Genomic DNA, 56,955 nt, shown 5'->3' on the forward strand with positions numbered 1-56,955 from the left:
GCATCGGAGAGCCGCCGGGAAGCGCGAGGACGACCGCCCCGGCCAGCAGGGTGGTGACGGCGAAGCCGCGCAGCAACTGGGCGCTGGCCGACGGGGTCCAGCCGTACGGACGGCCCCGCATGGTGGTGGATATGCCGTCCACCAGGTCGTCGAGGTGGACCTCGGGCAGGGCGTCGACGCGCGGCCGGAGGTAGAGGGTCTCGCCGTCGCGCACGTCGTAGGAGTCGAGGGCGCGCTCCTCGTCCATCGGTTCGCCGCCGAGGCGTTGCAGCACCCAGCCGCCGTGGTCGACGCCGGTCTCCGCGAGGTCGTCACCGCCGTAGCGGAGGACGGCGGGCAGGAGGTCGGCCACCGGGACGTCGGAGGGGACCGCGAGGTCGATGGACCTGGTCGGCGCGCGTACGGTCAGACGGCACAGACCTGCCACCTGGTTGTCGGTCATCGGGCTGGCTCACGCTTCTTCCGCGGGTCTGCGAGTGGGGGTCCCGGATTTCCGTGGGGCACGGCGGTGCGGGGACGGACGGCACGGGCGGGACACCATCGTATGGGTGTGGCGAATACGTCACCGGGCGGGTGCACATTACTGGCCGCAATCGACAACTGGTATACCGGGTGGGCGGAGTTCGCCACCCGGGCGGCGGTGCGGTCGTGCCGAATCCTCCGTTTCCTCCCCGACCGGGAGTGTTCCGCCCGCCGACACCGTCACGCCCCTGAGGAGACCTTTCGTTGAGTGTGGTCCTGTTCCGCCGTCCGGCGCGCCGACGCGGTCCCGAAATGCCGGACGGCGAAATGAAGTTGCAGGAGCCGCCGACATTGCCCGAAGTGGTGCCGGACAGTTCCGCGGTGTGGACCTATCTGCCCATGGCGCTGATGTCGGTGTCCATGATGCTCATGTTCATGAGACCGGGCATGGGCGGTGGCGGCAGCCACTTCATGTATCTGGCCATGGGGTTGATGGTGCTGTCCTCGGCGGCCATGATGCTGGGGCAGATGGTGCGCAGGGCGAGCGAGCGCAAACAGCGCCTGAAGGGGGAGCGCCGCGACTACCTGCGCTATCTGTCCCAGATCCGGCGCAAGGTCCGCACCGCCGTGGCCGACCAGCAGAAGGCGCTGGCGTGGCGGCATCCCCCGCCCTCGTCCCTGTGGCAGCTGGCGGGCACCACCCGGCTGTGGGAGCGCCGGCCGCAGGACGAGGACTTCGGCGAGGTCCGGGTCGCCGTCGGGGAGCAGAAGCTGGGGCTGCGGCTCACGCCGACGTCCACCACCCCGGTCGAGGACCTGGAGCCGCTGTCGGCCCACGCCCTGCGCAGCTTCATCCGGGCGTACTCCACCGTGCCCGAGCAGCCCATCGCCATCTACCTGCGGGCCTGGGCGCGGGTGCTGTTCCGGGGGGACGAGGAACGGATACGGTCCCTGGCCCGCGCGATCGTCGCGCAACTGACCACGTTCCACGCGCCGGACGACGTGTGGGTGGCGCTGTGCGTGTCCGACGAGCGGCGGGCGGACTGGGAGTGGGTGAAGTGGCTTCCCCACAGCCTCCACCCGCAGGAGAGCGACGGTGCCGGTCCGGCCCGGATGCTCGTCTCCAACCTCAACGAGCTGGAGGACCTGCTCGGCGCCGAGTTCCTCGAACGGCCCCCGTTCGACCCCGAGGCGCCGCCCAGCCGTGACGAGCCGTTCACCGTCATCGTCCTCGACGGCGGCTCCGTGCCCGCGCACCACCGGGTGGACGGGGCGGGCTTCCGCAACGCCGTCGTCCTGGACCTCACCGGCGCGCTGAACTGGCGGCCGGGACGGGTCACGCTCCGGTTCGACGTGAACCGGGACTCCTTCGGGCTGGTCCGCACCGACCGCGAGCGCAAGGAGCAGACCACGCGGCTGGGCCGCCCGGACGGCCTGGGACCGGTCGGCGCCACGACCCTGGCCAAGGAGCTGGCCCCGTACCGGATGGGCAGGGGCGGCGGCGACTCCGCCGAGCCGCTCTCCTCCGACGTGGAGCTGACCAAGCTGCTGGGGATCACCGACCTGTACCAGCACGATCCGCAGTCCCTGTGGAAGCGGAGCACCGGGTCCAACCGGCTCAAGGTGCCGATCGCGGTCGGTCCCGACGGCGCGGCGGTGGAGCTGGACATCAAGGAGTCGGCGCAGGGTGGCACCGGTCCGCACGGCATGCTCATCGGCGCCACCGGCTCCGGCAAGAGCGAACTGCTGCGCACCCTGGTGCTGTCGCTGGCGCTGTCGAACTCCTCGGAGACGCTCAACTTCGTCCTGGTGGACTTCAAGGGCGGCGCCACCTTCCTGGGCCTGGACGAACTCCCCCACGTCTCCGCGGTGATCACCAACCTCGCCGGGGAGGCCGCGCTGGTGGGCCGCATGCAGGACGCCCTGCACGGCGAGCTGATCCGGCGCCAGGAGCTGCTGCGCGCGGCGGGCAACTACACCTCGGCGCTGGACTACGAGAAGGCGCGGGCCGCGGGCACGCCGCTGGAGCCGCTGCCCAGCCTGTTCGTGGTCGTCGACGAGTTCAGCGAACTGCTCTCCTCGCACCGGGAGTTCATGGAGCTCTTCGTGATGATCGGGCGTCTCGGGCGCAGCCTCGGCGTTCATCTGCTCCTGGCTTCGCAGCGGCTCGACGAAGGGCGGATGCACCAGCTGGAGAGCCACCTGTCGTACCGCATCGGCCTGCGCACCTTCTCCGCCATGGAGAGCCGGGGCGTACTGGGGGTGCCGGACGCCTACCAGCTGCCGCCGCAGCCCGGCAGCGGCTTCCTGAAGTCCGGCGTGGAGGCGCTGACCCGGTTCCGCGCCGCGTACGTCTCCGGGCCGTACCGGCAACGGCGCAGCCGGGCGAACCAGGCCCGGGTGGCGAACCAGACGGTGCCGTGGACGGCGGGGTACGTGGTGCCCCGGAACCTCCCCGACCTGCCCGAACCCGATCCGGAGCCGGAGGAGGAGACGACCGACACCCTGCTGTCCGTCGCCGTGCGGCGGATGGTCGGCGCCGGTCCGCCCGCCCACCAGGTGTGGCTGCCGCCGCTGGACCTGCCGGTCACGCTCGACCAGGTGCTGCCGCCGCTGACGCCCGACCCGGAGCTGGGGCTCACCACGGTCGGCTGGCCGCTGCGCGGCAGGCTGACCGTGCCGATCGGGATCGTGGACAAGCCCTTCGAGCAGTTGCGCGACCTGCTGACCGTCGACCTGTCGGGCGTCGGCGGCCACGTGGCCGTCGCGGGCGGCCCGCAGAGCGGCAAGAGCACCATGGTGCGGACGATCATCGCCGCCCTCGCCCTCACCCACACCCCGCGCGAGGTGCAGTTCTACTGCCTGGACTTCGGCGGCGGCACCCTGGCGTCGCTGGCCGGCCTGCCGCACGTGGCGGGGGTCGCGGCGCGGCTGGACACCGAGCGGGTGAGCCGAGTGATCTCCGAGGTCACCACGTTGCTGGCGGACCGGGAACGGTTCTTCCTCGACCACGGCATCGACTCCATGGCGACCTACCGCCGCCGCCGGGCCGCGGGCGAGTTCGCGGACCAGCCGCACGGCGACGTGTTCCTCGTCATCGACGGCTGGTCCACGGTCCGCCAGGACTTCGACCGCAACATCCAGACGTTCTCCGCCATCGCCGCCCGCGGTCTGAACTACGGCATCCACCTCATCGTGACCACCGCCCGCTGGGTGGAGCTCACCGCGGCCATCCGCGACCAGGCGGGCACCCACGTGGAGCTGCGGATGGGCGACCCGATGGACTCCGAGATCGACACCCGCCGCTCCGCCACCGTGCCCCGCGTCCCCGGCCGGGGCCTCACCCGCGAGGGCAAGCTGCACTACCTCACCGCGCTCCCCCGCATCGACGGCACGGAGTCCGCCGACGACCTCTCCGAGGGGATCGCCGGCCTGGTGGCCGCCGTCGGCGAGAGCTGGACCGGCCCGCCCGCGCCGAAGGTGCGGATGCTGCCGGCGAAGCTCCCCGCGCGGAGACTGCCGCCCGCCGGGGGCGACTTCAGGGTGCCGCTCGGCCTGGAGCAGGAGCGCCTCTCGGTCGTCTGGCACGACTTCAGCGAGAGCCCGCACATGGTGGTCGTGGGCGACACGGAGAGCGGCAAGACCAACCTGCTGCGGCTGGTGGCCAGGTCCATCACGGACCGGTACACCCCCGCCGAGGCGCGCATCATGCTCGTGGACTACCGCCGCGACCTGGTCGAGGCGGTGCCGGAGGAGTACCGGCTGGGCCACGCGGTGTCGGCGGACGCCCTGAAGGACCTGGTCGACGGCGTCGCCCGCGCGGTGCGGACCCGCGTGCCGGGCCCGGACATCGCGCCGGGCCGGATGAAGCGGGCCGACTGGTGGTCGGGGCCCCGGCTGTTCATCCTGGTCGACGACTACGACATGCTGGGTGCCGGCATCGGCAACGCGCCCTTCGAGCCCCTGCTGAACCACCTGGCCCTGGGCTGGGAGGTGGGTCTGCACATCGTCGTCACGCGCGGCGCCTCGGGCGCCGGGCGCGGTCTCAACGAGATGCTCCTGCGCCGGATGCTGGAGGTCAACACCCCCGCCCTGCTGCTGTCCTGCCCGCCTTCGGAGGGCTACCTGCTGGGCAACGTCAAGGGCCGGGTGATGAATCCGGGACGGGCCGTCCGGATCGCGCGCCGCAAGACGACGACGATGCAGACGGCGATGGTGGACGAGCCGGAGGAGTGAGACGGGCGGGGCGGACGCGTCCCGCGAACGGAGCCGCCCCCGGCGCACGCGTGCCGGGGGCGGCTCCGTTCTCCGCAGATCTCCGCGGACCGTACCGGGGAGGGTGCCCCGGCCGTCACGCGGTGGCGTCCCGGCCGTCGCACGGCGATGCCCCGGCCGTCACGCGGTGGGGCCCCGACCGTCACGCGGTGGGGCCCCGACCGTCGCACGGCGATGCCCGGTTCGTCGCACGGCGATGTCCGGGTCGTCACGCGGTGGGGCCGGGTTCGTCCTCCCGGCCCGCCGGACGCCAGCCCCGGGCCCGGCCGCGCGGGATCACCACCGCGGCCCCCGCCACCAGCAGCACCAGCGCTCCGCCCGCTCCCGCGACCAGCAGGGCGCGTTCGCGCGGTTGCGACGGCGCCCGCGGCGGAATCCTCACGGGCGGCGCCCCGGGCAGGGCGCCCCGCCCGTCGGTGAGGACCGCGGTCAGCGCGGCGTACGTGTCCAGGCGCGGCGGCAGCGCGGGGTACGCCGCCGTGACGAGCTGGCGGGACACCTGGGCGGCGGTCATGTCCGGGTGGCGCGAGCGGACCAGCGCCGCCGCCCCGGCCACGTGCGCCGCCGCGAAGGACGAGCCGGAGCCGATGAAGTGCCCCGCGCCGCCGGGGCCGACGCTGACCACCGCGTCCCCCGGCGCCGCCAGGTCCGCGCCCGCCGTCCGGGGGGCGTTCTTCGGGCGCGTGCCGTCGGGGCCGTAGTCCATGACCGTCAGCACTCCGGGCGCGGCCGCCGGCCAGTACCAGGGCGCCGGCGGGACCGTTCCGCCCGTGGCGCGGTCGCGCGGCAGCGCGTCCGGCGCGAACGGCGCGACGACCAGGGCGTCGTGCTGCCGCGCGTACGTCACCGCCGCCGTCAGCACCTCCCTGCCGTCGGGCACCACGCGCCCCACGTAGACCACCTTCGCGCCGCCGTCGACCGCCGTCCGGATGCCGCGCGCGAGCAGGTCCGGCGTGACCGCGCCCCGTTCGTCGGTGCCGCGCACCGCCAGGACGCGCGCGGCGGGCGCGACCCCGGCCACCCCCACCCCGTCGCCGGGGGCGGCGGCGATCAGGCCGGCGGCGAAACTGCCGTGCCCCACACAGTCCTTGCCCGCGTCGCCGACGGCCGTGACCCGGCCGGCGAGGGCGGGGACGGCGGTCCCGACCCCGGTGTCCACCACGCCGACCGTCACCCCGCCGCCGTCCGCGAGCGACCAGGCCCGCTTGAGTCCGAGGGCCTGCCGGGTCCAGGGCGCCTCGCGCGCGGTCTCCTCCGAGGCGCCCGTGCACGGTTCGCCCGGGGCGAGCACGGCCGGGACGACGGGCAGTTCGACGGAGTCCGCCGCGACGGCCGGCACGGGGGCGGCCAGCGGCACCACCGCCAGCAGGGTCGCGGCCACCGCGTGCCGTACCGGACGGGAGGAGGAACGAACGCGTCGCATGGCGCGCACGATACGCTCAGGGCGAGACCGCCCGGTAACCCGCCCGGCCGACCCGCCCGTTGCCACGTGCCCGCGTGCAGGGGGGCGGCACACCGTACCGTTCCCCGGATGCGGACCGCCCTCCGGAGCGGGCCGTCCGCCCACCCGCCCCCCGCCGTACCGGTGTCCGGGGAACCTGGCTGCCGGTGCCGCGCTTCACGTAGCCTTCTCGGCGTGTCTGTTCCTTCCCCGGTGGCCCAGGGCCCGGGGCCGCCGGAGGCTCCGGCAGCAGCGGCGTCACAACCAGGAGGTTCCAGCGTGTCACGGCAGTTGCTCACGGTCGGTCCGGACCAGCCGGAGGGCTTCCGGACGATCGGCGAGGCCCTGGAGAAGGCGCGCGCGGGAGCGGTGATACGCGTCCGGCCCGGCCGTTACCGCGAGAACCTGACCGTGCGCACGCGCATCACCATCGCCGGGGAGGGCGAACGCGGCGACGTCGAGATCTGCCCGCCGCGCGGGACCGCCGTGGTGCTCGTCGCGGACGCCGTGATGCTCACCGACCTGACGCTGCGCGGCGGCAGCGAGGACCTCCCGGTGGTGGACGCGCCCCGGGGCCAGGTGGCCATGGACGGCTGTACGGTCGTGGGCTCGGGCTGGACGGCCGTGCTCGCGCGGGAGAACGGCTCGCTGGCCATCCGCGACTGCCGCGTCTCCAACCCCGCGGGCGCCGGCGTGGTGGACACCGCGCCCACCGGCAGCGTCATCGCCGACTCCGTGTTCGAACACCTGGGGACCTCCGCCGTCGTCCTCGGGGAGCGGGCCCGCACCGTCGTGCGCGGCTGCCGGGTGCGTGACGCCGAGGGCAACGGCATCCTCGCCAACGGCGAGGCGCAGGGCCGGGTGGAGGACTGCGACATCAGCGCCACGGGCAAGCCCGCCATCGCGCTGGAGGGCACCTGCTCGACCCACGTGCTGCGCGCCCGGGTGCACGACACCACGGTCGGCGTGTACGTGACCAGCGGTTCGCGCCCCACCCTCGAAGAGGTCACCGTCACCGACACCTCGGGCCCCGGCATCGTCCTCTCCGCCGGGGCCGACCCGGAGGTGCTGCGGTGCGTCACCTCCCGGACCAAGGGCAACGGACTCACCGTCACCGAGCGTTCCCGGGGCACCTTCCGGGACTGCGGCTTCGACTCCGCCGCCGATCCCGCCGTCCGGGTGCTCGGCAACAGCGCGCCGCTGCTGACCGGCACCACCGTGCGCGACTGCGCCGACAAGACGGCCGCCGTCCTGCTGACGGAGGGCTCCTCCGCGGAGTTCGACGGGCTGGAGGTGATCGACGCCGCCGGTGTCGGCGTCTCCGTCCGCACCCGGGCGAACCCGCTGTTGAGCCGGGTGCGGATCACCGGCTCCCGGGGCCACGGCCTGGAGGTGACCGAGGACGGCCGCGGACGGCTGGAGGCGTCCGCCGTCGAGGACGCCGGGGGCGCGGGCATCCGCGTCGCCGACGGCGGCGCGCCGGACGTCCGCGACACCGCGGTGCGCCGGACGGCGCTGGCCGGGGTGTCCGTCGGCGCCGGGGGCCGCGGCGCCCTCCGCGACTGCGAGGTCCTTTCCGGCGGCACCGCCGGCCTGCACGTGGAGAGCGGCGGGGACGTCACCGGGCACCGCCTCCACGTGGCCGGGGCGGGCGCCCACGGCGTCCTCGTCTCCGAGGGCGGCCGGGCCGCCCTGGAGGAGTGCCACGTCACCGGCAGCACCGGCGACGGCATCCGGGTGGACAGCGCCGAGAAGGTCTCCCTCGTCCGGTGCACCGTGCGCGACAACCGCGGGGCGGGCCTCAAGCAGTCCCGGGGCAGCGACCGCCTCACGGTGGAGGCCCTGGAGAGCGACGGCAACGCGGCCCCCGACGCCTGGGGCGAGGAGGCCGGCCCCGGCGGCGCGGAGGCCGGTGCCCCGGGCGGCGGGGCGAAGAAGCCCGAGGGCCCGCTGGAGGAGCTGGAGTCGCTGGTCGGACTGGCCGACGTCAAGCACCAGGTCCGTACCCTGGTCAACCTCAACCAACTGGCGCAGCGGCGCGTCAGCCTCGGCATGCCCGCTCCCCCGATGAGCCGCCACCTGGTGTTCTCCGGCCCGCCCGGCACCGGCAAGACCACCGTCGCCCGCCTCTACGGCGGCATCCTCGCCGACCTCGGGGTCCTGCGCTCCGGCCACCTGGTCGAGGTGTCCCGCGCGGAGCTGGTCGCCCAGATCATCGGTGGTACGGCCATCAAGACCACGGAGGCGTTCCACGAGGCCCTCGGCGGCGTGCTGTTCATCGACGAGGCGTACACCCTGCTGTCGGACGGCAAGGGGTCGGGGGCCGACTTCGGCCGGGAGGCCATCGACACCCTGCTGAAGCTGATGGAGGACCACCGCGACGACGTGGTGGTCATCGCCGCCGGCTACACCGACCAGATGGACGACTTCCTCGGCTCCAACCCGGGTCTGGCCTCCCGCTTCACCCGCACCATCGAGTTCGCCAACTACTCGGTGGAGGAACTGGTCACCATCACCCGGTCCATGTGCGAGGCCCACCGCTACGAGCTGGACCCGAGCACCCTGGACGCCCTCGCCCGGCACTACGAGCGGATGCCGCGCGACGCCACGTTCGGCAACGGCCGCGCGGCCCGCCGCGTCTTCGAGGAGATGGTGGACCGGCAGGCGTTCCGGCTGGGTTCGATGCCCGACCCGGCGGAGGCGGACCTGTCCCTGCTGCTGCCCGCCGACATCGCCGCCGCGGAGACGGCCGACGGTGCGGACGGGGTCCGCAGCTCCCAGGACCTGCTCTCCGAACTCGACGCCATGGTGGGCCTGACCGCCGTCAAGCGCGAGGTCACGGACCTCACCAACCTGCTGGAGGCCACCCGGCGGCGGCGGGACGCGGGCCTGCCCACCCCGAAGATCAGCCACCACCTGATCTTCTCCGGCCCGCCCGGCACCGGCAAGACGACCGTCGCCCGCCTCTACGCCGACCTGCTGCACTCCCTCGGGGTCCTGCGGACCGGGCGGCTCGTGGAGGTGGCCCGCGCGGATCTGGTGGGCCGGTACGTGGGACACACCGCGCAGCTCACCAAGGAGGTCTTCGAACGGGCCCTCGGCGGCGTGCTGTTCATCGACGAGGCGTACACCCTCACCCCGGAGGGGTCGGGCTCCGACTTCGGCCAGGAGGCGGTGGACACCCTGCTGAAGCTGATGGAGGACCACCGCGACGAGGTCGTGGTCATCGCGGCGGGCTACACCGCCGAGATGCGGCGCTTCCTGGACTCCAACCCGGGTCTCGCGTCCCGCTTCAGCCGCACCGTGGAGTTCGAGCACTACTCCTCGGAGGAGCTGGTCACCATCATGGACACCTACGCCACCGGTTCCGGTTACGACTGCGCGGAGGAGACCCTGGAGGCGCTGCGCGACTACGTGGAACTCATCCCCCGGGACCGGTCCTTCGGCAACGCCCGCACCGCCCGCCGGCTCCTGGAGTCGATGATGACGCGACAGGCCCGGCGCATCGGCACGATGACCGCGCCGGGCCTGGAGGACCTGCGGCTGCTGCTCCCGGCGGACCTGCCGGAGTTCTCCGCGCAGCCCGCAGGCTGATCCGGGAGGGCCCCGTCACGGCGCGTCCGGGAACGCGCCGTGACGGGTCGTCAGGCGCGGACCGGTTCCACGGCGCCCGCGCCGCCGCCCGTGGCCGTCCCGCCGTCCGTGCCCGCGCCGCCGCCGGTACGGGAGCCATCGTCGCCGGTACGGGAGTCGTCCCCGCCCGGCGTCGCGGACCCGTCCGGCCGGGCGTCCGGGCCCGGGAGTTCGGGTACGCCGGACCGCTCGGGGTCCAGGAGGAAGTCGTACAGCTCGTCGTGCGTCCGCGTGCGGTACCCCGCGTCGACGTAGGCGTTCCACCGCTCGGCCAGCCCCAGGTGCTCGGCCCAGGCGGCCCGGTTGGCCAGGATGCCCGCCCGCAGCCCGGGGAGGTCCATCGCCGTGAGGTTCCACGAGTCCGAACCGCCGCACAGGGTGTCGTCGCGCACCGTCACCGTGTTCCTCTTCAGGGCGGCGGGATAGGTGGCGCACACCGCCGGACGGTGGAGGTACGCGCCGCAGCGCGCGTGGCCGGGCGCGATCTCCATCAGGAACACGCATCCTTGGGTGTCCGGCCGGTGACGGAGCCTGAGGTCGTACACCGGACCGCCGGGCCGGAAACGGAAATCGCCGTCGTCCTTCTCCCGGAGCGTGACGAACTCCTTCGGGTGGACGGACATCCCGGTGGACAGTCTGCGCAGGTCGGCGGGGGTCACGTTGACGGTGTACTCCCGGCAGCAGCGGCCCTTGCAGGACGCGCAGCCGCCCAGGCTGGCTCCCGCGCGGCTCACGCGACCACCTCCCCGGGCCAGGGGAGCCCGGCCTCGCGGGCCGCGTGCGCCTCCAGCAGGTAGCGCTGGAAGTCCTCGGCACCGGGCGGGTCCTCGGCGTCCTTGGGCAGGTCGTTCCAGTGCGCGACGATCTCGAACCAGTGGTCGCGGTCGGCGGCCCACCGCCGCTCCGCCCACGCGAGGCCCTCGGCGTCGAGGGGGCGTCCGGGCCGGCCGGGCTCGCCGTCGTCCGCGTTCCCCCTCGGTGCCGTTTCCGCGTCCGGCGGGCCCGCTGCGCCGTCCGTACGGGGAACGACGGGATACATCCGGCAGGTGAGCGGGGCCTGTTCGCCCAGTCCGCACCGTCCGCTGCCCTCCAGGGTGCGGACGTGGAAGACGCAACCGTGCGCGGCGTTGGCGATCCTGATGTTCACCCGGCGCCGCGCGTTGTCCAGGACGACTCCGGTCGGGTCGTCGGCGGCGGCCGGAGCGGTCTGGACGAAGTGTGCCGGCTCCAGGGCGAGCGTCCTCGCGATGCGTACGATGTCCGCGCCGGTGACCAGGCGCGGCCCCCGGTAGCAGAGGCCCTTCGCTCGGGAGGACTGCCACGCGCCGTCGGTACCGGGTGCGTTGTCGCTGTCCGCTGTCAAACCGTGCTCCCCCTTGGTCCTGTCGACTCCCATGTCCCCGGATCGGCCGGTCCGGCCGACCGCGCCGGTTCGACCGGTCGTCCCGCCGGCGGCGCGGACCCGGGGCACCGTGACCGGTCGTCAGCGAGCGTAGTCGATCGCGTGTGCGGACAGCGGGCCGGCCGGACAGCGGTGCCGCGACCGTGTCCGACACGACGGCCCGCGGGCGCCCGGGCCGGCCCCACCCCGCCCCGGACCGGACAGTGGGAACGGCCTCACCGTGGTACGGGACGAGACGGGACGGGACCGCCGCCCTCCCGGCCGTGCCGGACGCGGGGAGGGGGCGGCGTACGGCCGACCGGGTCAGGCGGGGGCGTCGAAGGTGCCGGGGCTGTCGGCGGTGGCCCGCCACTCCGGGGCCCGTCGCCGGTCGGCGTCGGCGAGCGCGCGCTTGACGCCTTCGGCGTCCTTGTCGGTGGTGTAGACGGGGGAACCGGGCTGCTGGCGCCAGGAGTCGTCGAGGCCGCCGCTGTCGACGGGGTCGAAGCCGAGGGCGTCCACGAGGTCCATGACGACCGCCTTGGCCTCCGGGTCGTCACCGGCCACCGGCAGGGCGACGCGCCCGGGGGTGCCGGGCGGGCGGCCGTTCTCGGCGAGGTGCTGGGCGTAGATGTTGTTGAACGCCTTGATCACCGGACGGCCGAGCTGCCGCTCGACCCACCGGCTCTCCGGGAGGCCCGCCTCGATCTCCTCGATCCGGCCGTCCCGCTGGCGCGGGTAGTAGTTGCCGGTGTCCACGACGACCAGGCTCTCCGGCAGCCCCTGGAACAGGTCCGGCGGCAGGTCGGGAACCCGGATCTCCGGGATCGTGACGATCACGAGGTCCGCCCCGCGCGGCGCCTCGTCCACGGTCACTGCCCGCGCGCCCGTCTCGGACGCGAGGTCCGCGAGGGTCCGGGGGCCGCGCGAGTTGGCCACCGCGACCTCGTGTCCGAGGGAGGTGAGCCGGCGGGTGAGCGTGCCGCCGATGTTTCCGGCGCCGATGATGCCGATCTTCATACGCGTCTCCTGTCGTGGCCCGGCCCGGACCGGTGCGGCCGGTGGGCGACGGGCGGTGCCGAGGGTGCGGGCGGGTGGCTCCGGCCCACGGTCACCGGGCCGTCCGCGGGTCACGGGGCGCCCGGAACCTCCGGAACCCTCCGCCCGCCGTCCGTACGGTCACCATGGTGGGCCATCCGGCACCGGGCGTCGCGCCGCCCGGCCGCCCGTGTCGGCCGGGCGGGTCCGCCACCCGGCGTCCGGAGGGGCCGGGCCGTCCCGGCGGGCCCGTCCCGTGTCACTCCGGATCGTTCCGGATGCCCCGCCCCCGTCCCCCGCCCCTACCCTGTCGGCGGCGTCCGCCAGACCGACCAGTCCGGAGCCCGGGGGGCAGCGTTGACCACGACCGTCACCACGGGCCGGCCGGCGGTTCCCGTGCTCGGGCAGCTGGAGCGGCGCGTGCTCTCCGCCGTCGGCTGCGGTCTGCGGGACGACGAGATCGCGGCCCTGCTCGCCCTGCCCGAGACCGCCGTGGCCGAGCACGTGGCGCGCCTCCTCGCGCGGCTGGGGCTGCGGGACCGGGCCGCCGCCGTCGTCCACGCCTTCGACTCCGGTCTGGTCGTCCCCGGGCACGGCCCCCGCACCCGGCCGATCGCGCGTCCGGCGCCGGGGACCTCCCCCGGCCGGGCGCACCGGCCGGTGGTGCGGATCTCGGTCCTGGGACCGCTGCGGGCCTGGCAGGACGGGCGGCCCCTGGGCCTGGGCCACTTCCGCCAGCAGGCCGTACTGGCGGCGCTGGCCCTGTGCGCGGGGCGGACGCTGAGCAGGCGGAAGCTGCTGGAGGGCGTGTGGGGGACGGAGTCCCCGGCCGCGAACGTGGTCCCGGTGTACGTCTACCGCCTGCGCAAGGTCCTGCGCACCGGCGACGGTCCCGACCCGGTCATCGAGCACGACCGGTGGGGCTACCGGCTGGCGTCCGGCGCGGTCGACGTGGACGTGGCGCGTCTGGAGGAACTGGTCGCCGGGGTCGGGGCGGCGGAGCGGGCGGGCGAACCGGAGGAGACGGTCCGGCTGTGCTCCCGGGCGCTGGACCTGTTCCACGGGGAGCCGCTGGCCGGTCTGCCCGGGCCACTGGCCGAGGGGGAGCGGCTGCGGCTCGTCGAGCGGAGGATCGCCCTCGTACGGCGGAGGGCGGAGGGCCGGCTCCGGCTCGGCCAGTGCTCCGACGCGGTCGCCGAGCTGTCGGCCCTGGCCGGGGAGCATCCCCTGGACGAGCCGGTGGCGGCGCTGCTGATGCGCGCGCTGTGCCGGTCCGGCCGTCGGGCCGACGCGCTGACGGTGTTCGACCGTACGGGCCGTCGTCTCGCCGCCGACCTGGGAGTCGCGCCGGGTCCGGTGCTGCGGCGGGCCCGGGAGGCGGTCCTGCGCGGAACCCCGGCGGGCCCCGGCGGGACGGCGGGACCGGACGGCCCGGTGGAACGCGCGGCCCCCGGCGGTGCGCGCGCCGATTCCATCGGCATTTCATCGCGCCTCCCTACTGTCGGCCGCCGGCAACCGGGGAGGTTGGAATGAGAACTCTCAGATCATGGCCGGGCAGGATCGTCCTGTTCCTGATGGCCGGGGCGCTCCTGCTCGTCGCGCTCCCGCCGTCCGCCACGGCGGCGGTCACGACGGCGGTCACGACGGCGGTCACGGCGTCCGAACGCGGCGGCCCCCTCACCCGTGGCGAGGTGATCCTGCGCGCCCAGTACTGGGTGGACCAGCGCCCCCCGTACAACCAGGGGGCCTACCGGCCCGGTCCCGGGGACGGCTACGGCTACCGCACCGACTGCTCGGGCTTCGTCGCCATGGCGTGGCACCTCGACGCGAACCCGAACACCCAGGGTCTCCCCCGCTTCTCCCACGAGATCGCGCGGAGCGAACTGCGCGCGGGCGACGTCCTGAACTCGTACTACGACCACGTGCTCATATTCCACGAGTGGGTGGACGACCGGGGCGGGTTCTCCTACTACAGCTTCGGCGGCGGGTCGAGCGGGGTGGCGCCTCCGGGCCACCTCTACGCGAACATCGGCGACGCCTCGATCGACGGGCATCCGAACGGCGACTACAAGGCGCTGCGGTACAACGACATCGTCGAGGAGTCGGCGGCACGGCCGCATCCGAACGGCTCGGGCCGGGTGGTGTCCGCGCGGTCCGGGGACGGGCGTCTGGAGGCGTTCGCGGCCGGTGCCGACGGCGTCTACCACTCGTGGCAGACGGCGGTGAACGGCGGCTGGTCGCCGTGGCAGTTCAGGGGCGGCCCGCGCGGCGCGCAGTTGGCGGTGGCGGCCAACGCGGACGGCAGGCTCGAACTGTTCGCGCTGTCGGACGGGACGTTCGACCACATGTGGCAGACCGCACCCGGCGCGGGCTGGTCCGGCTGGGAGAACTTCGGCACCGGAGGGTACCGGGTGGCGGCGGGCGGCAACGCGGACGGCCGCATCGAGGTGTTCGCGTCCAACTCCACCGGCGTGTTCCACCGCTGGCAAACCGCGCCCAGCGGCGCCTGGTCCGCCTGGGAGGGCGTCGGCGGTGGTCCGGCGGGCTCGCGGCTGGCCATGGAGGCCGCGCCCGACGGACGCCTGGAGGTGTTCGCGCTGTCGGACACGACGTTCCGGCACCTGTACCAGAAGGAGGTCAACGGCGGCTGGTCCGCGTGGGAGGACTTCGGCGGCGGTGGTCACGACGTCGCCGTCAGCCACAACCAGGACGGCAGGCTGGAGGTGTTCGCGTCCAACTCCACCGGCGTGTTCCACCGCTGGCAGACCACTCCGACCACCTGGTCGGAGTGGACCGGCACCGGTGGCGTCGCCGACGCGGAACTGACCGCCGCGCGGTCGGCCGACGGCCGCGTCGAGGTGTTCGCGATCAACGCCGACACCGCGGGCCACACCTGGCAGACGGGCCCGAACGCGCCGTACGCGGCGTGGGAGAACTTCGGCGGCGGTGGTACGGAGATCGGCGCGAGCACCAACGCGGACGGCCGCATCGAAGTCTTCGGCACCAGCCACGCCGGGGTCTACCACCGGTGGCAGACCGGTTTCTCCACCTGGTCGGAGTGGGGCTGGCTGAACGGCCCCGGCCCCTCGGTGAGGTAGCGGCTCCGGTGCCCGCCCGCCGCGGAACGGGGCGGGCGGGCACCGGCACACGGCACCGGGTCAGGCGGCGAAGGCCCTTTCGAGCCGGGGGATCAGGTCCCGGAGGTCCTCCTCCCAGCAGCCGGCGTTGTGGCCGCCGTTGCACAGGGTGCCCCAGCCGGCGCCGTTGCCGTAGTTGACGTAGTAGTACGGCATGCCCAGGGAGTCCAGGCGGGCCTTGACGTTCTTGGCCGCGCCCGCGACCCAGAACTCGAGGTCGCCGATCGAGCCGCCCCCGTCACCGGTGTAGATGGAGATCCCGATCCCGGCGAGCCTGTCCATGTGCTGCTGCGGGTCCACCTGGTTCCACCGCCAGTCGGCGTTGAACACCGGGTAGGGCGAGCCGAACGCGGCGTCGCTGTCCACGCCGGGCTTGTAGGGGGAGTCGTTCGGGTCGCAGATCCCGGACGCCGAGGCGCAGACCGCGCCCTGGGCGTCGATGAGGGAGGCGACGACCGCGAACCGCAGGTCCATGGAGTTGGCCGACAGGTCGATGTCTCCCGACAGGGACGCGGTCTGGCTGAACAGGTCGGGCCGGACCTGGGCGTAGTGGAAGGCGCCGAACCCGCCCATGGAGACGCCGGCGACGGCCCTGCCCTTCTTGGCGGCGATCGTCCGCAGGTTGGCGTCGATGAACGGGATCACCTGGTTGAGGTGGAAGTTCTCCCAGTTCTGGGCGCCGGCCGCCGTCTTCTGGTTGAGCCAGTTGGCGTACCAGCCCCGGGCCCCGCCGTCCGGGACGACGGTGATCATCCGGTCCGACATGGACAGCGCGGGATAGGTCTGTCCGACCGGGTCGTCGGGCGAGCCGTGCATGAAGTAGAGCACGGGGTAGCGCCGGGCAGGGTCGTCGTAGTACCCGCTCGGGAGGATGATCTTGATGTGCTGTTCGCCCGCGACCTGGGGCGTGGTGACCGTGAGGTAGAAGTCGTGGGCGGTGCCCACGGGTGCGGCGGCCTGGGTGAGGCCGAACCCGTCCTCCAGCTTCGGCGGCACGGTGTCGTCGGCGGCCCGCGCGGAGCCCGCCGGCGCGACGACGGCCACGGCGGCGAGCATCCACGCCACCACGACTCTGCGCCAGTGCGATGTCCTTGTCACGGTGTTTCCCTTTCATGAGGGTGTCTCCGGGTCTGTCGCCCCCGGGCGGGGGTCGTCCCCGGTGGGGAGGCGCCCCGGTGGTTGTCGTCGGGGCGCGGGGCGGAAGTCGCGGGACGCCTCAGTCCAGGACCTTGATCCGCAGGTCCGGCGAGGCCGCGATCCGCTCCTCGGTGAAACGCTCGGTCACCCACCCGCTCGCCGAGAACAACCTGGTCTGGTCGGCGTGGTGCGGCGAGGTCGGGTCGGCCGACTGGGAGTAGGCCAGGACGGAGTACGCCTCGGGCGGGCCGTCCGCGGTGAACCGCACCTGCTGGACGAAGCTGGACCCGAAGGTGACGTCGGGTTTGCCGTCGACCTGGCCGGGGGTGATGACGTTCAGGACGCCCAGCTCGCCGAGCGAGCCGTGGATCGGTATCCGTTCGCCGGCGCGGGTGACCCGCTGGACGTCCGACAGCGGCGCGTTCAGCGGAACGCCCGCCTTGCGCAGGGCGAACACGGCACGGGCCAGGGCGTCGCGGACGGCGGAGTTCCCGGCGTCCAGCGAGTTGGGCGTGTGCACCGGGTCCTTCGGGTCGAAGGGAACCCGCCACGGCAGGTCCCCGAGCTTCTTCCCGCCGCTCAGGTAGGCCCAGTGGTTCGCGAACAGCCAGGAGCCGCGGCTGTCCGCCGTGAAGTCGTGGCTCTTCCAGGCGGCCAGGACGGGGCACGCCTCGCTGATGTTCACGAGGTTGCCGTCCACCAGGACGAGCCCGAAGGCGGTGTTCCGGCACGCCGTCACCGTGGCGTCGAGAGCGAGGTCGGCCGCCCTGCTGTTGTCGGCGAACAGCAGCTTCCCCATCGTCTCCGGGGTGAAGCCCCTGCCCGGCAGGCCGTCGGTGCCGTCGATCCTCTTCCGCGCGGTCAGGATCAGCTCCTGGGTGCGCAGCGACCGGGGCGCCGCCGTGTCGCCCATGATCCGGGGGAAGGACAGCGGCTGCTCGGGATTGGCCAGCCAGGGGCTGTCGTTGGCGTTGCCCACGAAGTCGGACCGGATCAGCCGCGGCTGCTTGTGCGGGTCGAGGAGGCCCGGCGCGGCCGCGTTCGGGTCGTCGGGCCAGTCGCAGGCGCTGCGCTTGCCGTCGAGGATGGAGACCGGCGGGACGTTCGACAGCGGGAGCGCCTGGTCGAACAGCAGCTTCCCGGTCTCGGTGAGGCACGCCCGCGCGTGCTCGTCGGTGACGTTCGGGACGACCTGGATGTCCGCGTACAGCGCGTTGCCCTTGCGGTCGGAGGCGATCGTGTTGAAGAAGGGGACGCCCTGGGTGGTCTCCAGGACGTCCACCACGTCGTGGACGTCCTTGGCCCGGTCGAGGCCGAACCAGGTGTTCAGGGCCCGCAGGTTGTCCATGTTCGGGTCGCGCACCACGTGCGCGCTGACCACCCAGGGCAGCGGGTAGCCCACGATCGAGGTGGTGACCGGCCCGTAGCGGGTGGACCACAGCGTCCGGGAGACCTCACCGAGCGAGCCGTCCGGCCTGCGCACCCCGACGGTGACCCGCTGCGAGGTCATCTTCTCCCAGGCGCCGTCGACCAGGTACGTGGTCGGGTTCAGGGGATCGACCTGTACGTCGAAGAGGCCGAACGGGGCCACCGTGGCGACCGTGTGGCTCCAGGCGACGTCGTCGTTGTGCCCGATGTTCACCGCGGGCAGCCCGAGCAGGCCGGCGCCCGAGACGTTGACCTCGCCCGGGATCGTCAGGTGGCTCTGCCACATCCGGTTCTTGCCCTGCCACGGGAAGTGCGGATTGGCGAGCAGCATGCCGGTGCCGCCGGACACGCCCTGCGAGCCGACCGCCAGCGCGTTGCTGCCCATGCTGTCCCGGCGGTTCGCCGCCATCGCGGCACGGATCCCCTGCGCGGTCTTCGCGGGCGAGGACACCGGCGGCGCGGCGACGGCGGGGGCTCCCGGGGGCGCGGCGTTCACCTGGCCGTCGAGCAGGGCGTCGGCGGAGCCCATGATGATCTCGGCGTGGGCGTGCCGGTAGACGTCCAGTTCCGTGATCGGCCGGACCCAGGGCTTGCCCTTGCAGGCGGGGTCGGTGATGCCGTCCACGCCCGTCTCCGCCAGGTACCGGTTGTATCCCCGGACGTAGCCGCGGACGGCCTCCCTGACCTCCGGCTCCGGCCCGTCGGGCGCGGGCCGGTCCAGCAGCCGTTCCACCACGGCGTTGTCCTTGAGCCGCTGGAAGTACAGGTCGCTGTTGAGGTTGGTGGTGGTGTTCTGGTTCTGGCCGGGGCTCGCCCTGCCGTCCGGCCCCAGGTGGCGGGACCGCTGGGCGTCGACCATCAGGTAGGTGTCGGCCAGGGTGCAGATGTTGTCCTTGGCCGCCGCGTATCCGTAGCCCGTCCCCAGGCCCTCCCAGTCCGAGGCGATGATGTGCGGTATGCCGTACTCGGTGTACCGGATCGTCGGTCTGTCCGGGCCCGTCACGGCGGCCGCTCCCCCGGGTAACGCCCCGGTGCCCGCCGTGGTGGTCATCACCGCCACGGCGGCCATGACCGCGATCCGCAGTCCCGCTCTCGATCTCCTCCGTGCCATCGGGCGTCCTTCCCTGTGGTTGGGGGTTCCGTACGGACGCGGCCACGCTAGGAAGGAGCGATGAAATCCCGGTGATGCGCGGGACGCCGTCAGCGTCCGGCGGGGCGGGGACACCTCGGCAGTGCCGGCCGGTCCCTCGTGCGGACGGCGGGCAGCCAGGCGTCGGGGGGCACGGAGCCGGGCGGGAGGCGGACGTGGAACCAGCGGGTCGACCGCAGGTCGTCCTCGTCGGTGACGGGCTGTCCGTCGGCCACCTGGCAGTCGGCGGTGAGCGGGTCGCCGTGCCAGACGCGGGTCGGTACGACGTTGTCCGCCGTGTACGGCCGCAGGGGATCGACCGCCAGTCCCAGGCTGCACTGCGGGTCGCGGTCGGTCCGTTCCTGGCAGCCGCGTTCCGCGTTGAAGACCCGGACCGCGCCGGGGGCCGGTGGTGCGGCGAGGTCCTGTCGCGGCGCGTCGGAGCACAGGGCCGCGCCCGTCCCGCAGAGGGCGGCGAGGACGGCGGCACGGACCCGGCCGCGCCGCCGGGCCGTCGTCGCGCCGTGCGTCCCCGGCCGGGCGGCGATGCGGGCGAGCAGGGCGTCGGCCGTGTGCGGGGCGCGGGCCGCGTGGGTCGGGGCGAGGCAGTCGGCGGCGAGGGCGCGCCAGAACGGCGGCAGGGCGTGGTCCAGGCGGAGCGGCGCGCGTCCCGCGCCGTACTCCTGGACCGCGGCGCCCCGGGCGGCGGGGGTGGCGCCGGGGAACGGCGGGACGCCGGAGGCGAACAGTTCGTGGATGACGATGCCGAGGGCCCAGATGTCGGCGCTCGGCCGGACCTGGACGCCGGCCTCGCCCAGCGGCGCGCGCCAGCGTTCGGGCGGCAGGTAGTCGAAGGTGCCCATCGGCGGCGCGTAACCGTGCGTGCTGGTCAGCTCGGTGGCGAGCCCGAAGTCGGAGAGCTTCACCGAGCCGTCGTGCCCCAGCAGGACGTTCTCCGGCTTGAGGTCGGCGTGGACCCAGCCCGACCGGTGGAGGTGGGCGAGACCTTCGCAGATGCCCTCGACGAGCCGGCCCCGGTCCGCCTCGGGCACGCCCGCGTCGATGAGGTCCCGGAGGCTGCCCGCCGCCCGTTCCATGACCAGGACGATCGCGCCGTCCGCGGCGGGGCGGTCCGGCGCGGCGAGGACGAAGGAGTCCAGGAGGCCGACGAGCCGGGGGTGCCCGGCCCTGCGGCCGAGTTCGACCTCGCGGCGCGCGGACTCCACGATCCGGCGGGCCTGGCGCGGCGCGAGGCCGGCGACCGGCATGACCTTGAGGGCGACCTCGGCGGGGCGGGTGGAGCCCGCCGGGCCGCTCCGGCCGGCGCGTCCGTCCCCCTCGGCGGGGCGGGCCGCGTAGACCGCGGACCACCCTCCGGTCCCGATCAGCCCGGTGACCCGCCACTCCCCCACCCGGTAGCCGGGCGGGAGCGGTTCCGCGCGGTCGTCGCATCCGGTGAGGCCGCCGGGGGTGCGCAGCGACGTCATCGCGCGGTCTGCCGCTCCCGCCCGCCGGGCCCGGTCGCCGGCGGCAGCAGCGCGAGGTGCTCCTCCTGCACGAGCCCGAACCGGAGCGCGAGTTCGACGATCTCCTCCCGTTTGCCGTTGCGGCGGTCGCCCTCGCCCGGGACGCGGGCGAGGGGGGCGGCGATGCGGAGTTTCTCCTCGGCGAGGTAGTCGATGTGCGAGCTGGTGGCCCGCGCCGTGAGGGCGGAGCACCTCGGGTGGGCCCTGAGCCTCTCGACGATCCGGGGGGTCGTGGGGACCGCGACGCGGGACTGGTCACGCAGGCGCGGTTCGCAGAGCGCGACGAGGACGAGGAAGTAGGTGGCGGTCTCGTCCAGGGAGTACGCGGTGACCGTACCGCTCCCCCAGGGGGTGCCCGCGGCCCCGGAGTCCAGGTAGAGGTGGTCGGGTGCGAACACCTGGAAGGAGACGGGTGTCTCGCCCCGGGTGGGCAGGACGACCCGGGCGAACTCGAAGGGGACGGGCGCGCCGACCCGGCGGGGCGGGACCCTGAGATACTCGCCGGCCCCTTCCGGGTTCTCCACGAGGTAGCTGTGGGTGCCGCTGTGGTTCGTCAGCTGCCAGTGGTCGTCGGTCACCCGGATCTCCCCGGCGAGCCGGGAGATCGCCGCGTCGGCGAGGCGGAGTTCGACGGGGGTGGACCGCGAGCCGCGTCCGAAACGGGCCGCCTCACCGGGGCCGAGGCGCAACGTCACCGCCCCGGTGGGCCGTTCGTCGCCGCCGGTGCCTCCGCTGCCCTGTGGCAGGTGGACGATCACCCCGCTCATCGCTCCCCCGTTCCCCGCGTCCCGGTTGTCGGACCAGGGGAACCATACTCATCCCCCGGGGGAGTTCACCGGCGCGCTTCGGCCACTTCGCGCACGGACGGAATCCCGGGTTCCGCGCGGGCCCCGGACGGTGGCCGGCGCTGCGCGGCTCCCCCGCCGGGGCACGCGGACGCGCGCTGTGACGCGGGTCACCCGGGCGGTGCGCCGGAGAGGGCTTTTGGGAACGCTTTTCCGGTTTCCCTCGTGACGGAGGGCCCGTCCCCCGTCCGCGTGGACGGGGGACGGGCCGGAGGGGGGGTGGTGACGGACCGTGCGACGGCGGTGCGGTCCGGGCCCGGGGAGGGCCGTTCCCCGGGCGCAAGGTGGGAAGGGTCACTGCCGGGGCGGGCGCCGGGGACCGGTCCGGCGAGTCCCCGACCCGCCCCGGTTCCCCGTCCGTGCCCGCCGCATGGCGCGATCCGGACGGCGCGGCGGGCGGGTCCCGGTGTTCACGGAGAGTCGAGCCCGGGACCCGCGGTGCCGTTGACCCGGCTCCAGTCGGACCAGGTGGAGAAGCCGGTCTGCCACCGGTGGAAGGTGCCGGCGGGGCTGGCGCCGAAGACCTCGACGCGGCCGTCGGCGTTGGCGGTCGCCGTGATCTCCGTACCCCCGGTGCCGAAGGCGGCCCACGCGGCGTAGGGCGCGTTGACGGCGGTCTGCCAGGTGTGGGCCGCCGTGTCCCCGTTGATCGCGAAGACCTCGACGCGGCCGTCCGGGGAGCGCTCGCTGCTGAGCTGCGCGTCGGCGGGCCCGCCGGTCGGCTCCCAGCCGGACCAACCTGCCCTGCTGGTCTGGTACTTGTGGAAGACGCCCTCCGGCCCGGAGGCGAAGACCTCGATCCGGCCGTCGGCGTTGTGGTCCACCGTCAGGTCACGGCCGCCTCCGCCGAAGGTCTCCCACGCCGACCAGCCGCCGTCGGGGGCGGTCTGGTACTGGTGCTGGAAGACGTTCCCGTTGATCGCGAAGACCTCCAGGCGGCCGTCGGGCGCCTTCCCCATCTCCACCCGGCCGCCGACGGGGCCGCCGCCGGTGGGCTCCCACTCCGACCATCCGGCGTTCGGGGCCTTCTGGTACTTGTGGAACAGGCCGGCCGGGCCCGAGGCGAAGACCTCGATCCGGCCGTCGGCGTTCACCCCGGCGGCCGCGTCCCGGCCACCGCCGCCGAACGCCTCCCAGTTCGACCAGCCGCCGGAGGGGGCCGTCTGGTAGCGGTGCTGGAAGGTGTCCCCGTTGATCGCGAGCAGTTCCAGACGACCGTCCGCGTTCGGGGCGACCGCCAGTTCCGCGCGGCCCGGTCCGCCGAGCGGCTCCCACTCCGACCAGTCCCCGTTCGCGCGGAGCTGCCAGGCGTGGTGGACGCCGTCGGCGCCGGCCGCGAACACCTCCAGGCGGCCGTCCGCCGACCGCGCCGACACGACCCGGCCCGACTCCGCCGGGTACACCAGCGGGGCGGGGCCCGGTTCGCCCGGGTGCCCGAGGCGGTCCGCCGCGGCCCGCGCCTCGACCAGGTACCGCTTGTGCGCGCCCTGGTTGTAGGTGGACCAGGGCTGCCAGTTCGCGCCGCCCGAGGAGATCCGGAAGGCCGCGTCCGCGTTGCACCGGGCGTCGTAGGCGCAGGCGTCGTCGACCTCGCGGTGCCAGTAGCTGTTGATCTGCCAGAGGCCCCGGTCGGTGGAGGGGGGCGTGTTGTTCTGGACGTTGGACGCCGAGGGGTCGCAGCCGGACTCCGCGAGGGCGACGGCGACGGCGGTCACCAGGGCGTCGCCGCGGAAACCGGCCTCGTACCCGACGCGGGCGCACAGGTCGCTGGGCGCGGCGTACGCGGGCGGGGCCCCGACGAGCACGCCGGCGGCGACGAGCAGTGACGTCAGGACCGGGAGGACGAACCGGCGCGCGGGACGGTGCCGGGGCGGAGCGGTACGCGTCGGCGCGGGGCGTGGAACGCGGTTCACCTGCGGTCTCCTTCGGGCGTCGGGACGTACCGGCCGGGTGCGGGGCCGTTCACGCCTTGCGGAGCCGGTCGATGACGCCGTCGATGTCGCGCCGCATCATGTCGTGGCGGATGAAGTGGCCTCCCGGCAGCTCGTACCACTCGTGCGGGATCCCCGCGGCGCCGAGGAGGGAGCGGAACTCGCGCTGTCCCGCCAGGACATGGGTCTCGTTGGCGGAATCGAACCAGTTGACCGGGTCGGGGCTGGTGCCCGCCACCAGGAAGACGCGCTTGTTCCGGTAGCTCTCGATCCGCTGCACGGGGTTGTCGGCCGACACCCGGGCCTCGTCCCAGAACGGCGCGCCGTAGACGGTGCCGCCGCCCAGTTCGAGGGCGGCGGAGGTGGCGTTGGCCCAGTGGACCACCATGCCGTTGTCGCGGCGGAGGCTGGCGGGGCCGGAGTGGGCGCTGACGGAGGCGAAGTGGCCGTAGTACTTGGCGGCGTACTTCAGCGCGCCGAAGCCGCCCATGGAGAAACCGGACACGGCACGGCCGTCGTACTCGGCGTAGGTGCGGAAGTTCGCGTCGATCCACGGGATGAGCTGCGCGATGTGGAAGTGCTCCCAGCTGCGCGGCCCGACGTTGGTGCTCACGGGGTTGGAGTACCAGCCGGTCCGGCCGCCGTCGGGCATGACGACGATGAGCGGCTTGCCCTCCGTCCAGGCGCGGACGCCCTCGCGGTCGAAGGTGATGAAGTCCTGTTCGCCTCCGTGGAGGAGGTAGAGGACGGGGTAGCGGCGGCCGCTCCCGTGGTAGTCGTCGGGGAGGAGGACGTTGACGGCGGGGTTCCAGCCGATCGCGCCGGTGGCGAACCGGTAGTACCACATGCGCCGGTCGGCCTCGCCCCGCTCCACCACGCGGAGCCCGAAGCCGTCGCCGACGGCGGAGGCGGTCCCTGCGGAGGCGAGGACGCCCGCTCCGCCGAGGGCCGCCGCGGCCGAGAGGCCGCCGGCGGCCCTGAGGACGTTCCGGCGGGAGGGGTGCTGTGCGGTCAACGTGGCCTCCTGGGCGGGAGCGTGGAGAAGTGCCGGGCTCGCGGCGGGAGGTCCCGCCGCGCCGCTCCGGACCGCGCCGGCCCCTCGGACGGGACGGGCGGCCGGGCGGTCTGGAAGGTAGCAGCGGGGCGGGACCCGGAAGACCCCGGAAGGTTACGGACTGACAGGCGGGGGCGGGTGGGGTACGGCTTCGGGGACGGCCCGCCCCCGGCCCGGTTCCCACCGCGCCCGGGGCGCCGGGCCACCGCGGGTTCGTCCGCGTGCCGGTACGCGCGTCCGCGCCCGTACCGGCGCTCGTACCGATACGCGAAGCGGAGACATCCGTTCCGGACGGGCGGCGACGGCTGTGTGATCGGCTTCGTCCCGGGTAGCGGGTGAACATGTTCAGACATCGACGGGTACGAGTCGCGTGCGTGCTGCTGATCGGCTGGGCGGCGCTGACCGCCGTGGAGTGGCGGGCGGAACGGGCGTCCTGGTCCACGGCGGTGACGAGCGGATTCCTCTGGGCCTGCGTGGCGGCGGGCACCTGGTGGTTCGCCGAGATGACGCAGGGCCCGTCCTCGCGGACGGGCAGGAAGGACGGAAGGGTCCGGGCCCTCCCCCGGCGACGGGTCGGGAGGAAGGACGCGGCGCGCGGGTCCGGCCGTCTCCCCTCGCGGTGACGGCCGGGGCCGGCCCGCGCCGTCGTCGCCCTTCGGGCGCCGTCTCCGCCGGCCCGGTGGGAGGGCGGTGTCCGGCGAGGCGGTGCCGGCCCGGCACGCCGGGCCGGAGACGGGAGGGAGGCCCCGTCAGGCCGGGCCGGGAGCGGCGCCCAGCGCGATGCGGGCCGTGACGCACTTGCCGCCCTCGTCCTGTCCCACGAACAGGTTCTCCGTGACGGCCTTGACGATCTCCAGGCCGTGCCGGCCGACCCGGCCCGGGTCGGCCGAATAGATCAGGGGAATGGCCGGATCGCTGTCCCACACGACCACGTCCACGCTGTCGGCGGTGACGCACAGCTCCACCAGCACCAGACCGGGCGCGTACGTGCAGGCGTTGGTGAGCAGCTCGCTGACCACCAGTTCGGTCAGGTCCTTCGCGCGCTCCGGGACCGGCACCAGATGCTCGGTACGCGCTTCCTCCAGGAAGGCGACGGCACGGCGACGGGCGTCCGCGACGCAGCCGCCGTCCCCGTCGGGCGCGTAGCCGACGCACATCAGCAGCCCGCCCGGCACAGGCCGGACGGCGCCGCCGTCCTCGTCAGGGGATTCCACCGAACTCATCCTCACTCCCGTCTCCACGGCACGGCTACCCGCCCGGCCGGTCCTGACGCGGAGGAAGGAGCGCGGGAAACCGGCGGCCTCCCCGGTGCCGGACGCGGGGCCGGCCGGAGGAGCCGCGTCCCCGCGGGGCGGGAACCGGTCCGGGCGCCGGAAGTTCGCGCCCTCCCCGCCCCGTACTCCCGGGGCAGGGTCCGCCGAGCGGGGGCGGCGGGCCGGCGGTCCCCGTGGGGTCATCCGTACGGAAGGGGGCCCGGCCCCGGCGTCACGCCTTCTTCCGGCGTGCGTAGTGGCGCTGTGCCTTCACCCGGTTCCCGCAGCCGGCCATCGAGCACCAGCGGCGCGTGCCGTTCTTGGACACGTCGTAGAAGTGCAGGACGCACTCGGGGTTGCCGCAGGGCCGGATCCGCTCGGGCCGTTCCGCGAGCAGCCGGAGGTAGTCCTCGGCCGCTCGCCACGCGGGCAGCCAGGAGGGGGTCCGCACGTCGACGAAGGTGTCGGGGCCGTCGGGGCGCAGCAGGTGCCCCCTGCGGCCGTGCGCGAGTACGGCGTTGAGTGCCTCGACGGCGTCGGGGCCGGGGTGCCCGGGGTCCACGACCGCCATGTCGAGGGCCGCGCGCGCCTGGAGCAGCCGCTCCAGGGTGTCGTGGTCCGCCGTGACCGGCAGGTCGCCGAGCGCCCGGCGCACCGTGGGGGCGGCGAGCCAGGTCGCCAGGCCGTCGAGCGAGTCCAGCAGGTCGTGGCGGCCGGTGGCGTCGATCCAGCGCGTGTTGAGCAGGTCGATGCCGAGCGGCTCGTCGGTCAGGGGGCGGGGGTCGACCCCCGGCGTCGGTGGCACGGTGCGACGTCCTTCCTTCGCGGTACGAGCGGGACCACCTCCCCACCATAACTGTTCACCCAATGATCAGCGGTTGACGCTCCTCCTTTCTAACCCCTAAAGTCCCTTTCAACGGTTGCGAAACGGATTCGCGACGACGACTGAAGGCATGTGGTGAACCATGGCCAAGGCGAAGACCCTGCAGACCGGTCACGTGGGAGTGAACGTCACCGACCTCGACCGTTCCCTCGCCTTCTACCGCGCCGTCTTCGACTTCGAGGTGGTGGCGGAGGGCAAGGAGGACGGCCGCCGCTGGGCGTTTCTCGGCCGGGACGGCCGGATGCTGGTGGCGCTGTGGCAGCAGAGCACGGGCACCTTCCCCACCGACCGGCCGGGACTGCACCACCTGTCGTTCCAGGTGGAGGGCGTCGACGAGGTGAAGGCCACCGAACGGGTGCTGCGTGACCTGGGCGCCGGGTTCACCTACGACGGTGTCGTCCCCCACGGCGAGAACGGCACGTCCGGCGGCATCTTCTTCGCCGACCCCGACGGCATCCGGCTCGAGGTCTACGCGCCCACGGGTGCCGACCCGGCCGACGCCCCCACTCCCGGCGCCCCCACCTGCGGCTTCTTCTAGGAAACCGTCACGTCCTCCCCGGGCCCCGGGGAGGACGCCGAACGCCACCGCAACGCGGAAAGGACATGTCGTGACCACCTATCACAGGGGCGAGATCGCGGTGCAGGAGCGCGCCGGCCTCGCCCGGCAGGCGTCCTTCTCCCTCGGCGGCATCCACGAGAGCGTTCCGCCCGTCGCGCGGGACTTCCTCGCCGGGCAACCGCTGATCGTGCTGGGCGGCACCGACCCGGAAGGCCGCGTCTGGGCCACCCAGCTGACGGGCGAACCCGGATTCCTCCGGGTGCCCGATCCCCGCATCCTGGTGATCGACGCCCTGCCCCTGCCGGCCGATCCGCTGGCCGGAGTCCTGACCGGCGGATCGGTCTCCGGGATCGGGACGATCGCCATCGAGCCGGCCACCCGGCGCCGGATGCGCCTCAACGGCCGGGTCCGCCGGCAGGGCGACGGCCTGCGCGTCGATCTCGACCAGGTGATCGCCAACTGCCCCAAGTACCTCCAGAAGAGGGACCACGGCGGGATCGCGCCGGGCGGAGGCGGGGCGACGGTCCCCGTCGTCACCGACGGCACCGAACTGAGCCCCGCCCAACAGCGGGCGGTACGCGCGGCCGACACGTTCTTCGTCGCCACGGCCTCCGACCGCGGCGACGCGGACGCCTCCCACCGCGGGGGGAATCCCGGCTTCGTCCGGGTCCTCTCCCCCACCCTGCTGCGCTGGCCCGACTACGTCGGCAACGCCATGTTCCTGACCCTGGGCAACCTGCTGCTCAACGCGGCGGCGGGCCTCCTCGTCCCGGACTGGGAGACGGGCACCACCCTTCACCTGTCCGGCACCGCGCGCACCGTGTGGGGCGCCGGGGAGATCGCCGAGGTGCCCGGCGCACAGCGTCTGGTCGAGTTCTCCGTCGAAGCCGTACGGGAGATCACCGCCGCCTCACCGCTGCGGTGGAGCAGCCCCGGTTACTCCCGCTTCAACCCCGCGGTCGCCTGACCCCCGGGCGCACCGCGCGCACCCACGCCCCTCACGACACCCCCTGGGAGCCACCATGCGGATCACCGTGGACATGAACCTGTGCGAGAGCCACGGGCAGTGCGTCTTCGCGGCGCCGGAGATCTTCTCCTTCGACGACGACGAGCGCCTCGTGTACGAGGCCGCCCCGCCCGACGCGCTGCTCGACGGAGCCCGGAAGGCCGCGGCCGTCTGCCCGGTGCGCGCCGTCACCGTCTCGCCGGCCGCCCCGTGAGGAGCGGAGACCGGCGCGACCTGGTGATCGTGGGCGCCTCCCTCGCCGGACTGCGGGCCGCGCGGACCCTGCGCGAGCGGGGCTTCACCGGCACCCTGACCCTGGTGGGCGACGAACCGCACATGCCCTACGACCGGCCGCCGCTGTCGAAGCGGATGCTGACCGGCGCCGACCTGCCGCCCGGCACCGACCTGCCCGTACCGGACGGGCTGGAGGCCCGCTGGCTGCTCGGGCGGGCGGCGGTCGGGCTGGACACCGCCACGAGGACCGTCACCCTCTCCGACGGCGCGCGCCTGTCGTACGACGGGCTGCTCGTCGCCACCGGATCGACCGCCCGCGGGTGGCCGGCCGACCGGCCCCCGCCACCGGCGGGCGTCGTCACGCTGCGCGGTTGGGACGACGCCCTGGCCCTGCGGGCCGGACTGGCCACGACGGAGCGGCTCGTCGTCATCGGCGCCGGCTTCCTCGGCGGTGAGGTCGCCGCGGCCGCACGGGAGCGCGGACTGGACGTCACGCTCGTCGAAGCGGCGGCCCAGCCCCTCGAACGTGCCGTCGGTGCCACCGCGGGCGCCTACATCGCCGCTCTCCACCGCGAGGCCGGCGTCACCGTGAGGACCGGCACCGCGGTCGAGGGCTTCCTCGCCGGGCCCGACGGTCGCCTCACCGGCGTCCGCCTCTCCGACGGGACCACGGTCCGGGCCGGTCTGGCGGTCCTGGCGCTCGGCGGGGTGCCCACGACCGGGTGGCTGGCCGGCTCCGGCATCGCCCGTGACGGGGGCGTCCACTGCGACACCCGTCTGCGCGTCCTGCGCGCCGACGGCTCGGTCGTACCGGGCGTGGTGGCGGCCGGTGACGTGGCGCGCGTGCCACAGCCGCTGGCCGGCGGCGAACCCCTGGCGCTCGGTCACTGGACCAACGCCGTCGAGCAGGGAGCGGCCGCCGCCGGCACACTCCTCGCCGAGCGGGGACACGGGGAAACGCCCCCGCCGTTCGCGGCCGTGCCGTCCTTCTGGTCGGATCTGCACGGGGTCAGGATCAGCTCGGTGGGCCTGCCGTCCGCGTCGGACGAGGAGCGGATCGTGGAGCACGATCCGGCCGGCCGGCGGTTGGAGATCAGCTACCACCGGGCGGGCCGGCTCGTCGGGGCGCTGACCGTCGGGCGGACGGGCCGGCTCGCGTCGTACCGCCGTGCGCTGGAAGCGCGTCCGGCTCCCGCGACGACGGCGCGGACACCGGCCGCCGTCGCGGGAGCCGGCCCCGGACCGGCCGGCCTTTCCCCGCCGGGCCGGGAGCGTCCCGCCCGCCGGTGACCGGAGGCGCGCGGACCGGCGGTGACGGCCCGCCGCCGCGGCGGGTCCGGACGGCTCGACGGCGGTCCTCCGCCGGGCGGGAGCCGAACGGTCCGGGCGGGAGCCGAACGGTCCGGGCGGGAGCCGAACGGTCCGGGCGGTCCGGGCGGTCTCCGGGCGGTCCGGCCCGTCGCCGCGCGCGTACCGGCCCTCGCCCTCGTCCCGGTCCGGCCCCGGCTCACGCCTCCCGGCGCGCCCGCACCAGGCCCGTCTCGTACGCGGCGACGACCGCCTGGGCACGGTCGCGGACCCGCAGTTTGGCGAAGAGTCCGGTGATGTGGTTCTTCACCGTGGAGGCGCTGACACCGAGCCGTTCGGCTATCTCCGTGTTGTCCAGGCCGCCGGCGATCAGGCGCCAGACCTCCCGCTCGCGCGGGGTGAGCCCCTCGCCGCCGGAGGGCACCGGATGTGCCGTCCGGCGCTCCGGGGCCGTGACGTGCGTGGAGATGAGCCGGGTCAGGAGCCGCGGGGCGAGGATCGCCTCGCCGTCGCGGACCACGTGCAGGGCGGCGACGAGGTCCTCGGGCGAGATGTCCTTGGGCAGGAAGCCGCACGCCCCGGCCCTCAGGGCGTCCACGACGTGCTCGTCCATGTCGAAGGTGCTCAGGGCCAGGACCCGGCAGCCGGGCAGTTCGGCGGTGAGCCGTTCGGTGGCGGCGATGCCGTCCAGGACCGGCATGCGGATGTCCATGACGACCACGTCGGGCCGGTGTTCGTGGGCGAGGCGGACCGCCTCGGCGCCGTCCGCCGCCTCGGCCACGACCCGGAAACCCGGCTCGGGGGCCAGCATCAGGGCGAGGCCGCGGCGGACGAGGGGCTGGTCGTCGGCGATGAGGACCTTCACGACCGCGCTCACGCGTACGCCTCCCGGCGGTCGGCGGGCAGGGGCAGGCGGGCGCGGACGGCGAACCCCCCGCCCTCCGGTCCGGCCCGCAGGGTGCCGCCGTGGAGGGCGACGCGTTCCCGCATCCCCATGAGCCCGTAGCCCGATCCGCGGGCGGCGGGACGGCCGGGACGCGGACCGTCGTCGGTGACGGCGACCCGCACCTCCTGGGCGGCGAAGGTGAGCCGCACGTCGACGTGCGCGCCGTCGCCCGCGTGCTTGCGGGCGTTGGTGAGGGCCTCCTGGACGACGCGGAAGACGGTGAGGGCGACGCCGGGCGGGAGCGACCGCGGGTCCCCGTCGGTGGTGAGGGTGGTGGGGAGGCCGGCGCGGCGGCTGTCCCCGACGATGCGGTCGAGGTCGCCGATGCCGGGCTGCGGCGCGGTGGTCTCGCCCTCGTCGCCCTCGTCTCCGGCCCGCAGCACGTCGAGCAGGTGGCGCATCTCGCGCAGGGCGGTGCGGCCGGAGCCCTCCAGGGTGACGAGCGCCTCGCGGGCCGTCTCCGGGGACCGGTCGAGGTTGGCCCGGGCTCCCCCGGCGAGCAGCTGCATCGTGGTCAGGTGGTGGGCGACGATGTCGTGCAGCTCGCGGGCGATGCGGCGCCGCTCGTCGGAGACGGCCCGCTCGGCCAGCAGCCGGCGGTGGGTCTCGGCGTTGCGCTGCCAGCGGCCGACCACGAGCGCGGCGCCGGCCACGAACAGCGCGGACGCGGCGTTGGGGACGAACTCCATCAGGGACGGCGCGGGCCGCCCCGGGTGGACGAACTGGAGCACCGCGACGCAGCCGGCGACGGCCGCCGCGCCGACCGCGGTCCCGTGGCGGCGCACCGCGGTGTAGAGGGCCACGACGGTGGCCGCCCCGTAGTGCAGGCCCACCGAACCGACCCAGCCCAGCAACACGTTCGCCGCGAGGACGCAGGCGAGGACCCCCAGGGGTGCGCGGCGACGCGCCAGCAGGAACAGCGAGGCGACGACCACGACCAGGCACCCGGCCGCCGGCACGTGGCCCCGGTCCATCTGGCTGGTGACGGTGAAGCCCACGAGGTCGACGGCCGCGGCGCCGACGGCGACGAGCCCGTCGTGCTGGCTCCACAGCCCCGGCCCCCCGCGCCGGCCCCCCGTCGCGGGGGCGCCGTCCGGAGGCCCGGCGTCGTACGTGCCCGCCCCGTCCCGCGACCCGCCGGGACGCGTTTCGTCCGCGCGCCGTCCCATCTCCGCCCTCCGTGCGCGTCCGCGCTCTCCCTGGGGCCGCCGCGGCAACCCGATGACCTGCGGTCCTTCCGTCGAGTCTCCCATGGTGCCGGGGGGCCGGGCCCCCGGCGTCGGGCCCGGGAGGGAGCGGGGACCGGGAGCAGGGTCCCAGGGGCCGGGCGGTCCGGGGCCGTGCTCCCAGCGGGTTTCTCGTTCCCGGCTCCGAGGTGCGGGCCGCGCGCCGCTGATGTGCTGGACACGTGCCGGAACCACCCGGCACGGGGCGCCGCCCCGGACGACCACGGTCCCGTGGCCCCCGCTCGTCCCCGTACCCCTCCCGGAGGCTTTCCGTGATCCGTGCCCTGACCGGTTTCTCGACGCGCAGACCCTGGCGGGTCATCGCCGTGTGGGCGGTGGTCGGCGTCTTCGTGGCGCTCATCGGCCAATCGCTCGTCTTCCGCGTGACGCACACCGACAGCGCCGGCTTCCTGCCCCCCGAGTACGACGCGGCCGCCGCGCTGCGGGTCGCGCGGGAGGAGTTCGGCGCGGAGCCCGACGCGGACGCGGTGACGGTGCTGGTGGCGCGGCGCGACGGGAGGCCGCTGGAGGAGGCGGACGAGAAGCGCGTACGGGACACGGCACGGAAGCTCAGCGCGACGCGCCTGGAGATGCCGTGGACGGACGAGCAGATACCGGGGCTCTCCACGGACTACTCCCAGGTCCCCCGCGTGGCACCGGCGATGACCGCCCCCGACAAGTCGTTCGCGCTGCTCGGCGCGCGGCTGCGGGGCAACTCCACCGACCCCGGCATGCACTCCCTGTACCGGGTCTTCCACGACCGGACCCAGCAGGAGTTCGGCGAAGCCGGGCTGCGCACCGGGTTCACGGGGGGCCTGGCGGACGTGGTGGACCGCGCCGACGCGGAGGAGGGCACGCAGAAGGCGGTCGGCCTGGTGATGGTCGGGCTGATCGTCCTGATCAACGTCCTGGTGTTCCGCAGCGTCCTGGCCGCGTTCGTGCCGCTGTTCGCGGTGTCCGTCGTGGGCGGGGCCGCCGCCGGCACGGTCGTGGGAGCGGCCCTCCTGACCGGTTTCGAACTGGACCCGGGCACCCCGAGCATGATCGGCACCGTGCTGATCGGCATCGGCGTCGACTACTTCCTCTTCCTGTTGTTCCGCTTCCGCGAGGAGCTGCGACGCCGGCCGGAGGAGGACCACCGCACGGTGGCCGCGGACGTGTCCGGCCGGGTGGGCACCGCGGTGACCTCGGCGGCGCTGACGATCGTGGCGGCCTTCGCGACGCTCGGCACGGCGACGTTCGGGCAGTTCCGGGTGCTCGGCCCCTCGGTGGCGGTGTCGGTGCTGGTGATGCTGGTGGCGAGCCTGACCCTGATGCCGGCGCTGCTGGCGGTGACCGGGCGGAAGATGTTCTGGCCGTCGCGGACCCTCGCGAAGGCCGGGCGGGCCGGTTCCGCGGGCCGCGCCGGCGAGCTGGTGGCACGCCGGCCGCTGCTGGTGCTCGTGGCGTCGGTCGCCCTCCTCGGCGCGCTCGCGGCCGGCACGGTGGGCGTCCGCATGGACTTCGGCACCGGCGGCACCCCGCCCGACACGGCGGCCGCCGCGACGGCGCGGGAGATCGCCGGCGCCCTGCCGCCGGGCGTGTCCGATCCGACGACGGTGTACATCACCGCCGACGACGGCCGGCCCCTGGACCCCGCCGTACCGGCCGCCCTGCGCCGGGCGCTGTCCGGGGTGGCCGGGGTGGGCACGGTGGCCGCCCCCGTGTTCGACGCCGACCGCACCGCCGCCCGGCTGGACGCCCACCTGACGGTGGACTCGCAGTCGCAGCGCGCCCGGGACCTCGTGGCGGGCCCGGTGCGCCAGGCCGTCCGGGAGGCGACGCCGGCCGGGGCGACCGCGCACGTGGGCGGCACGGCGGCCGTGTTCGCCGACGTGGCGACGGCGGTCGACCGGGACCTGCGGACGGTGTTCCCGGTGGCCACGGCGCTGATCGCGCTGATCCTGGTGGTGCTGCTGCGCAGCCTCGCGGCCCCGGTGGTGCTGCTGCTCGCGGTCGGCCTGTGCTTCGCGGCGACGTTCGGCGCCTCCGCGCTGGTCTTCCAGCACATCGGCGGCGAGCCGGGCGTGAACTTCGTCCTGCCGCTGGTGCTGTTCCTGTTCGTGGTGGCGCTGGGCACCGACTACAACATCCTCGTCAGCGACCGTCTGCGCGAGGAGATGGCCCACGGGGGCCCGGTCCGCGACGCCGTGTCCCGCGCGGTGCGGCACACGGCGCCGGCCGTCGCCACGGCGGGCGTGGTCCTCGCGGCCTCCTTCGGCACCCTCATGGTGAACGCGGACCCCTCCACCCGTCAGCTGGGCTTCGCGACGGCCCTGGGTATCCTCCTGTCCGCCTTCGTCCTGTCGCTCCTGCTGGTGCCGGCGGCCACGGCGCTGCTGGGCCGGGGCATGTGGTGGCCGGTGCGCGGAACGCGGAGCCGTAGGGAAGCGACCCGCTCCGCGCCCGCCCGCGACGGCTCCGGGGCTCCTTCCGGCACGTCCGGTGAGTACGTCCGGTCGCACCCCTGAGTACGCGTACTCAGGGCAGGGCGGCCCCGGGCGGTCAGATTGGGTGCGCAGCCGAAGACCGGAGGAGACCCATGCGCATGCCCGGCAGGACCCGTCACGCCGCCGTCCCCCGATCCGCGAAGGGCCGCGTCGTCGTCGCCCTCGCGGGCGCGGCCTCGATCGTGCTGCTCGCCGGATGCGCGGGGATCGGGTACCGGGAGGACGTCTGCGGCGGCGGGGAGTACCCCGTCCTGTCCGTGGGCGGTACCGGCTCCGCCTGCGTCCCGGACGCGGAGCAGCCCCCCGCCGGGTTCGCGCGGTACCCGGCGGGCAAGGTGCCGCGGCAGGTCGGCGACGAGTGGGACGCCTACTGGGACACCCACACGCTCGACAAGGACGGCAACGTCGTCGGGGCCCCCGCCGCGGAGTGACCCGGGGAACCGGCGCTCCCCGGGCGAACGGGGCCGGGATCTCCCGCCGGGCCCCGTCCGGGGCCCGGTCCGCCCGGTCACCCCAGGAAGCTCAGCCGCACCTGCCGCTCCGGATTGTCCTTGTTCGTGTCCACCAACCTCCGCAAGGACAACCCCAGCCATCCGGGTTGCGACGGACACAGGCCGATGCCTGGTCATCCCGCACCCGTACCGTGGGCGTCACACATTGAGACTGCGGAGCGCTTCGTCGCTCCCGGAGCAACACCCGCGGGCGCAGGGACAACTGCATGTCAGTGGTCGATTCCCTCTCCTCCCCCGAGCAACCCCCGCGGGCGCGGGGACAACGCGACTGAAGCGACTGTAGATGCCTATATATGACACGCACGCGCACGGTCTGTACTGCTGATATGCCGAGCTTCAGTCGCTTCGGTCGCTAGCAGTACGTACTCAAGTGCTCTGACCTGGTATTTTCCGCAGCGACTGAGCTGAGCGACGGTAGCTGCCCTTCAGTCGCTGGGCTCTGTGCCTCAGCGACTCAACCGCTTCGGAACCGGCATTTCCCGTTCGAAGCGACTCCGTCAGGAGGACTGTGAAGCAAGACATCAGGAAGTCGGGGAAGTGGCGGGGCGGAGCAGGCCGACGATCGTCAGGGCGCGCACCTGGTCGGGGGCCCACCATCGAGTGAGGGCGGCGGAAATGGCTTCCTCTGCAGGTCATACAGGGGGCACCACGGTCCGGGCCACGAAGCCGCCCGGGCCCGGTAGGCCAGGGCGGGGCCCGGCGAGCTGTGCGATCAGGGTGCGGGCCGGCGGGTCTCCAGCGGGGCGGCGTCCTCGACCAGGTGCAGCTGGGCGAAGGCGCCGACCGTGTCGCTGGCGTCGAGCAGGCCGCGGACGAGGTCCGGTGGGAGAGCGAGCGTCCGGCGGGGCTCAGCCCGCGGTGATCCGCAGGACGCCGGTGACCGTGCCCTGGAGGTAGGCGCCGTCCGGGGCGACGGTGCCGGCCATCTGGAGCGTGTCGTACAGGAATCCGATGCCGAGCTGCTTGGAGCGGGTGACGCGGCCCGTCTCCGGGTCGATCTGGACGTAGCGGTACGGGTCGAGGATGCCTGTCCCCTTGGTGCCGGGGATCAGCGGGTCGCGCACGACGGTGTGCAGGGTGTTCGTGGCGGTGGACAGCTTCGGGACGGCCGCCGAGCGCAGGGCGTTGTCCCAGACCTTGGCGCAGCCGGTGCCGTCGGGGTGGATGTCCACCCGGGTCAGGCCGCCGGCGAAGTCGGCCGAGGAGGGCACGGACGGTCCCGCGCCGTCCGGGAGTGCCGGGTACGGGTAGCCGTAGGTGCCGGCGACGAAGACGCTGTTGCCCGCGCCGATCGGCGAGTTCTCGCTGCCGGGGCCGCCGGCGGCCTGGAGAACGGGGATCGAGCAGATCTCGCCGCCGTCGGCGGTGCGGTACACCTTGAGGCGGACGGTGGTGTCGGCGTTGTCGACGATCGCGACGTAGTCGGTGCCGGTCTTCGGGCCGAGGAAAGTGGGGGTGGAGCCGCTGCCCCAGCTCAGCAGGCCCGGCTTGCGGGCCTGGCCCCGGTCGTACGCCTGCCGCCAGACGGTCCTCGGCGTGCCGTCGGGGCCCGCGGTGAGCAGGTAGGTGGCGTGGGTGCTGGTGACGGCGGTGCCCTCGGGGGCGGTGGAGATGCTGTTGGCGACGCGCTCGCCGGCCGGGAGCCGCAGGGTGCCGATCCGCCCGGTCCGGTCGTCGGCGAGGCCGACCACGCCGTTGCCGGTGGCGAACCAGACGCGTCCCTGCCAGTCCGGCGAGAGGCCGGTGACCGCGTCGTCGGCGGGGACGGCGGAGGCGAGGGAGAGGCTGCGGTCGACAAAGAGGCGCCAGGCGCCGGAGGCGTCCTTGCGGTGGGCGACGCGCAGGAGGCTGTTGCTCCCGTCCACGACGACGAGCCGGTCCTCGGCGTCCAGGTAGGCGTAGACGCCGCCGAGGAGCGAACCCTTGGTGAGCTGGAGGGTGGTGAGGGAGGAGCCGTCTGCCGGGTTCAGCAGGTGGACCGTCGGGACGCGGCCGAGGATCGGGGTGCACAGCACGACCGGGTAGCCGTCGGAGCCGACGAGGACGGTGGGGCAGGCGGAGGCGAGCGCCACCCGCTTCGAGGCCAGGGTGCCCGCGCCGGGGCCCGCCAGCGGGGTGGTGTCCGAGGAGCCGGTGTCCCCGTGCATGGTGGCGGTCCCGTCGGGGCCCGCATACGGGTTGTGCGGCGGTACGGGCAGGAGGCTCTCCGCGGTGGGGGCCGCTCCGGCGGGGACGGCGGTGGCCGCGAGGGCGAGGGCGGAGACCAGCGCGGCGATCAGGTGCCTGCGGCGGGCGCGGGGGCGCGCGGACGGGATGGTCATGACGAGGACGGTTTCCTTCCGGAGGGAACGGGCGTGGAGGCGCGTGCGCACGGGGGCGGCCCGTACCGGCGGAGTCCGGCGGGTACGGGCTGTGGGGAGCCCGTACGGGCGGAGTGGTGCGTACGGGCGGGGCGGCGGGCACGGCCGGGCGGGCCCCGGGGTCCCCCGGATCGGGAACTCCCGGGATCGCCGGGAGGGGGAGGGGCCGGTGGGGACGGCTGGGTATTACGCGGCCGGGGTCCGACTACGGGCGGACGGCGGCGCGCGGAGAGGGCGCCGGGCGACGGCCGGGGCGGTGCCCCGGGGTCAGTGTCCGCTACAGAGGGCGCCGGACGTGCGCGCGAGGTCGACGTGACGTCGTCGCGTGAGGGTTGCCCGACTGCTCTTCATGTACATGATCGAAGCAGGTGCCCGTCGACGGGGTCAAGGTGCACCGGCCGGCGTTCCACGAAGTGGGACGGCGTCCATCGGCCTGTACGGCGGTCACCCCCCCATCACCATCACCCTGACCTCGCCGGGCCCGGACCGTCGAAAAGTTCTGCGAACGTGGACGGGGGAGCACGGCGAGACGGTGGTCAAGTGACCAGCGGCGCAACCTCCCTTAGAACAAGCACCGTCCGTCCGAGCACCGCGTATACCGCTCCCCTCCCGGGGAAAGCCGCAGGCAGGACGGTCCGCACGAGCGTTCCGGGGAGTTGGCACCGCGCACCGTCCGACCGACCGATGGCCATCGCGGTACGAGGGGGGGGCGGGACGCCGCCGTCGACGCGTTCTTCGAGTGCGCGCCGCGGGCCTGTTCGCGCGGCAGTGGCCGGCCCACCAGCCCGCCGGTTGCAGCAGCCGCGACCGCATAGCCGTCCGGGAGGCAGCAGGGCGTCTGCTGCCCGAGTAAAGCTGCCCGTGCAGCACCCGCGTGCCGTCTGGGCCGTGCGAATACTGCGCTGCGCTCCTCAGCGGCGTGCAGCAGGCGACTCGCACTCTTCACACCAGGAGCAGCAAGACGTCGGCGGTCGAGCGGCAGGAGGTGCCGTATCCCGTCGGTGATGACCGTCGGCGGCCGGGGAGGGAGTGCGTGACGCCCGTCGTGGAACCGTCGCCGAGAGGGCAGGGCGCTTCACCGCTGCCTGAAACGCCGTGCGTCGGTGTGAGAGCGTTTCAGGGCCGTGATCGTCGGCTCGGAGCACTCGGAGCCCTGAGGGCGTCAGAGTGACACAGACGGCTGTACAGCGCCGGGAAGGACCATGCACGCCAGAGGGGCGGGGCAGGCCTCAAAGTAGGCGACGACGACCACGGTCCGAAGGGCCGTGACCCAGTACAGGAGCCGGACCCGCTCGACTTCGTCGGCGTACTCGCGCAGCTGGGGGCCGGCGGCGCTGCCGGGGATCGGCTCGCCGACCTCGGGGTCGACGGAGACGACGACCAGGGCGCGGTCCAGGGCGTGGATCTCCGCCTCGCTGGTGATGTTCTCCAGCTGCTCGGCGGCGGAGTCGGAGAACGCGATCCGGGCGCGGCGGCGGCCGTGCGGTGGGGCCATCAGGCGACGGCCGGGCGCTGGGAGGCGAGGCGGGCGAGGTGGGCCTCGCGCAGCTCCTCCCAGGGGGTGCACTGCTCGGGGTCGGGCAGGCCGTTGGTGGCGATGTCCTCCAGAATGGCGGCGAACCGGTCGGCGTCGGCGCGGGTCTTGGCCGCGTACGCGCGGACGGCGTCGGCGGCCGAGGGCTCCAGCTGCCGGGCGGTGGTGTCGGCGGGGGCCGGCTTTTCGCTCATCGAGGGCTCCAGAGGGCAGAACTGGCGTTGCTCACCACGGTATCGCCGGGCCAAGGGGGCGGGGACCGCTCCGGCCGAATTGGGCATCGGTTGCACTCCGTAGCCGCATCCGGTGGAGTGTCACGCTGTTCGGCGCGAGGCCCGGAATTCGGGGGTCGACCCCGTAATCATGGGGCCGAATGACAGCGTGACACCCCAACGTGACAGCCGGATCGAGGGCGCGTGACACACGAGCGTGACAGCATGACAGTCACCCCTGGTGATCAGCAGGTGGGGCGGGCGCGGGCGTCCTCTGACATCGAACCTGAACCGATTGCCAATGAGGTTGGACCGTTGCACGGCCCGTGTCATCGAACCTTGACCGCCCTGGTCAGGCCCTCGCAGGGCGGTGTCATACCCATGCTGGATGATCCAGCCATGCTGATTGCGACCAACGAACGTGGCCACGTGGTGAAGCGCGCCACCAAGCCCGCCATCGGAACGATGCTGGCCAACCTGCGGCAGGGCAACACCCACATGGTCGTGGAACGGGTGGACGGGGAACTGCCTGGCGACTGGTACATCCAGGTCCTGCTGCGCGAGAACAACACCTACCAGCTCGAATATCGAGATGGCGTGCCCGAGCAGCACTTCCAGACCATAACGGTGTCCCAGGAGAAGGTCCTGACGGCCCTGCTCGGCTGGGCTGCCGCGAAGCCGGGCTGGCAGAACGCCTTCATGTGGAACAACATCGGCGAGCAGTTCATCTCCAGCGACCAGGATGCACCGGAGTCGGCCTACGGTGGGGAGCAGGCTGCGAAGCCCGGGGTCGTCTGACCAGGGCGATCAAGGTTGGATGGCACGAACCGTGCAACGGTCCAGCCTCATTGGCAATCGGTCCGGGTTCGATGTCAGAGGACAGCGGGCATGGAACGCGGCGAGCGCTCCGGCGGCCTCGGGTTCGGTGGTGGCGAGCCGGGCCGCGAACGCCAGCTCGTCGACGCCGGCGCCGGGGACCAGGCGGGCGAGTTCGGCAAGCAGCGCAGCGTGGGCGAGGACCGGCGGCGGCAGGAGGTCGGCGGTGGCTTCGCGGGCGGCCGGGTCGCGGTAGTGCCCGCGGTGCGCGGCCAGGGCGCGGGCGAGCCAGGCGTCGACGTCGGCCTGGCCGTACCCGTCGGCTCGCCGGGTCAGCTCGTCCCGGGCGGCTTCGTCCCCGTCGGCCGGCTCGGTCTGCTCCAGGGTGCGGAGCTCGGTCTGCTCCAGGGTGCGGAGCTCGCACAGCGCCTGGAGCTCGTCGGCGCGGGCCGCGACCCGCTGCGCCTCGCGCAGCTCGGCCTCACGGTCGGCGGCGGCCGCGGCTTCGGCGGCAAGCTCCGCCCGAACGACGTCGTCGGCGCCCGGGTCGTAGACGGTGCCCGCCGGCGCGACGGCGAGCAGCTGGTCGATGCGCTCCCACTCCGCGAGCGTGGAAGTAGGTGATGCCGTGGGTGCGGCGGTAGGTGGCCGGCAGTCGGTCGGGATGGCTCTGTTCGGCCCAGCAGGAGCCGGCGGTGGGGCGGATGCCCAGCGGCCCGAACTCATCGAAGGCGAACGTGCGGTCCGGCCGCTCGTTGACCGCGTACTCGATCCGGGCGAGCTTGGCGTCGAAGGCCGGGTCCGGGGAATCCTTCCAGGTCTTCGTCCGCTGGAAGGTGATCCCGCGGCGGGCCAGTAAGCACCGCAGGGCCTCGCGGCCGATGCGGACGGGCCTGGCGATGTTGCGGCGCAGGTGGTCGGAAAGCTTGCGGACCGACCAGCGGGTGAAGGGCTTGCCCAGCACGGTCGGGCGGGTGGTGGCCGTCTGGATGACGAAGTCCTCGTCGTCACGGTTCAGCAGGCGGGGACGGCCTCCCGCCCACTGAGGGTTGAGGCATACGAGCCCGATCTCGTTGAAGCGGTGGATCACGTCGCGGACGGTGTCCTCGTCCGCCTGGACCAGACGCGCGATCACCGGGACCGTGCTGCCGCCGGCCGAGGCCAGCAGCATCGTCGCCCGCCGGAACCGCACCGAGCCGGTACTGCCCCGCCGAACGATGTGCTGGAGCTTCTGTCCCTCCTGCTCCGTCAGCCTGCGGACCCTGACCGGTGGTGCCGTCCCGCCTCCCCTGCTGGTTGGAAGCGACATCGCTTCCAACCAGCACAACGAGCAACCCGGTGAACCTATGCGGTCACAGCACCAGGACGATCTTGATCGCCCCGATCAGCTCAGGAAGCTCAACCGCACTTGACGGTTGGGATTAGAGATGTTGGTGTCCACCAGGCACACCGACTGCCAGGTTCCGAGGGCCAGTTCGCCGCCGATCACGGGGAGCGTGGCGTGCGGGGGGACGAGGGCCGGCAGGACGTGGTCGCGGCCGTGGCCCCGGCTTCCGTGGCGGTGCTGCCAGCGTTCGTCGGCGGGGAGGAGGCCGTGGAGGACTGCCAGCAGGTCGTCGTCGCTCCCCGCGCCGGTCTCGATCAGCGCCACTCCCGTGGTCGCGTGCGGGGTGAAGACGTTGAGGAGTCCGTCCCGGCCCTGCGCCACCTCCGCCAGGAAGGAGGCGCACGCGCGGGTCAGGTCGTGGACCCTCTCCGACGTGCCGGTGGTGATGTCCAGGGTGCGGGTCTCGAATCCGTGGCTCATCGCCCCATGGTGGCCGACCTGGCGGTCCTCTCAAACTCTCCACGCGGACGGCTCCGGCCCCGCCGTCCCGTCATGCCGCCGGGCCGCCGCGGAAGCCGCTCCGGAGGGCGGTCGTGCCGGCCGCCCGTGCCGCCGGGCCGGGCGCGGACATTCGACCGGATGTGCGACCCGGCCTACACGGGCAACGCCCGCAACGGGAACAGCATGTCGGGCGCGCTGCCGGACGCCCCGCTCTCGGGCCAGTGGTTCTCGGCCCGGTTCCAGGAGTTCCTGAAGAACGCCCACCCGGCGCTGTGACGCCCCGGGGGTGAACCCGCGGCCGGCCGGGACCCGCCCTCCCGGCCGGCCGCGGCCGTTCCCGGGAACGGCCGCACGGAGGAGGGACGGCGGCGCCGGTCCCGTACGGCCCCTCGACGGGACTCCCGTACGGCCCCCTCAACCGGACTCGCGCACGACCAGCTCCGTCGGCAGCACGTGCCGGCGGGGCCGCTCCGGTTCCTCCGGTCCTTCCGCGATCTCCCGGAGCAGCATCCGCGCCATCGTCCGGCCCATCTCCTCGATCGGCTGTCGCACGCTGGTCAGCGGCGGGTCCATGAGCCGTGCCAGCGGGGAGTCGTCGACCCCCACGAGGGCGACGTCCCCGGGCACGCGGCGGCCCGCCTCCCGCAGCGCCCCGCGCGCCCCGGCCGCCATCACGTCGGACGCGGCGAAGACCGCGTCCAGGTCCGGTCGGCGGTCGAGCAGCAGCCGCACGGCCCGCCGGCCGCCCTCCTCGGTGAAGTCGGCCGGCGCGACCAGTTCCTCGTCGGGCGCGAGGCCCGCCTCCGCGAGGCCGGCCCGGTAGCCGCCGAGCCGGGCGCGCGCCACGTACATGTCGAGGGGCCCGGTGACGGTCGCGATCCGGTTCCGGCCCTGCCCCACGAGGTGGGCGACGGCCGCCCGGCCCGCCCCGATGTTGTCGGAGTCCACGTACGGCACGGGCTCGGCCTCCCTGCGGCGGCCGTTCATGACGACCGGGAGGCCGAGTTCCCCGATCCGGTCGGGCAGCGGGTCGTCGCCGTGGACGGAGGCGAGCAGCACCCCGTCGACGCGCTGGGCGGCGAGGTACTGCTCGAACCGCTGCCGCTCCTGCTCGCTGCGGATCAGTGTGAGCAGCAACTGCTTGTCCGCCTCGGCCAGTTCGGCGCTGACGCCCCGAATGAGGTCGAGGAAGTACGGCTCCGCGAAGATCCGCGCCTCGGCCTCGGGGATGACGAGTGCCACGGCGTCGGCGCGGCTGCCCGCGAGGGCGCGGGCGGCCTGATGGGGGACGTAGCCGAGTTCGGCGACGGCGCGGGCGACGGCCGTCCTGGTCCGCTCGCTCACCCGGGGGGAGCCGTTGATGACCCGGGAGACCGTGCCCCGGCCCACCCCGGCCCTGACCGCGACCTGCTCCAGGGTGGGCCGGCCGCTCTGTCGTCCGCTCACGACGTCCGGGACTCCCTTCGTGGGTCGACGTGCCGCTCGGGCGGCCCCCAGCACGATGGGAGCGCTCCCACAATAGACCATCCGAGCCCCCACCCCACCCCGGCCCCGCCCGGGCCCGCGTTCAGGAGTTGACGCGACCGGACCGGTCCGGCGGGCGCGAAACCCCCCGAAAACCTTCCGGTAACGAATCCGCGTTCACGTCTTGACACTCGCACCCGCCAAGCAGCAACCTTCCGACAACGAAGTGGGAGCGCTCCCACTCGGGAGTCGCACAGCCCCGCGACGGGTCCCGACAGGCCGCCGGCGAGCCGCGACCAGCCGTCCGGACCCCTGGCGCACGACGAGCACCACCTTGGACGAGGAGAGTGGAATGGGCACTTCCAGCAGCAGACGCGGACGGCGTACGGCGGTCGCGGCGGTCGTCGCCGCCGCGACCGGCGCGGCCCTGCTCACCGGTTGCGGCAGCGACGACGACGGCAAGGGCGACGGCACGATCACGCTGCGGGTCGGGACCTTCGGTTCGTTCGGTTACGACGACAAGACCGGCGCCAAGCTCTACGCCGAGTACGAGAAGACCCACCCCGGCATCAGGATCGAGGAGTCGAACGTCGCCGACGGGCAGAAGTACTGGGACACGCTGAAGCTGCGCCTCTCCCGCAACAGCGGTCTCGCGGACGTCCAGGCGGTCGAGGTCGGCTTCATCGCCGAGGCGACCGGCCCCACCATGGCGGACAAGTGGGTGGACCTGGGCAAGGAGGGCGGTGCGGACCTCGGCGCCTTCCTCGACTGGAAGGTCAAGCAGGCGACCACCGCCGACGGCAAGGTGATCGGACTCGGCACCGACATCGGCCCCATGGCCGTCTGTTACAACAAGGACCTCTTCGCCAAGGCCGGACTCCCCACCGACCGCGAGGCCGTCGGCAGGCTGTGGGCCGGCGACTGGGCCAAGTTCCTGGAGGTCGGGAAGACCTACCAGAAGAACGCGCCCGCCGGGACCGCCTTCCACGACTCGGCGAGCGGCCTCTTCAACGCGGTCGTCTCCGGCGACCCGGTGCAGTACGCCGACGCGGACGGCAAGCTCGACTGGGAGAAGAGCCCCGGCGTGAGGAAGGCGTGGGACACCGCCGTCGCGGCGGCGCGGGGCGGACTCACCGCCAAGCTGCGCCAGTTCGACGAGAAGGGCACCTGGAACGCGGCCTTCAAGAACTCGAAGTTCGCCACGGTCGCCTGCCCGAGCTGGATGACCGGCATCATCAAGGACCAGGCCGGACCCGCCAACCAGGGCAAGTGGGACATCGCCGCGCCGCCGGTGGCCGGCAACTGGGGCGGCGCCTTCCTCGCGGTGCCGAAGTCCGGGAAGCACGTCAAGGAGGCGGCCGAGCTGGCCGCCTGGCTGACCGCCCCGGAGCAGCACGCCAAGGTGTTCGCGGTCAACGGCAACATCCCCTCCTCCAAGGACACGCTCACCTCGGTCACCGTCCAGGAGGCGAAGCTGCCCTACTTCGGCGACACCCCGGTCGGCAAGATCTTCTCCAGCGCGGCGACCAGGATCACCCCCGCCACGATCAGCCGTTACGACGGCCAGGTGAAGACCTTCCTCACCGACAACGGCATCCTCGACATCGAGCAGCGCGGCACCGACCCGGCCAAGGCGTGGGAGAACGTCAAGAAGCTGATCGACGACAAGATCGCCCGGTAACGGGGGACGCCCGCCGGTCCGCCGCCGCCCGCCGGGCGGCGGGCCGGCACCGTCCGCACCAGCGCACGCATCGACCTGGAAGGACGCCCCCGTGGCCACCTCCGTCCGGACGCGGTCCGACGGCTCCCCGCCGCCCGCCGCACCACCCGTCTCCCCCGGCCCGCACGGCCGCCGCCCCGCGCCGGGCACCTGGCGCGGCACCCTCTACCGCTGGGACCTCAAGGCGGTCCCGTACGTCTTCGTCGCCCCCTTCTTCCTCACCTTCGCCGCCTTCGGCCTCTTCCCGCTGATCTACACCGGCTGGCTCTCCCTGCACCGGGTGGAGCTCGGCGGCGAGGCGGAGTGGAAGGGGTTCGAGAACTACACCGACCTCGCGACCAGCGAGTTCTTCTGGAACGCGCTCCTCAACACCTTCACCCTCGGGGTCGTCTCGACCGTTCCGCAGCTGCTCATGGCCCTGGGCCTGGCACACCTGCTCAACTACAAGCTCCGCGGCCGCGGCTTCTTCCGGGTCGCGATCCTCGCCCCGTACGCCACCTCGATCGCGGCGGCGACCCTGGTCTTCGCCCAGCTGTTCAACACCGACTACGGGATGATCAACAGCGTCCTGGAGTGGACCGGCATCGGCCCGGTCGACTGGGAGGCGTCCAAGTGGCCGGCCCAGATCGCGATCTCGACGATCGTCACCTGGCGCTGGACCGGCTACAACGCGCTGATCTACCTGGCCGCCATGCAGGCGGTGCCGCAGGACCTGTACGAGGCGGCCTCCCTGGACGGAGCCTCGCGCTGGCGCCAGTTCCTCAGCGTCACGATCCCCTCCATCCGGCCCACGATCCTCTTCACCATCGTGGTCTCCACCATCGGCGCCACCCAGCTCTTCGGCGAGCCGATGCTCTACGGCGGCAGCGTCGGCATCAGCGGCGGCAGCGGCAACCAGTTCCAGACGCTGAGCCTGCTGATGTACGAGAAGGGCTGGATCACCGGCGCGCTGGGCCAGGCGTCGGCCATCGCCTGGGTGATGCTGCTGCTCCTGCTGATCGTCGGCGGCGTCCAGGCGCTCGTCTCCCGCCACCACCGTGAGAAGCCGGGGGGCTGACCTCATGACCCGCACACTCGACACGCCCCGTCCGAAGCGTCCGGCGCCCCCGGAGGCCCGGAAGTCCGCACCCGGCCGGCGTTTCCGCCGGACGGCCGGCCGGCAGCACCACGCCGGACCGCTGACGTACGTCCTGCTCGCCCTGGCCGCGGCGGTCTCCCTCTTCCCGCTGTACTGGAACGTGGTCGCCGCCTCGCACAGCGGCGAACGGGTCGTGGAGGCCCCGGCGCCGCTGCTGCCCGGCCCCCGCCTCCTGGACAACCTCGCCTTCGCCTGGGACCAGGTCGACATGGGCGAGGCGCTGGTCAACACGACGATCGTGGCGAGCCTGGTGGCCGCGTCCACCGTCCTCTTCTCCACGCTCGCCGGGTTCGCCTTCGCCAAACTCCCCTTCCGGGGACGGACGATGCTGCTCTCGCTGGTGGTGGCGACGATGACGATCCCGCCGCAGCTCAGCGTCATCCCGCTCTACCGGATCGTCACCGACCTGGGCTGGGTCGACCAGCTCCAGTCCGTCGTCCTGCCCTCGCTCGTCGCCGCCTTCGGCGTGTTCTTCATGCGGCAGTTCCTCGTCGAGGCGCTGCCCGTGGAGCTGGTGGAGGCGGCCCGGATGGACGGCGCGCACAGCCTCCGGGTCATCTGGCACGTGGTGTTCCCGGTCGCCCGGCCCGCGATGGCGGTGCTCGGCATGCTGGTCTTCGTCCAGTCGTGGAACGACTTCTTCTGGCCGTTCATCGCACTCACCCCCGACGGCAACCCCACCCTCCAGGTGGCACTCGCCGGACTCGGCGCGGGCAACCACAGCGTGGACCACGCCGTCGTGCTGACCGGCGCCCTGATCTCCACCGTGCCGCTGCTGCTCGTCTTCGCCTTCCTCGGCAAGCACATCGTGGGCGGCATCACGGCCGGCGCCGTCAAGAGCTGACCGGCTCCTCCCCTCCCCTCCCCCAAGTCAACGTACCTACCCCGCAACCGCGTTGGGAGCGCCCCCCTATGACCGCGTCCGAAACCCGGCCGCTCACCGCCACCCGTTCGTTCCCGCCCGGCTTCCTCTGGGGAGCGGCCACCGCCGCGTACCAGATCGAGGGAGCGGCGGCGGAGGACGGCCGCACCCCGTCCATCTGGGACACCTTCTCGCACACCCCCGGCAAGGTCTTCGGGGGCCACACCGGCGACGTGGCCGTGGACCACTACCACCGGTTCCGCGAGGACGTCGGCCTCATGGCCGAACTCGGCCTGAACGCCTACCGGTTCTCCGTCTCCTGGTCCCGGGTGCAGCCCACCGGGCGGGGCCCCGCCGTCCAGAAGGGCCTGGACTTCTACCGGGCGCTCGTGGACGAACTGCTGGCCGCCGGGATCGAGCCGGCCCTGACCCTCTACCACTGGGACCTGCCGCAGGAGCTGGAGGGCGCGGGCGGCTGGCCGGAGCGGGCGACCGCGGAGCGGTTCGCCGAGTACGCGGGGATCGTCGCGGACGCCGTCGGCGACCGGGTCTCCCGGTGGACCACGCTCAACGAGCCGTGGTGCAGCGCCTTCCTGGGATACGGCTCCGGGGTGCACGCCCCCGGCCGGACCGATCCGGTGGACGCCCTGCGCGCCGCCCACCACCTCAACCTCGGGCACGGGCTCGCGGTCCAGGCGCTGCGGGCCGCCCTGCCGGCGGACCGGCGGCAACTCTCCGTCTCCCTCAACCTGCACGAGGTGCGGCCGCTGACCCCCTCCCCCGAGGACCGGGACGCGGTCCGCCGCATCGACGCCGTCGGCAACCGGATCTGGCTGGGACCGATGCTGGAGGGCGCCTACCCGGAGGACCTGTTCGCCGACACCACGCGCCTCACCGACTGGTCCTTCGTACGGGACGGGGACACGGCGACGGCGAGGCAGCCGCTGGACCTGCTGGCGATCAACTACTACGCGCCGACGCTGGTGTCGCACGTCGCGGAGGGGGCCGAGAAGCCGCAGGACGACGGTCACGGCGACAGCGCGCACTCGCCGTGGCCGGGCGCGGACCGGGTCGCCTTCCACCGGGCGCCGGGCGAGCGGACGGCGATGGGCTGGCCGGTCGACGCGGGCGCCCTGTACGACCTGCTGAGGCGGGTGTCGGCCGCGTACCCCGGTCTCCCGCTGGTGATCAGCGAGAACGGCGCGGCGTACGAGGACGTGGTCGGCCCGGACGGTTCGGTGCACGACCCGGAGCGCGCCGCCTATGTGCACGCGCACCTGGAGGCGGTGCACCGGGCGCTCACGGACGGGGTGGACGTGCGCGGCTACTTCCTCTGGTCGCTGCTCGACAACTTCGAGTGGGCGTACGGCTACGCGAAGCGGTTCGGCGCGGTCCGGGTGGACTACGACACCCTGGAGCGGACCCCGAAGTCGAGCGCCCGCTGGTACGCGCGGGTGGCGCGGTCGGGCGAGCTGACGGCTCCGGGCGCGGGCTGAGACGGAGACGCGCGGAGGGCCGTGCCGGGTCACCGGCACGGCCCTCGGGTGTTCTTGACCGCAGGTCAGATGTCGATCACCCGGTAGCCGATGACGTAGATGCCGCCGGAGCCCTCGACGGTGCGCCACTGGGTCTCGGCGCCGACCTCGGAGCCGGTGACCAGGGTGGCGCCGAGCTTGTCGTCGCTGCTGGTGGTGTCGTAGTCCCACAGGGTCAGGGTGCGGGCCTGCTCCTTGCCCAGGATGAGGGCCGTGCTGCCGTTGCCGTCGGTCATGGAGCGGACGTAACCGGTGCCCATCGTCTGGTACTTGAGGCCGCCGCCCGGCCAGACCTTGACGGCGTTGCCGTTGGCGTCGGTGATCTTGAGGTACGCCTCGTCGTGGTCGCCCTCGCTGTTCTTCTGGCAGTGCAGTTCGAGGAGCTCGATCTTCACGTAGTCGATCGGCTCGGCGTGCGCGGTGCCGGCGAAGGCGCCGAGGCTGCCGAGTCCGAGCAGGGCGGTGGCGGCCAGTCGGGCGGTTCGGTTCTTGAGCATGTGGTTCCCCCCACACATCGGGTCACTGGTGTGACATGGAGTCCGGGCCGCCCTCCCGGGCGGATCCGGTGTGCCGTTTCCCCCCGGCACGACACTCACTGTGCCCTGCTCCCCCGGCCCCGCTCTACGCGCGTTCCGCTGGACGGAACGGGGCCGGGAAGGCAGTGCTCCTCAGGGCACGAGGACGGTCGGCGGCACCGTTCTCCGCCGCCCGCCGCCGACGAGCGCCCGGGTGACGGCCGCCCCGGCCCCGGCGACGGCGTGGGCGAGAGCGTCGAGCCGGCACCCCGCCGGGGCCAGGGCGGCGAGGGCCGCGACCGCACGTCCGTCCGGGGCGCGGACCGGCAGGGCGGCGCAGCACACCCCTTCCATCACGTCCTCCCGGTCGAGGACGGCACCACCCCCGCCGGAACCCCGCAGCGCCTTGCCGGCGGCGGTGTCGAGGCGGAACGCGAGGCCGTTCCGTACGGGGAGGAGCGGTTCCAGGTCTCCCGGTACCGAACCGATCGTGAGCGCCATCTCCTCGCGCAGCACCACGAGGACCACGCTCGCTCCGGTGGCGGCCCGGAGCCGCTGGAGGGGCAGCCGGGCGGCGGGGCGGAGGCCGGGATACGGCTCCCACGCCTGGCCGAGGCGGTAGAGCTGCGGGCCGACCCGGTAACGGTTGCCCGTCCTTTCGACGGCACCGACGCACACCAGTTGGTCGAGCAGCCGGTGGACACTGGCCTTGGGCACTCCGCAGGCGAGCGCCAGTTCGGTCACCCCGGCCTCGTCGCCGTTCCGCCGCAACGCGTCGAGCAGCGCGAACGCCCCTTCGAGCACCCCCCGCCCGCGTTCGGCACGCCGCTCCCGGGCCTCTTCCGCCGCGTCCCGCGGCGCGGCCACGCCGACGCCGCCCGTTCCCCGTTCCGTACCCGTGTCCATGAGTCCCCCTCACTTCACACACCCGGGCGCGGTCCCCCGACGGCACGGCTCCGGGCACACCTCCCACCATGCCGCAGACCGGACCTCCCGGCGAAGGGGCTCGGACCGCGCGTCGTGTCGCACGCGCGCGGTTTCCCGGCGTTCTCCCTCTAGGGTGGCCGGTCATGAGAGACGCTCACCCGCCTGTTCCCCGGCTCCGTCCGCGCCGGTCCGCCGGTCTCTTCGCCGGGTCCGTCGTCGTGACGGCGCTCGCGACCTCCTTCGCCGCCGCCGCGCCCGCGTGGGCCGCTCCCCCTCCGGCGCAACGGGACGCCGGGGCGCCGGTGAGCCGCTGGATGCGCGCCGCCGGGGCGCCGCCGACCGTGATCGCCCACCGGGGGGCCTCCGCCGCCGCGCCCGAGAACACGCTGGTCGCCGACGAGGTGGCCCGGCGGGGCGGAGCCGTGTGGATCGAGAACGACGTCCAGCCGAGCAAGGACGGCGTGCCGTACGTCCTGCACGACACGACCGTCGACCGGACGACCGACGGCACGGGCGCGATTCGCTCCCTGACCTCCGCCCAGCTGGACGCCCTGGACGCGGGCTCCTGGTTCGCCCCCGTCTACACGGGCGTCCACGTGCCGACCCTGGCGGCCCAGCTGGCGGACCTCAGGCAGCGGGGCGGCAACCTGCTCCTGGAGATCAAGGGCCGGCACAGCCGCGCCGAGGTGGCCCGGATCGTCGAGGAGGTCCGGGCCCAGAACATGGCCGGCCGGGTGTTCGTCCAGAGCTTCGACGTCCCCTCCCTGCGGTACACGCGCGAGCTGGCGCCCGAACTGCCGCTCGGGCTCCTGCGGGACACGCTGGACCCCGATCCGGTCGCGGTCTCCGCGGACCTGGGGCTCGCCGCATACAACGTCTCGCACGTCGCGCTGGCCGCCCGGCCGGAGGTGGTCGGGCGGCTGCACGCGGCGAACGTGGCCGTGAACGTCTGGACGGTCGACGCTCCCGCCCGCTGGAAGGAGATGGACTCCCTCGGCGTGGACGGGATCATCACCAACCGGCCGGCGGAGCTGAACGGCTGGATCGGCGGCCGGAGCGCCGGTTAGGGCGTGTGCCGAAAGGGGCGTCGCCCGCCCGGCGGCGCCCGGCACGCACACCCTAGGAGGAGGCGCCGGCGGAGGGCGTGACCCTGATGCCGTCCACGAAGGCCCGGACCATGATCGCGGCGGTGTAGATGACGGTGCCGGGCTTGATCAGGTCGTTCTCGTCGGGACTCTCCTCGACCTGGACCGTGCGCTCTCCGAGGAAGGCGAACGTCTTCCTGTCGAAGATCCACTCGGTGCGCTGCCCGTTGACCTCGTCGAGCCGTGCGACGGCGATGCCCTTGCGGCCGACCGCGTCGGTGGCGCTGTCGACCGTGACCACGCCGGGGATCTTGGCGGCGGCACGGTAGAGCGCCGCCGCGAGTTCGGGGGACGGCCAGCTCTCGGTGATCAGGTCGCCGATGGTGCTGAACGCCTGCTGGTCCTTGCCGTTGCCCTGGCCCCGGGTCTCCTCGTAGATCTTCCGCAGGAGCGCGTCGGGGTCGGTGGGCAGGGCGGCCAGGTAGTCGTGCGAGGGCGCGCCGAGGTGCGGCTGCGGCTCGTTCCCCCGCTCGTCGGTGCCGCCGAGGGTCATGCCCTCGGGGCTCGTGGTGCCGGGCTCGATCAGCCACCCCTTACGGCCGTCGGGAGACCGCCAGGACTGCCGGGTGTGCAGGGGCACGCTGACGAGGCGGCTGACGTTGTTGACGGTCCTCACGTGCGTGTTCGCGGACCGCGACTCGATGTAGACGTACTGGCCCGCACGTCCGCGCGGGGCGTCCGCCCCGGCGGCGGCGAGCGAGATGCGGTCGAGGAGGCGGGGGGCGCCGTGGGCGTCGGCGGTGCCGATGGTGGTGGTGAGGGCGGGACCGGTGGCGGGGACGGGGGCGACGGCGCGGTCCTCGGCCGGGGCGCCGTCCGGGGTGAGGGCGAGGGCGCCGACGACGAGGGCTCCGGCGAGCGCGGTGACGGTCGGCAGGAGGACCGCCTTCCGCAGGAAGGGGTTGCGCGGGGCGGCGCGGCGGTCGTCGTGGATCTGGTTCATCAGGCGCTCCTTGTGGAACCGGTGGCGGCCCGGGGGAAGGTCCCGTTCCCCGATCGCGGGGAGGGGTACCGGGAGGTCCCCGGTCCCGTTCCGGTGCGCCGTACGGGGGGCGTTCGCGTCGGGGTTCATCGGATTCCTTCCTGTGCGGGCCGGACCGCGTTGACGCGGTCACCTGATGTCTGTCGGGGGCGGGCGGCGGGTTCCCGTTTCCGGCGCCCGGATTCCTCCGCCTCCCGGGCGAGTTCCTCCTCGGCCCCGTCGCGGAGTTTGGCGCGGGCGCGCGAGAGGCGGGAGCGGACGGTGCCGACGGGGACGCGCAGGGCCCGGGCCACCTCGGTGTAGGCGAGGCCCTCCCAGAGACAGAGGACGAGGACTTCGCGTTCGGTCCTGCGGAGCGCGCCGAGCGCCCGCAGGGTGGCGGCGATGCGGCGCCGGTCGTCGAGCCGGCCGGCGACCTCGGGCGCGTGGTCGGGCACGGACGGCTCGGGGACGGCCGTGGCGTACGCGGCGGCGGCCGCCCGGTAACGGCGGTTGCCCCGGCAGTGGTTGCGGGCCACGTTGGTGGCGACGCCGAGGAGCCAGGGCCGGAGCGATCCCCCCTCGGGGTCCACCTTCCGCCGGAGCCGCCACGCCTCCAGGAAGGTCGCCGCCATGACGTCCTCGGCGACCGACCAGTCACCGGTCAGCCGGAAGGCGTGGTTGTAGACGCTCCGGGCGTAGGCGTCGAAGAGTTCGGCGAAGGCCGGCGGGTCTCCGTCCCGGATGCGTGCGCGCGTGTCGTTGGTCACGTCTCTGATCTGTCCGGCCACCGGGACGGGTTCCCGTGACCCGGGTCACACCTCCTCGGAGGTCCCGCCCGTCTCCGGGGCCGGGCCGTCCGGTCCGGCCGCCCCGCGTGCGCGCGCCCGGCGCGGGCCGGTCTCAGCAGTCGAACACCGACCAGCAGATGTCGTTGCGCAGCCTCTGGTCGTCGAGCACGAGTGCGCGGATCGCCTCCGGGAGCCGGTCGCGCTGCCACCGGCACTCGGCCCGTCCGGCGGCCTCCTCCCGGTCTTTCGGCGCCGCCGCGCGGGCCGCCTTGATCGCGTAGGCGGCCGCGCCCAGTTCGTGCGCGGCGACGTGGGCGACCACCGCGGCCTGGCCGGCGGCGTACGCGGCGTGCCGGGCCGCCCCGCGCAGGTCCCTGGCCGCCCCCATCGCGTGGCCGCCCGCCGCGCGGGCCTCCATCATCCTGACCTCGCCGCGCGTCCAGGCCCGCGCGTGCTCGACCGCCCGGCGCGGCCGGGGGTCCTCGGGCCGGACCGACTCGAAGAGGGGGAGGACGTGCTCGGCGCACGAGGCGGCCCACAGGGCGAGGAGCCGGTGGTCCTCGTCGGTGAGGGTCCCGCCGCGGCGGATCGTCGTGAAGCGGGGGTCCCGGATCTTGGGGAGGATCATGTCTCGCGTCCCTTCCCGCGCGTCGGCGCGCGTTCTCACGGTGCGCCCCGCCGTCCGGGCGGACGCCGGCACCTCGGGGGACAAGGTACGCGGTCCGTCCGCCGCCGGGCCGTTCAGGTGAGGAGGTGGTGGGTGTGGGAGGAGCGGCGGGCCGCGGAGAGGAGGGCGTGGACGCGGGAGCCGAACTGGCCGGCGTCGGTGACGGGGGTGGGGAAGGACAGCCGGACGTCCTGGTGGGAGGCGGGGTGTTCGAGGCGCAGGGTGATGCCGTGGCGGTCCAGGGCGACGGGGAGGGCGCGGACCATGTCCCGGTCGGGGCGCGGCCGGACGAGGCGGAGGAGCAGGGGGACGAGTTCGGCGTGGTCGTCGACCAGGTGGGTGAGCACGGCCGCCTCGCGGACGGCCATCGGGTCGGGTTCGGCCGCCCGGAGTTCGCCGAGCGGGACGAACGCGCGCCCGTCGGCGTCCTCCAGGAGGACCTGGCCGAGCTCCATGCAGGCGCTCCGGGTCGCCCCGGGCTCGTAGGGGGCGTCGAGGATGCCCGTCAGGGTGACGCGGGCCCGGAGGCGTTCGCGGACGGGGGTGGGGGCGATGTCGGTGAGTTCGAGGCGTACGGGGACGCGTCCGGCCGGTCCGGCGGGGCAGCGCTCGGACGGGTCGTGCAGATGGATGTGGCCCGTGGGGCCCGCGCCGTCGAGGCGGTGCACCTCCTCCTCGCGGCCGTCGGTGACGACGGTCATGGAGTGGGCCGCGGCGAGGATCGAGAGCACGCGTTCGGCGGGGGCGGGACGGGTGGCGCGGGTGCTGAAGGGACGCATGCGGGTTCTCCCGGAAGGGGGACGGAAGGCCGGAACCTGGAACTTAGGCAAGCCTAACCTAAGTCGACACGGGTGAAGAGAAGAAGGTCACAGTCGCGTGCCCTCCTGCTCTCTTGTCGATCTCCCCTAGCATCCGAACATGACGGTCCTGCCTGACGACGGGCTTCCCCTGGCGTCCGAATTCCCAGAAGCGCCACACGAGCAGTGGCAAAACCTCGTGGCGGGCGTCCTGCGCAAATCGGGCAAGGAGCTCTCCGGCCCCGCCGCCGAGGACTCCCTGTCCACCCTGCTGGAGGACGGCCTCGCCACCCGCCCGCTGTACACCGCGCGCGACACCGCTCCCGACCCCGGCCTCCCCGGCTTCGCGCCCTTCGTGCGCGGCGGCCGGGCCGAGGGCAACACCGTCGGCGGCTGGGACGTGCGCCAGCGCCACCTCACGGCCGACAACGAGGCCGTCCTCACCGACCTGGAGAACGGCGCCACCTCCCTGTGGCTGGGCGTCGGCGGCACCGGCATCCCGGTCGACTCCCTGGACAAGACCCTCGAAGGCGTCTACCTGGACCTCGCGCCCGTCGTCCTCGACGCGGGCGAGGAGACGACGGCCGCCGCCGAACGCCTCTTCCGGCTGTACGAGGAGCGGGGCGTCGCCCCCGGGGAGGCGCGGGGCAACCTGGGCGCGGACCCGCTGGGCCACGAGGCCCGTACCGGCCGGTCCGCCCACGACCTGGAGTCCGTCGCCGGTCTCGCGCGCCGCTGCGCCGACGGGTACCCGGGCCTGCGGGCCCTGACCGCGGACGCCCTGCCGTACCACGGGGCCGGTGGCTCGGCCGCGCAGGAGCTGGGCTGCTCGCTCGCGACGGGCGTGGCCTACCTGCGCGGGCTCACCGGAGCGGGCCTGAGCGTCACGGAGGCCCTCGGGCAGATCGAGTTCCGCTACGCGGCCACCGCCGACCAGTTCCTGACGATCGCCAAGCTCCGCGCGGCGCGCCGGCTCTGGGCCCGGGTGGCCGAGGCGTCCGGCGCCCCGGAGGCGGGCGCGCAGCGCCAGCACGTGGTGACCTCGCCGGTGATGATGACGCGCCGCGACCCGTGGGTGAACATGCTGCGCACCACGATCGCCACGCTCGCCGCCGGGGTCGGCGGCGCGGACAGCGTCACCGTGCTCCCCTTCGACGACGCGCTCGGCCTGCCGGACGCGTTCTCCCGCCGCATCGCCCGCAACACCTCCTCCGTCCTCATCGAGGAGTCCCACCTCGCCCGGGTCGTCGACCCGGCCGGCGGCTCCTGGTACGTGGAACGCCTCACCGACGAACTGGCCCACGTCGCCTGGGAGTTCTTCCGGACGATCGAGCGGGAGGGCGGCCAGGAGGCCGCGCTGCGCTCCGGTTTCGTCGGCGAGCGCCTCGCGGAGACCTGGGCCGCCCGCAGCGCCGGGCTCGCCACCCGCCGCGAACCGATCACCGGGGTCAGCGAGTTCCCGCACCTCGCGGAGAAGCCGGTCGAGCGCGTCCCCGCGCCCGAACCGCCCTCCGGCGGCCTGCCCCGCGTCCGGCGCGACGAGGCGTACGAGGAACTGCGCGCCCGCTCCGACGCCCACCTCGCGGCGACCGGCGCCCGGCCCCGGGTCTACCTGGCGGCGCTCGGCCCGGCCGCCGCGCACTCGGCCCGGCTGGCGTTCGCCGCCAACCTCTTCCGGGCCGGCGGCATCGAGCCCGTCACCGAGGGCACGTTCGAGGAGAGCGGTGCCCGCGAGGCGTGCCTCTGCTCCAGCGACGCCCTGTACGAGGAGCGGGCCGCGGAGACCGCGGCCGAGCTGCGCGCGGCGGGGGCGGAGCACGTCCTCCTCGCCGGCCGCCCCGCCCGCTACCCCGGTGTCGACTCGTACGTCTTCGCGGGCTGCGACGCCGTCGCCCTCCTCTCCACCGCCCTCGACCGCATGGGAGTGTCCCGATGACCGTCCCCGACTTCTCCGGGATCGAACTCGGGGCGCCCACCGTCGCCGGCGGCCCCGACGAGTGGCACGCGGCCGTCAGGAAGGCGACCGGCGACGACCCGCTCTGGGAGACCCCGGAGGGCATCGGCGTCAAGCCGCTCTACACCGGGCGGGACCTGGAGGGCCTGGACTTCCTGGACACCTACCCGGGCACGGCGCCGTACCTGCGCGGCCCGTACCCGACGATGTACGTCAACCAGCCCTGGACGATCCGCCAGTACGCGGGCTTCTCCACCGCCGAGGAGTCGAACGCCTTCTACCGGCGCAACCTGGCGGCCGGGCAGAAGGGCCTGTCGGTCGCCTTCGACCTGCCGACCCACCGCGGCTACGACAGCGACCACCCGCGCGTCACCGGCGACGTCGGCATGGCGGGCGTCGCCATCGACTCGATCTACGACATGCGGCAGCTCTTCGACGGCATCCCGCTGGACCGCATGACGGTGTCGATGACGATGAACGGCGCCGTCCTGCCGGTCCTCGCGCTCTACATCGTGGCCGCCGAGGAGCAGGGCGTACCGCCCGAGAAGCTGGCCGGGACCATCCAGAACGACATCCTCAAGGAGTTCATGGTCCGCAACACGTACATCTATCCGCCGGGCCCCTCGATGCGGATCATCTCCGACATCTTCGCCTACACCTCCCGGCGGATGCCGCGCTACAACTCGATCTCCATCTCGGGCTACCACATCCAGGAGGCGGGCGCGACGGCCGACCTGGAGCTGGCGTACACGCTCGCGGACGGCGTCGAGTACATCCGCGCGGGCCGCGAGGCCGGGCTCGACGTGGACGCGTTCGCGCCGCGCCTGTCGTTCTTCTGGGCGATCGGCATGAACTTCTTCATGGAGGTCGCGAAACTGCGCGCGGCCCGCCTCCTG

The 56,955-nt window shown here is 73.9% G+C and carries 46 protein-coding genes and 3 pseudogenes (2 of these 49 running past the window's edge); 21 read left to right on the forward strand and 28 right to left on the reverse strand.

What is annotated here, in order from left to right; genetic code table 11:
• On the reverse strand, positions 1-442 hold the 5' end (the start) of the coding sequence (gene eccD / locus ACZ6AQ_RS26395; protein ID WP_468762953.1) for a type VII secretion integral membrane protein EccD. Its footprint begins 959 nt before the window's first position; the window shows 442 of its 1,401 coding nt (coding positions 1-442); it begins with the start codon at positions 440-442; the stop codon falls past the left edge of the window.
• A gap of 290 nt (positions 443-732) precedes the next feature.
• Here eccD and eccCa point away from each other — a divergent pair, with 290 nt between their 5' ends.
• Positions 733-4,698 (forward strand): type VII secretion protein EccCa, encoded by a 3,966-nt coding sequence (gene eccCa, locus ACZ6AQ_RS26400; RefSeq protein ID WP_468763085.1) that lies wholly within the window; start codon positions 733-735, stop codon positions 4,696-4,698.
• 247 nt (positions 4,699-4,945) lie between these two features.
• Here the strand turns inward: eccCa and ACZ6AQ_RS26405 are convergent, their stop codons facing one another.
• Positions 4,946-6,160: a S8 family serine peptidase gene (locus ACZ6AQ_RS26405; protein ID WP_468762955.1), complete on the reverse strand. Its 1,215-nt coding sequence runs from the start codon at positions 6,158-6,160 to the stop codon at positions 4,946-4,948.
• A 297-nt stretch (positions 6,161-6,457) separates the two neighbouring features.
• On the opposite strand from ACZ6AQ_RS26405, the gene ACZ6AQ_RS26410 reads away from it, so the two are divergent.
• Positions 6,458-9,772, forward strand: a complete 3,315-nt coding sequence (locus ACZ6AQ_RS26410) for a right-handed parallel beta-helix repeat-containing protein (protein ID WP_468762957.1) — start codon at positions 6,458-6,460, stop codon at positions 9,770-9,772.
• 50 nt (positions 9,773-9,822) lie between these two features.
• On the opposite strand, the gene ACZ6AQ_RS26415 is transcribed toward ACZ6AQ_RS26410, so the two are convergent.
• The 3 genes from ACZ6AQ_RS26415 to ACZ6AQ_RS26425 form a co-directional block, all read right to left on the reverse strand.
• Entirely contained in the window at positions 9,823-10,545 is a 723-nt protein-coding gene (locus tag ACZ6AQ_RS26415; RefSeq protein ID WP_468762959.1) for a YkgJ family cysteine cluster protein, read from the reverse strand.
• The gene (locus tag ACZ6AQ_RS26420) at positions 10,542-11,174 is read right to left on the reverse strand and encodes a YkgJ family cysteine cluster protein (RefSeq protein WP_468762960.1); all 633 of its coding nucleotides are present in this window, start codon (positions 11,172-11,174) and stop codon (positions 10,542-10,544) included. The genes ACZ6AQ_RS26415 and ACZ6AQ_RS26420 overlap by 4 nt, the downstream gene beginning before the upstream one ends.
• Before the next feature lie 342 nt (positions 11,175-11,516).
• Positions 11,517-12,326, reverse strand: a complete 810-nt coding sequence (locus ACZ6AQ_RS26425) for an NADPH-dependent F420 reductase (protein WP_468762962.1) — start codon at positions 12,324-12,326, stop codon at positions 11,517-11,519.
• Between the two features lie 261 nt (positions 12,327-12,587).
• Here ACZ6AQ_RS26425 and ACZ6AQ_RS26430 point away from each other — a divergent pair, with 261 nt between their 5' ends.
• The gene (locus ACZ6AQ_RS26430; RefSeq protein WP_468762964.1) at positions 12,588-13,763 is read left to right on the forward strand and encodes an AfsR/SARP family transcriptional regulator; all 1,176 of its coding nucleotides are present in this window, start codon (positions 12,588-12,590) and stop codon (positions 13,761-13,763) included.
• Positions 13,760-15,328: a PLL family lectin gene (locus ACZ6AQ_RS26435; RefSeq protein ID WP_468762966.1), complete on the forward strand. Its 1,569-nt coding sequence runs from the start codon at positions 13,760-13,762 to the stop codon at positions 15,326-15,328. The genes ACZ6AQ_RS26430 and ACZ6AQ_RS26435 overlap by 4 nt, the downstream gene beginning before the upstream one ends.
• 60 nt (positions 15,329-15,388) lie before the next feature.
• On the opposite strand, the gene ACZ6AQ_RS26440 is transcribed toward ACZ6AQ_RS26435, so the two are convergent.
• The 6 genes from ACZ6AQ_RS26440 to ACZ6AQ_RS26465 all read right to left on the reverse strand — a co-directional run bounded on the left by ACZ6AQ_RS26440 (position 15,389) and on the right by ACZ6AQ_RS26465 (position 24,378).
• A complete protein-coding gene (locus tag ACZ6AQ_RS26440) occupies positions 15,389-16,423 on the reverse strand; it encodes an alpha/beta hydrolase (protein WP_468763087.1) in 1,035 nt (344 codons plus the stop codon).
• Positions 16,424-16,583: 160 nt separating this feature from the next.
• Positions 16,584-19,043, reverse strand: a complete 2,460-nt coding sequence (locus ACZ6AQ_RS26445) for a penicillin acylase family protein (RefSeq protein WP_468762968.1) — start codon at positions 19,041-19,043, stop codon at positions 16,584-16,586.
• Positions 19,044-19,132: 89 nt separating this feature from the next.
• Entirely contained in the window at positions 19,133-20,548 is a 1,416-nt protein-coding gene (locus tag ACZ6AQ_RS26450) for a serine/threonine-protein kinase (protein ID WP_468762970.1), read from the reverse strand.
• The gene (locus tag ACZ6AQ_RS26455) at positions 20,545-21,354 is read right to left on the reverse strand and encodes a serine/threonine protein kinase (protein WP_468762972.1); all 810 of its coding nucleotides are present in this window, start codon (positions 21,352-21,354) and stop codon (positions 20,545-20,547) included. Before ACZ6AQ_RS26455 ends, ACZ6AQ_RS26450 begins: the two co-directional genes overlap by 4 nt.
• Before the next feature lie 488 nt (positions 21,355-21,842).
• Complete coding sequence (locus ACZ6AQ_RS26460; protein WP_468762974.1) at positions 21,843-23,345, reverse strand: DUF8189 domain-containing protein; 1,503 nt, start codon at positions 23,343-23,345, stop codon at positions 21,843-21,845.
• A gap of 49 nt (positions 23,346-23,394) precedes the next feature.
• Positions 23,395-24,378: an alpha/beta hydrolase gene (locus ACZ6AQ_RS26465; RefSeq protein ID WP_468762976.1), complete on the reverse strand. Its 984-nt coding sequence runs from the start codon at positions 24,376-24,378 to the stop codon at positions 23,395-23,397.
• Positions 24,379-24,758: 380 nt separating this feature from the next.
• Between ACZ6AQ_RS26465 and ACZ6AQ_RS26470 the strand changes: the two genes are divergently transcribed.
• Entirely contained in the window at positions 24,759-25,040 is a 282-nt protein-coding gene (locus ACZ6AQ_RS26470) for a hypothetical protein (RefSeq protein WP_468762978.1), read from the forward strand.
• A 126-nt stretch (positions 25,041-25,166) separates the two neighbouring features.
• Here the strand turns inward: ACZ6AQ_RS26470 and ACZ6AQ_RS26475 are convergent, their stop codons facing one another.
• Positions 25,167-25,640, reverse strand: a complete 474-nt coding sequence (locus tag ACZ6AQ_RS26475; RefSeq protein ID WP_468762979.1) for an ATP-binding protein — start codon at positions 25,638-25,640, stop codon at positions 25,167-25,169.
• Between the two features lie 262 nt (positions 25,641-25,902).
• Positions 25,903-26,475, reverse strand: coding sequence for a CGNR zinc finger domain-containing protein (locus ACZ6AQ_RS26480; RefSeq protein ID WP_468762981.1), 573 nt, complete (start codon positions 26,473-26,475; stop codon positions 25,903-25,905).
• Between the two features lie 160 nt (positions 26,476-26,635).
• Here ACZ6AQ_RS26480 and ACZ6AQ_RS26485 point away from each other — a divergent pair, with 160 nt between their 5' ends.
• The 4 genes from ACZ6AQ_RS26485 to ACZ6AQ_RS26500 all read left to right on the forward strand — a co-directional run bounded on the left by ACZ6AQ_RS26485 (position 26,636) and on the right by ACZ6AQ_RS26500 (position 29,642).
• Positions 26,636-27,091, forward strand: a complete 456-nt coding sequence (locus ACZ6AQ_RS26485; protein WP_468762983.1) for a VOC family protein — start codon at positions 26,636-26,638, stop codon at positions 27,089-27,091.
• Positions 27,092-27,161: 70 nt separating this feature from the next.
• A complete protein-coding gene (locus ACZ6AQ_RS26490) occupies positions 27,162-28,079 on the forward strand; it encodes a pyridoxamine 5'-phosphate oxidase family protein (protein WP_468762984.1) in 918 nt (305 codons plus the stop codon).
• A gap of 55 nt (positions 28,080-28,134) precedes the next feature.
• Positions 28,135-28,332, forward strand: coding sequence for a ferredoxin (locus ACZ6AQ_RS26495; RefSeq protein WP_468762986.1), 198 nt, complete (start codon positions 28,135-28,137; stop codon positions 28,330-28,332).
• Entirely contained in the window at positions 28,329-29,642 is a 1,314-nt protein-coding gene (locus tag ACZ6AQ_RS26500; RefSeq protein ID WP_468762988.1) for an NAD(P)/FAD-dependent oxidoreductase, read from the forward strand. Before ACZ6AQ_RS26495 ends, ACZ6AQ_RS26500 begins: the two co-directional genes overlap by 4 nt.
• Positions 29,643-29,859: 217 nt before the next feature.
• On the opposite strand, the gene ACZ6AQ_RS26505 is transcribed toward ACZ6AQ_RS26500, so the two are convergent.
• Together ACZ6AQ_RS26505 and ACZ6AQ_RS26510 are read right to left on the reverse strand one after the other, a co-directional pair.
• Positions 29,860-30,537: a response regulator gene (locus ACZ6AQ_RS26505; protein ID WP_468762990.1), complete on the reverse strand. Its 678-nt coding sequence runs from the start codon at positions 30,535-30,537 to the stop codon at positions 29,860-29,862.
• Positions 30,534-31,775, reverse strand: coding sequence for a sensor histidine kinase (locus tag ACZ6AQ_RS26510; RefSeq protein WP_468762992.1), 1,242 nt, complete (start codon positions 31,773-31,775; stop codon positions 30,534-30,536). The genes ACZ6AQ_RS26505 and ACZ6AQ_RS26510 overlap by 4 nt, the downstream gene beginning before the upstream one ends.
• A 329-nt stretch (positions 31,776-32,104) precedes the next feature.
• Between ACZ6AQ_RS26510 and ACZ6AQ_RS26515 the strand changes: the two genes are divergently transcribed.
• Together ACZ6AQ_RS26515 and ACZ6AQ_RS26520 are read left to right on the forward strand one after the other, a co-directional pair.
• Positions 32,105-34,342, forward strand: a complete 2,238-nt coding sequence (locus tag ACZ6AQ_RS26515; protein ID WP_468762994.1) for an MMPL family transporter — start codon at positions 32,105-32,107, stop codon at positions 34,340-34,342.
• Positions 34,343-34,419: 77 nt separating this feature from the next.
• Positions 34,420-34,752: an SCO0607 family lipoprotein gene (locus tag ACZ6AQ_RS26520; protein WP_468762996.1), complete on the forward strand. Its 333-nt coding sequence runs from the start codon at positions 34,420-34,422 to the stop codon at positions 34,750-34,752.
• Between the two features lie 929 nt (positions 34,753-35,681).
• Here the strand turns inward: ACZ6AQ_RS26520 and ACZ6AQ_RS26525 are convergent.
• From ACZ6AQ_RS26525 to ACZ6AQ_RS26540, 4 genes and pseudogenes are all read right to left on the reverse strand, one after another.
• On the reverse strand, positions 35,682-37,154 hold the full coding sequence (locus ACZ6AQ_RS26525) for a hypothetical protein (protein WP_468762998.1): 1,473 nt from the start codon (positions 37,152-37,154) through the stop codon (positions 35,682-35,684).
• A 306-nt stretch (positions 37,155-37,460) separates the two neighbouring features.
• Complete coding sequence (locus tag ACZ6AQ_RS26530; protein ID WP_468763000.1) at positions 37,461-37,550, reverse strand: putative leader peptide; 90 nt, start codon at positions 37,548-37,550, stop codon at positions 37,461-37,463.
• 871 nt (positions 37,551-38,421) lie between these two features.
• Positions 38,422-38,688, reverse strand: a pseudogene (locus tag ACZ6AQ_RS26535) (hypothetical protein); the annotation flags it as partial.
• Positions 38,688-38,921, reverse strand: coding sequence for a hypothetical protein (locus tag ACZ6AQ_RS26540; RefSeq protein WP_468763002.1), 234 nt, complete (start codon positions 38,919-38,921; stop codon positions 38,688-38,690). The pseudogene ACZ6AQ_RS26535 and the gene ACZ6AQ_RS26540, both read right to left, overlap by 1 nt.
• 417 nt (positions 38,922-39,338) lie before the next feature.
• On the opposite strand from ACZ6AQ_RS26540, the gene ACZ6AQ_RS26545 reads away from it, so the two are divergent.
• Positions 39,339-39,737 carry a hypothetical protein gene (locus tag ACZ6AQ_RS26545; RefSeq protein WP_468763004.1) on the forward strand — a complete coding sequence of 133 codons (399 nt, stop codon included), beginning with the start codon at positions 39,339-39,341 and terminating at the stop codon, positions 39,735-39,737.
• A gap of 90 nt (positions 39,738-39,827) precedes the next feature.
• The gene (locus tag ACZ6AQ_RS26550; protein ID WP_468763006.1) at positions 39,828-40,379 is read left to right on the forward strand and encodes a hypothetical protein; all 552 of its coding nucleotides are present in this window, start codon (positions 39,828-39,830) and stop codon (positions 40,377-40,379) included.
• Here ACZ6AQ_RS26550 and ACZ6AQ_RS26555 read toward each other — a convergent pair.
• Positions 40,297-41,064: pseudogene (locus ACZ6AQ_RS26555) on the reverse strand (helix-turn-helix domain-containing protein); the annotation flags it as partial. The gene ACZ6AQ_RS26550 and the pseudogene ACZ6AQ_RS26555 sit on opposite strands and share 83 nt — an antisense overlap.
• Positions 41,065-41,139: 75 nt before the next feature.
• Entirely contained in the window at positions 41,140-41,562 is a 423-nt protein-coding gene (locus ACZ6AQ_RS26560; protein WP_468763008.1) for a YjbQ family protein, read from the reverse strand.
• 75 nt (positions 41,563-41,637) lie between these two features.
• Here ACZ6AQ_RS26560 and ACZ6AQ_RS26565 point away from each other — a divergent pair.
• Positions 41,638-41,859 (forward strand): annotated as a pseudogene (locus tag ACZ6AQ_RS26565) (hypothetical protein); the annotation flags it as partial.
• Between the two features lie 138 nt (positions 41,860-41,997).
• On the opposite strand, the gene ACZ6AQ_RS26570 reads toward ACZ6AQ_RS26565, so the two are convergent.
• Positions 41,998-43,029 carry a LacI family DNA-binding transcriptional regulator gene (locus tag ACZ6AQ_RS26570; RefSeq protein ID WP_468763010.1) on the reverse strand — a complete coding sequence of 344 codons (1,032 nt, stop codon included), beginning with the start codon at positions 43,027-43,029 and terminating at the stop codon, positions 41,998-42,000.
• Positions 43,030-43,399: 370 nt separating this feature from the next.
• Here ACZ6AQ_RS26570 and ACZ6AQ_RS26575 point away from each other — a divergent pair, with 370 nt between their 5' ends.
• The 4 genes from ACZ6AQ_RS26575 (at position 43,400) to ACZ6AQ_RS26590 (ending at position 48,263) form a co-directional block, all read left to right on the forward strand.
• Positions 43,400-44,728, forward strand: a complete 1,329-nt coding sequence (locus ACZ6AQ_RS26575) for an ABC transporter substrate-binding protein (protein ID WP_468763012.1) — start codon at positions 43,400-43,402, stop codon at positions 44,726-44,728.
• A gap of 91 nt (positions 44,729-44,819) precedes the next feature.
• On the forward strand, positions 44,820-45,824 hold the full coding sequence (locus tag ACZ6AQ_RS26580; protein ID WP_468763014.1) for a carbohydrate ABC transporter permease: 1,005 nt from the start codon (positions 44,820-44,822) through the stop codon (positions 45,822-45,824).
• 4 nt (positions 45,825-45,828) lie between these two features.
• A complete protein-coding gene (locus ACZ6AQ_RS26585) occupies positions 45,829-46,749 on the forward strand; it encodes a carbohydrate ABC transporter permease (protein ID WP_468763016.1) in 921 nt (306 codons plus the stop codon).
• Positions 46,750-46,817: 68 nt separating this feature from the next.
• On the forward strand, positions 46,818-48,263 hold the full coding sequence (locus ACZ6AQ_RS26590) for a GH1 family beta-glucosidase (protein ID WP_468763018.1): 1,446 nt from the start codon (positions 46,818-46,820) through the stop codon (positions 48,261-48,263).
• A gap of 65 nt (positions 48,264-48,328) precedes the next feature.
• Here the strand turns inward: ACZ6AQ_RS26590 and ACZ6AQ_RS26595 are convergent, their stop codons facing one another.
• Positions 48,329-48,799, reverse strand: coding sequence for a hypothetical protein (locus ACZ6AQ_RS26595; RefSeq protein ID WP_388695598.1), 471 nt, complete (start codon positions 48,797-48,799; stop codon positions 48,329-48,331).
• A 171-nt stretch (positions 48,800-48,970) separates the two neighbouring features.
• Positions 48,971-49,723 (reverse strand): helix-turn-helix domain-containing protein, encoded by a 753-nt coding sequence (locus ACZ6AQ_RS26600; protein ID WP_468763020.1) that lies wholly within the window; start codon positions 49,721-49,723, stop codon positions 48,971-48,973.
• Between the two features lie 164 nt (positions 49,724-49,887).
• On the opposite strand from ACZ6AQ_RS26600, the gene ACZ6AQ_RS26605 reads away from it, so the two are divergent.
• Positions 49,888-50,811 (forward strand): glycerophosphodiester phosphodiesterase, encoded by a 924-nt coding sequence (locus tag ACZ6AQ_RS26605; protein ID WP_468763022.1) that lies wholly within the window; start codon positions 49,888-49,890, stop codon positions 50,809-50,811.
• A 52-nt stretch (positions 50,812-50,863) separates the two neighbouring features.
• Here ACZ6AQ_RS26605 and ACZ6AQ_RS26610 read toward each other — a convergent pair whose 3' ends face one another.
• From ACZ6AQ_RS26610 to ACZ6AQ_RS26625, 4 genes are all read right to left on the reverse strand, one after another.
• The gene (locus tag ACZ6AQ_RS26610) at positions 50,864-51,961 is read right to left on the reverse strand and encodes a CU044_5270 family protein (RefSeq protein WP_468763024.1); all 1,098 of its coding nucleotides are present in this window, start codon (positions 51,959-51,961) and stop codon (positions 50,864-50,866) included.
• Positions 51,958-52,620 carry an RNA polymerase sigma factor gene (locus ACZ6AQ_RS26615; RefSeq protein ID WP_468763026.1) on the reverse strand — a complete coding sequence of 221 codons (663 nt, stop codon included), beginning with the start codon at positions 52,618-52,620 and terminating at the stop codon, positions 51,958-51,960. Before ACZ6AQ_RS26615 ends, ACZ6AQ_RS26610 begins: the two co-directional genes overlap by 4 nt.
• Before the next feature lie 133 nt (positions 52,621-52,753).
• A complete protein-coding gene (locus ACZ6AQ_RS26620; protein WP_468763028.1) occupies positions 52,754-53,269 on the reverse strand; it encodes a putative immunity protein in 516 nt (171 codons plus the stop codon).
• A gap of 113 nt (positions 53,270-53,382) precedes the next feature.
• Complete coding sequence (locus ACZ6AQ_RS26625; protein WP_468763030.1) at positions 53,383-54,087, reverse strand: DUF2470 domain-containing protein; 705 nt, start codon at positions 54,085-54,087, stop codon at positions 53,383-53,385.
• A gap of 139 nt (positions 54,088-54,226) precedes the next feature.
• On the opposite strand from ACZ6AQ_RS26625, the gene ACZ6AQ_RS26630 reads away from it, so the two are divergent.
• Together ACZ6AQ_RS26630 and scpA are read left to right on the forward strand one after the other, a co-directional pair.
• Positions 54,227-56,041, forward strand: a complete 1,815-nt coding sequence (locus ACZ6AQ_RS26630; protein WP_468763032.1) for a methylmalonyl-CoA mutase family protein — start codon at positions 54,227-54,229, stop codon at positions 56,039-56,041.
• On the forward strand, positions 56,038-56,955 hold the beginning of the coding sequence (scpA, locus tag ACZ6AQ_RS26635) for a methylmalonyl-CoA mutase (protein WP_468763034.1). It continues 1,254 nt past the right edge of the window; the window shows 918 of its 2,172 coding nt (coding positions 1-918); its start codon is at positions 56,038-56,040; its stop codon lies beyond the right edge, outside the window. The genes ACZ6AQ_RS26630 and scpA overlap by 4 nt, the downstream gene beginning before the upstream one ends.

The organism is Streptomyces sp. NPDC041191 (genome assembly GCF_055591945.1).

Bases quoted from the DNA above. Each gene is read 5' to 3' on its own strand.
- ACZ6AQ_RS26575 (WP_468763012.1), top strand. From the start codon at position 43,400: ATGGGCACTTCCAGCAGCAGACGCGGACGGCGTACGGCGGTCGCGGCG.
- ACZ6AQ_RS26445 (WP_468762968.1), bottom strand. From the start codon at position 19,043: ATGGCACGGAGGAGATCGAGAGCGGGACTGCGGATCGCGGTCATGGCC.
- ACZ6AQ_RS26435 (WP_468762966.1), top strand. From the start codon at position 13,760: ATGAGAACTCTCAGATCATGGCCGGGCAGGATCGTCCTGTTCCTGATG.
- ACZ6AQ_RS26405 (WP_468762955.1), bottom strand. From the start codon at position 6,160: ATGCGACGCGTTCGTTCCTCCTCCCGTCCGGTACGGCACGCGGTGGCC.
- ACZ6AQ_RS26485 (WP_468762983.1), top strand. From the start codon at position 26,636: ATGGCCAAGGCGAAGACCCTGCAGACCGGTCACGTGGGAGTGAACGTC.
- ACZ6AQ_RS26560 (WP_468763008.1), bottom strand. From the start codon at position 41,562: ATGAGCCACGGATTCGAGACCCGCACCCTGGACATCACCACCGGCACG.
- ACZ6AQ_RS26625 (WP_468763030.1), bottom strand. From the start codon at position 54,087: ATGCGTCCCTTCAGCACCCGCGCCACCCGTCCCGCCCCCGCCGAACGC.
- ACZ6AQ_RS26630 (WP_468763032.1), top strand. From the start codon at position 54,227: ATGACGGTCCTGCCTGACGACGGGCTTCCCCTGGCGTCCGAATTCCCA.
- ACZ6AQ_RS26530 (WP_468763000.1), bottom strand. From the start codon at position 37,550: ATGTACATGAAGAGCAGTCGGGCAACCCTCACGCGACGACGTCACGTC.
- ACZ6AQ_RS26550 (WP_468763006.1), top strand. From the start codon at position 39,828: ATGGAACGCGGCGAGCGCTCCGGCGGCCTCGGGTTCGGTGGTGGCGAG.
- ACZ6AQ_RS26510 (WP_468762992.1), bottom strand. From the start codon at position 31,775: ATGGGACGGCGCGCGGACGAAACGCGTCCCGGCGGGTCGCGGGACGGG.
- ACZ6AQ_RS26545 (WP_468763004.1), top strand. From the start codon at position 39,339: ATGCTGATTGCGACCAACGAACGTGGCCACGTGGTGAAGCGCGCCACC.
- ACZ6AQ_RS26620 (WP_468763028.1), bottom strand. From the start codon at position 53,269: ATGATCCTCCCCAAGATCCGGGACCCCCGCTTCACGACGATCCGCCGC.
- ACZ6AQ_RS26450 (WP_468762970.1), bottom strand. From the start codon at position 20,548: ATGACGTCGCTGCGCACCCCCGGCGGCCTCACCGGATGCGACGACCGC.
- ACZ6AQ_RS26470 (WP_468762978.1), top strand. From the start codon at position 24,759: ATGTTCAGACATCGACGGGTACGAGTCGCGTGCGTGCTGCTGATCGGC.
- ACZ6AQ_RS26440 (WP_468763087.1), bottom strand. From the start codon at position 16,423: ATGCTCGCCGCCGTGGCCGTCGTCGCGCCGGCGGGCTCCGCGCGGGCC.
- ACZ6AQ_RS26585 (WP_468763016.1), top strand. From the start codon at position 45,829: ATGACCCGCACACTCGACACGCCCCGTCCGAAGCGTCCGGCGCCCCCG.
- ACZ6AQ_RS26610 (WP_468763024.1), bottom strand. From the start codon at position 51,961: ATGAACCCCGACGCGAACGCCCCCCGTACGGCGCACCGGAACGGGACC.
- ACZ6AQ_RS26455 (WP_468762972.1), bottom strand. From the start codon at position 21,354: ATGAGCGGGGTGATCGTCCACCTGCCACAGGGCAGCGGAGGCACCGGC.
- ACZ6AQ_RS26540 (WP_468763002.1), bottom strand. From the start codon at position 38,921: ATGAGCGAAAAGCCGGCCCCCGCCGACACCACCGCCCGGCAGCTGGAG.
- ACZ6AQ_RS26600 (WP_468763020.1), bottom strand. From the start codon at position 49,723: ATGGACACGGGTACGGAACGGGGAACGGGCGGCGTCGGCGTGGCCGCG.
- ACZ6AQ_RS26520 (WP_468762996.1), top strand. From the start codon at position 34,420: ATGCCCGGCAGGACCCGTCACGCCGCCGTCCCCCGATCCGCGAAGGGC.
- ACZ6AQ_RS26590 (WP_468763018.1), top strand. From the start codon at position 46,818: ATGACCGCGTCCGAAACCCGGCCGCTCACCGCCACCCGTTCGTTCCCG.
- ACZ6AQ_RS26605 (WP_468763022.1), top strand. From the start codon at position 49,888: ATGAGAGACGCTCACCCGCCTGTTCCCCGGCTCCGTCCGCGCCGGTCC.
- ACZ6AQ_RS26595 (WP_388695598.1), bottom strand. From the start codon at position 48,799: ATGCTCAAGAACCGAACCGCCCGACTGGCCGCCACCGCCCTGCTCGGA.
- ACZ6AQ_RS26525 (WP_468762998.1), bottom strand. From the start codon at position 37,154: ATGACCATCCCGTCCGCGCGCCCCCGCGCCCGCCGCAGGCACCTGATC.
- ACZ6AQ_RS26495 (WP_468762986.1), top strand. From the start codon at position 28,135: ATGCGGATCACCGTGGACATGAACCTGTGCGAGAGCCACGGGCAGTGC.
- ACZ6AQ_RS26475 (WP_468762979.1), bottom strand. From the start codon at position 25,640: ATGAGTTCGGTGGAATCCCCTGACGAGGACGGCGGCGCCGTCCGGCCT.